The sequence below is a fragment of the Pseudoalteromonas carrageenovora IAM 12662 genome (assembly GCF_900239935.1).
Classification (GTDB): Bacteria; Pseudomonadota; Gammaproteobacteria; order Enterobacterales; family Alteromonadaceae; genus Pseudoalteromonas; species Pseudoalteromonas carrageenovora.
Genome location: NZ_LT965929.1, coordinates 173,015 through 222,500, shown reverse-complemented (window position 1 = coordinate 222,500; position 49,486 = coordinate 173,015). Strand labels below are relative to the sequence as shown.

40 protein-coding genes and 1 rRNA gene (2 of these 41 cut by a window edge) are annotated in these 49,486 nt (G+C 39.4%); 24 read left to right on the top strand and 17 right to left on the bottom strand.

Annotated features, from left to right (window positions below):
- From ALFOR1_RS17330 to ALFOR1_RS17315, 4 genes are all read right to left on the bottom strand, one after another.
- Positions 1–120, bottom strand: a 16S ribosomal RNA gene (locus ALFOR1_RS17330); it reaches 1,416 nt to the left of the window's first position.
- A gap of 639 nt (positions 121–759) precedes the next feature.
- Positions 760–3,687, bottom strand: a complete 2,928-nt coding sequence (locus tag ALFOR1_RS17325) for a TonB-dependent receptor (RefSeq protein WP_104643829.1) — start codon at positions 3,685–3,687, stop codon at positions 760–762.
- A gap of 169 nt (positions 3,688–3,856) precedes the next feature.
- Positions 3,857–4,561, bottom strand: a complete 705-nt coding sequence (locus ALFOR1_RS17320; protein ID WP_104643828.1) for a metallophosphoesterase — start codon at positions 4,559–4,561, stop codon at positions 3,857–3,859.
- Positions 4,562–4,764: 203 nt separating this feature from the next.
- Positions 4,765–5,016 (bottom strand): YfhL family 4Fe-4S dicluster ferredoxin, encoded by a 252-nt coding sequence (locus tag ALFOR1_RS17315; RefSeq protein WP_082660702.1) that lies wholly within the window; start codon positions 5,014–5,016, stop codon positions 4,765–4,767.
- Positions 5,017–5,190: 174 nt separating this feature from the next.
- Between ALFOR1_RS17315 and ALFOR1_RS17310 the strand changes: the two genes are divergently transcribed.
- The 3 genes from ALFOR1_RS17310 (at position 5,191) to ALFOR1_RS17300 (ending at position 9,639) form a co-directional block, all read left to right on the top strand.
- Entirely contained in the window at positions 5,191–5,718 is a 528-nt protein-coding gene (locus ALFOR1_RS17310) for an RNA polymerase sigma factor (RefSeq protein ID WP_193328891.1), read from the top strand.
- Positions 5,719–5,781: 63 nt separating this feature from the next.
- Complete coding sequence (locus tag ALFOR1_RS17305; protein WP_104643827.1) at positions 5,782–6,759, top strand: FecR family protein; 978 nt, start codon at positions 5,782–5,784, stop codon at positions 6,757–6,759.
- Between the two features lie 24 nt (positions 6,760–6,783).
- The gene (locus ALFOR1_RS17300; RefSeq protein WP_104643826.1) at positions 6,784–9,639 is read left to right on the top strand and encodes a TonB-dependent receptor; all 2,856 of its coding nucleotides are present in this window, start codon (positions 6,784–6,786) and stop codon (positions 9,637–9,639) included.
- Here ALFOR1_RS17300 and ALFOR1_RS17295 read toward each other — a convergent pair.
- Positions 9,636–11,423, bottom strand: a complete 1,788-nt coding sequence (locus ALFOR1_RS17295) for a metallophosphoesterase family protein (protein WP_104643825.1) — start codon at positions 11,421–11,423, stop codon at positions 9,636–9,638. The genes ALFOR1_RS17300 and ALFOR1_RS17295 overlap by 4 nt on opposite strands.
- A 180-nt stretch (positions 11,424–11,603) precedes the next feature.
- On the opposite strand from ALFOR1_RS17295, the gene ALFOR1_RS17290 reads away from it, so the two are divergent.
- The 4 genes from ALFOR1_RS17290 to ALFOR1_RS17280 all read left to right on the top strand — a co-directional run bounded on the left by ALFOR1_RS17290 (position 11,604) and on the right by ALFOR1_RS17280 (position 16,638).
- Positions 11,604–12,665 carry a Ca2+-dependent phosphoinositide-specific phospholipase C gene (locus ALFOR1_RS17290; RefSeq protein WP_104643824.1) on the top strand — a complete coding sequence of 354 codons (1,062 nt, stop codon included), beginning with the start codon at positions 11,604–11,606 and terminating at the stop codon, positions 12,663–12,665.
- A gap of 21 nt (positions 12,666–12,686) precedes the next feature.
- Positions 12,687–13,181, top strand: a complete 495-nt coding sequence (locus ALFOR1_RS20545; RefSeq protein ID WP_232007063.1) for a TonB-dependent receptor plug domain-containing protein — start codon at positions 12,687–12,689, stop codon at positions 13,179–13,181.
- Positions 13,163–15,409, top strand: a complete 2,247-nt coding sequence (locus tag ALFOR1_RS17285) for a TonB-dependent receptor (protein WP_232007062.1) — start codon at positions 13,163–13,165, stop codon at positions 15,407–15,409. The genes ALFOR1_RS20545 and ALFOR1_RS17285 overlap by 19 nt, the downstream gene beginning before the upstream one ends.
- A gap of 335 nt (positions 15,410–15,744) precedes the next feature.
- Entirely contained in the window at positions 15,745–16,638 is an 894-nt protein-coding gene (locus ALFOR1_RS17280) for a LysR family transcriptional regulator (RefSeq protein ID WP_104643823.1), read from the top strand.
- A 42-nt stretch (positions 16,639–16,680) separates the two neighbouring features.
- Here ALFOR1_RS17280 and ALFOR1_RS17275 read toward each other — a convergent pair whose 3' ends face one another.
- Positions 16,681–17,550, bottom strand: a complete 870-nt coding sequence (locus ALFOR1_RS17275) for an EamA family transporter (RefSeq protein WP_232007061.1) — start codon at positions 17,548–17,550, stop codon at positions 16,681–16,683.
- A 237-nt stretch (positions 17,551–17,787) separates the two neighbouring features.
- A complete protein-coding gene (gene trhP, locus ALFOR1_RS17270; protein ID WP_104643822.1) occupies positions 17,788–19,173 on the bottom strand; it encodes a prephenate-dependent tRNA uridine(34) hydroxylase TrhP in 1,386 nt (461 codons plus the stop codon).
- 217 nt (positions 19,174–19,390) lie between these two features.
- Between trhP and ndk the strand changes: the two genes are divergently transcribed.
- From ndk to der, 9 genes are all read left to right on the top strand, one after another.
- Positions 19,391–19,822, top strand: a complete 432-nt coding sequence (gene ndk, locus ALFOR1_RS17265) for a nucleoside-diphosphate kinase (RefSeq protein ID WP_104643821.1) — start codon at positions 19,391–19,393, stop codon at positions 19,820–19,822.
- A 169-nt stretch (positions 19,823–19,991) separates the two neighbouring features.
- Positions 19,992–21,122 carry a bifunctional tRNA (adenosine(37)-C2)-methyltransferase TrmG/ribosomal RNA large subunit methyltransferase RlmN gene (locus tag ALFOR1_RS17260; protein WP_104643820.1) on the top strand — a complete coding sequence of 377 codons (1,131 nt, stop codon included), beginning with the start codon at positions 19,992–19,994 and terminating at the stop codon, positions 21,120–21,122.
- A gap of 141 nt (positions 21,123–21,263) precedes the next feature.
- The gene (gene pilW, locus ALFOR1_RS17255) at positions 21,264–23,144 is read left to right on the top strand and encodes a type IV pilus biogenesis/stability protein PilW (RefSeq protein ID WP_104643819.1); all 1,881 of its coding nucleotides are present in this window, start codon (positions 21,264–21,266) and stop codon (positions 23,142–23,144) included.
- Complete coding sequence (locus ALFOR1_RS17250) at positions 23,141–24,010, top strand: RodZ domain-containing protein (protein WP_104643818.1); 870 nt, start codon at positions 23,141–23,143, stop codon at positions 24,008–24,010. The genes pilW and ALFOR1_RS17250 overlap by 4 nt, the downstream gene beginning before the upstream one ends.
- 5 nt (positions 24,011–24,015) lie before the next feature.
- Positions 24,016–25,134: a flavodoxin-dependent (E)-4-hydroxy-3-methylbut-2-enyl-diphosphate synthase gene (gene ispG, locus ALFOR1_RS17245; RefSeq protein ID WP_058550522.1), complete on the top strand. Its 1,119-nt coding sequence runs from the start codon at positions 24,016–24,018 to the stop codon at positions 25,132–25,134.
- 137 nt (positions 25,135–25,271) lie between these two features.
- Entirely contained in the window at positions 25,272–26,552 is a 1,281-nt protein-coding gene (gene hisS / locus ALFOR1_RS17240; protein ID WP_058550521.1) for a histidine--tRNA ligase, read from the top strand.
- 19 nt (positions 26,553–26,571) lie between these two features.
- Positions 26,572–27,192 carry a YfgM family protein gene (locus tag ALFOR1_RS17235; protein WP_058550520.1) on the top strand — a complete coding sequence of 207 codons (621 nt, stop codon included), beginning with the start codon at positions 26,572–26,574 and terminating at the stop codon, positions 27,190–27,192.
- 10 nt (positions 27,193–27,202) lie between these two features.
- Entirely contained in the window at positions 27,203–28,381 is a 1,179-nt protein-coding gene (bamB, locus tag ALFOR1_RS17230; protein ID WP_104643817.1) for an outer membrane protein assembly factor BamB, read from the top strand.
- 74 nt (positions 28,382–28,455) lie between these two features.
- Complete coding sequence (gene der / locus ALFOR1_RS17225) at positions 28,456–29,922, top strand: ribosome biogenesis GTPase Der (RefSeq protein ID WP_058550518.1); 1,467 nt, start codon at positions 28,456–28,458, stop codon at positions 29,920–29,922.
- A 60-nt stretch (positions 29,923–29,982) separates the two neighbouring features.
- Here the strand turns inward: der and ALFOR1_RS17220 are convergent, their stop codons facing one another.
- Positions 29,983–30,486, bottom strand: coding sequence for a TFIIB-type zinc ribbon-containing protein (locus tag ALFOR1_RS17220; RefSeq protein WP_104643816.1), 504 nt, complete (start codon positions 30,484–30,486; stop codon positions 29,983–29,985).
- 27 nt (positions 30,487–30,513) lie between these two features.
- A complete protein-coding gene (locus tag ALFOR1_RS17215) occupies positions 30,514–31,101 on the bottom strand; it encodes a DUF4202 domain-containing protein (RefSeq protein ID WP_104644168.1) in 588 nt (195 codons plus the stop codon).
- 217 nt (positions 31,102–31,318) lie between these two features.
- Between ALFOR1_RS17215 and ALFOR1_RS17210 the strand changes: the two genes are divergently transcribed.
- The 4 genes from ALFOR1_RS17210 (at position 31,319) to ALFOR1_RS17195 (ending at position 35,724) form a co-directional block, all read left to right on the top strand.
- A complete protein-coding gene (locus ALFOR1_RS17210; RefSeq protein WP_104643815.1) occupies positions 31,319–33,046 on the top strand; it encodes a DUF885 domain-containing protein in 1,728 nt (575 codons plus the stop codon).
- 50 nt (positions 33,047–33,096) lie between these two features.
- The gene (locus tag ALFOR1_RS17205; protein ID WP_104643814.1) at positions 33,097–33,807 is read left to right on the top strand and encodes a winged helix-turn-helix domain-containing protein; all 711 of its coding nucleotides are present in this window, start codon (positions 33,097–33,099) and stop codon (positions 33,805–33,807) included.
- A gap of 155 nt (positions 33,808–33,962) precedes the next feature.
- The gene (locus tag ALFOR1_RS17200) at positions 33,963–34,301 is read left to right on the top strand and encodes a hypothetical protein (protein ID WP_054981643.1); all 339 of its coding nucleotides are present in this window, start codon (positions 33,963–33,965) and stop codon (positions 34,299–34,301) included.
- Between the two features lie 115 nt (positions 34,302–34,416).
- Positions 34,417–35,724 (top strand): DASH family cryptochrome, encoded by a 1,308-nt coding sequence (locus ALFOR1_RS17195; protein WP_104643813.1) that lies wholly within the window; start codon positions 34,417–34,419, stop codon positions 35,722–35,724.
- A 26-nt stretch (positions 35,725–35,750) separates the two neighbouring features.
- On the opposite strand, the gene ALFOR1_RS17190 is transcribed toward ALFOR1_RS17195, so the two are convergent.
- Positions 35,751–36,827: a YeiH family protein gene (locus ALFOR1_RS17190; RefSeq protein WP_104643812.1), complete on the bottom strand. Its 1,077-nt coding sequence runs from the start codon at positions 36,825–36,827 to the stop codon at positions 35,751–35,753.
- A 137-nt stretch (positions 36,828–36,964) separates the two neighbouring features.
- Here ALFOR1_RS17190 and ALFOR1_RS17185 point away from each other — a divergent pair, with 137 nt between their 5' ends.
- Positions 36,965–37,843: a LysR family transcriptional regulator gene (locus tag ALFOR1_RS17185; RefSeq protein WP_104643811.1), complete on the top strand. Its 879-nt coding sequence runs from the start codon at positions 36,965–36,967 to the stop codon at positions 37,841–37,843.
- A gap of 64 nt (positions 37,844–37,907) precedes the next feature.
- On the opposite strand, the gene ALFOR1_RS17180 is transcribed toward ALFOR1_RS17185, so the two are convergent.
- From ALFOR1_RS17180 to ALFOR1_RS17150, 7 genes are all read right to left on the bottom strand, one after another.
- Positions 37,908–38,294, bottom strand: coding sequence for a hypothetical protein (locus ALFOR1_RS17180; RefSeq protein WP_104643810.1), 387 nt, complete (start codon positions 38,292–38,294; stop codon positions 37,908–37,910).
- A gap of 213 nt (positions 38,295–38,507) precedes the next feature.
- On the bottom strand, positions 38,508–38,966 hold the full coding sequence (locus ALFOR1_RS17175) for a TlpA family protein disulfide reductase (protein ID WP_104643809.1): 459 nt from the start codon (positions 38,964–38,966) through the stop codon (positions 38,508–38,510).
- Positions 38,967–39,060: 94 nt separating this feature from the next.
- Entirely contained in the window at positions 39,061–41,025 is a 1,965-nt protein-coding gene (locus ALFOR1_RS17170; protein ID WP_104643808.1) for a hypothetical protein, read from the bottom strand.
- A 156-nt stretch (positions 41,026–41,181) separates the two neighbouring features.
- The gene (locus ALFOR1_RS17165; protein ID WP_104643807.1) at positions 41,182–42,816 is read right to left on the bottom strand and encodes a DUF6892 domain-containing protein; all 1,635 of its coding nucleotides are present in this window, start codon (positions 42,814–42,816) and stop codon (positions 41,182–41,184) included.
- A gap of 64 nt (positions 42,817–42,880) precedes the next feature.
- On the bottom strand, positions 42,881–43,354 hold the full coding sequence (locus tag ALFOR1_RS17160) for a hypothetical protein (protein WP_104643806.1): 474 nt from the start codon (positions 43,352–43,354) through the stop codon (positions 42,881–42,883).
- A gap of 69 nt (positions 43,355–43,423) precedes the next feature.
- Complete coding sequence (locus tag ALFOR1_RS17155; protein WP_104643805.1) at positions 43,424–43,810, bottom strand: hypothetical protein; 387 nt, start codon at positions 43,808–43,810, stop codon at positions 43,424–43,426.
- Positions 43,811–43,913: 103 nt separating this feature from the next.
- Positions 43,914–44,813, bottom strand: a complete 900-nt coding sequence (locus ALFOR1_RS17150) for a LysR family transcriptional regulator (RefSeq protein WP_104643804.1) — start codon at positions 44,811–44,813, stop codon at positions 43,914–43,916.
- A 166-nt stretch (positions 44,814–44,979) separates the two neighbouring features.
- Between ALFOR1_RS17150 and ALFOR1_RS17145 the strand changes: the two genes are divergently transcribed.
- From ALFOR1_RS17145 to ALFOR1_RS17135, 3 genes are all read left to right on the top strand, one after another.
- Positions 44,980–45,657 carry a glutathione S-transferase family protein gene (locus tag ALFOR1_RS17145; RefSeq protein WP_104643803.1) on the top strand — a complete coding sequence of 226 codons (678 nt, stop codon included), beginning with the start codon at positions 44,980–44,982 and terminating at the stop codon, positions 45,655–45,657.
- A 43-nt stretch (positions 45,658–45,700) separates the two neighbouring features.
- Positions 45,701–46,828 (top strand): zinc-binding dehydrogenase, encoded by a 1,128-nt coding sequence (locus ALFOR1_RS17140; RefSeq protein WP_104643802.1) that lies wholly within the window; start codon positions 45,701–45,703, stop codon positions 46,826–46,828.
- A 222-nt stretch (positions 46,829–47,050) separates the two neighbouring features.
- Positions 47,051–49,486 carry the 5' portion of a CotH kinase family protein gene (locus tag ALFOR1_RS17135; protein ID WP_104643801.1) on the top strand. The gene runs 123 nt beyond the window's last position, so 2,436 of the gene's 2,559 nt are visible here — the first part of the coding sequence; its start codon is at positions 47,051–47,053; its stop codon lies off the right edge, out of view.

Here is a 49,486-nt window from a genome sequence, read left to right as displayed (position 1 = left end):
TTACTCACCCGTCCGCCGCTCGTCAGCAAAGTAGCAAGCTACTTTCTGTTACCGCTCGACTTGCATGTGTTAGGCCTGCCGCCAGCGTTCAATCTGAGCCATGATCAAACTCTTCAATTAAAAAGTTTTATGCCTTTCGACAGCTCAATGAATTCTGAATTTTGTTTTTGTTGCCAAAAACGAATTGACTGTGCGTTATTATTTTCACTTTTAAAAAAGTGAAATCAAAACAGCTCAAGGCTGAATCTTTTAATAACATATGGTCACTCAGTTTCAATTGAGACTCTAATTTGTTTGCCTCACTACCGAAGTAGGTTGGCTGTTAGAACTCAATCTGTACGAGTGCCCACACAGATGATTGCTTTATATTGTTAAAGAACGTTGCGATTTAAGTGTTAAACTTTACCTCGCTAGGGCTGCGCATATTACGCTTTCCTATTTTTTTGTCAACACTTAATTTTGTTAAACTTGAAAGTTTTCAACACTAAGTTTTACTCAACTCACTGATTGACTCTTGCCTCGCTAAGCGTTGCTGTCTGCCGTCTCAGTGGGGTCGCATTATAGGGAGAACAGATTTTTACGCAAGCGTTTTATTGATAAAACTTTAAATAAAACACTGTTCGTTGAGTATTTGAGCTAAACACATTAAAAAAACAACATAACTAGCACTTTATTAACATAAAGTGCCTTTTAAAAGTGTTTGTTATAGCTTGCGCTATCAAATAATAATGTCTATTGATCTGCTATTAAGCCATATATCTAAAAGCTATAGTTAAAACCAGCGTAATAACGACGACCTGAGTAGCTCGTATTGAGTAATCGTGCATCGGTGTCATTTCCTAAACGCGTTACTGATTCAGATTTAGTTAAATTAATAACCGCTGCGGTAAGGCTAAGCCCATCGTATAAATTTACGGATGCATTTACATCGAGCTGTTCGTAAGGATCTTGGTATACATTTAACCCGCTATTTAAACCGAGTACTGTTTCGCCTCGCTTATTATAAGAAGCACGTACATTAAAATAATCAGCTTCGTAATAAAAAGAAGTATTGTACTGATATTTGGCGCTGCCAATTAATGGCGATTGACCGAACGCTTCGCCATTTATAGTAACGTCTGCTTTATTAGTTTTGTTGTAAGTATAGTTTGCGTAAAACCCGAAGCCATTATCAAATGCATGCTGAATAAATACTTCCGCGCCTTTAGATACTGCATCGGTGCCATTACCTACAGTGCTATAGGGTGCAATAGTAATAGTACCACTATCTACTATGTTGGTTTTTCCTGCAAAGCTTTGCTGTGCATCTATTACAAGCGGTACGACAAAGTTATCGACCTTTTTGTAAAATAGTGCCAAACCTGCTGCTGAGCCTTCGCTGTAATAATACTCAATAGATAAATCGCTCTGTACTGACTCAAACGGTTTTAAGTTTTTATTACCACCGCTGCCACTAAAACCAGGAAGCTCGTTAAATGCAGCTCTATCATCTGCCCATTCATCCGATACAAATGTAATACGCTGCTGCGCACCTAAATCGCTGTAATCAGGACGAGACATTACTTTAGCAATTGCTCCACGAACAACCAAATCATCGGTAGCATCCCACGCAATATTAAAGCTTGGCAAAATTTGAGTGTCTTTATTTTGCTGAGTGACTAATTGATAGTCTTCTACAAAGCGAGCGTCACCTGTTACTGGCTCTCCTGTTTCGTTATTTGTATGATCTAATTGGTAAGTATATAGGTCGGTTGATGAAGTAAATGTTTTAGTTTGTACTACACGTACGCCCAAATTACCTCTTACTACGCTAAATTCAAAATCGCCTTGAATATAAAAAGCCGATATTTTTTCTTCTATATCGTAAACAAAGTTATCTTCAATTCGCGTATATGGGTTGTAGCTAGCTGTCACTAAATCACGATATTTATCCCAATCAACACTTGGCATTTGGTTTATGCTAAACCCACCTATTATATTTGTTTGATTGGTGAATACATCTTGTGCCAGCGGCATCCCACCATTCCATTGATAACTATCGAACTGCGTTATTCCTTGCTCACTCGCCTCACCTGCAGCAATATCAAAATTGGGATCTAAAAAAAACGTATTACCTGTTTCTCGATGAAGTGTCGCATGGCGATATTTAGCGCCTGTTCTAATGGTTTTTAAAAAGCCCCAGTCAACATAAAAATCGACATCTGCTTGATAGTAGTCTTCTTCAAGCTCGCTGCGTACAAAGCTTGAATTTGAAGAGCCCGCATCACGACCGCCTCCAATTCCATTTTGTAAATTAACTAATGTATTAGGGTCAATATTAAGTGATACGTTATCTTGCTCTAGTGACCAGCCTGCCGTTTGAGCCGCATTTTGAATAGTGGCTGCGTTTTCTCCCGCGTTAGAACTTTTATAGGCCGCTTCCCAGCTTTCCTCTGGGCCACCCTCTGATTGTGTATTACCAATTACAAAGCGTGCTTTGAAGTTATCACCCTCGTAAGTTAAGTTAAAATCAAACGTGTCTGAAGTTGACTCTTCTCGCACATAGCTTCCGCGCATCCACGGAAATTGCATATCATTTTCGACGCCGCTTGCCATAGCATCGTACTGCATACCTGTTGCAATAGTGCCTGTTTCGTCGAGTTTAACCGCCGTTAAAAAGTCTGGATTGAGTGACCATTCAGGTATATCAATTACAGACTCAGTTCGGTCTTGTCCAAGTGTAAAACCGAAGTAATTAAAACCAAGCTCTAAACGATTTGTTGGTCGCCATTGCGTACTAAATTGAATACCTTCGCGCTCACGTTTTTCGTTCAGTACTGAGCCACGCACTACTTGCGGAAACCACACCCCATCGTAACTATTACCGTTTGAATCATTTATCGTATCCCAGCCATTATTGTTATCAACTGAGTTGCCAGTAACATCTGTAGGCTGGCCGCCACCAGTGTAGCGCCAAACATTTGCATCGGTTCCACCTGAGATCGTTCTATTTGTTCGCTCTTGATAGGTATAACCCACTAAAATGCCAAAATTTTCATCATCGTTTTTCCACGAATACAACCCAGTAAATTGAGGTTCATACTCTTTGGTAACATCGGCGTAAGTGCTTTCTACATTAAATACACCTGAGTTCGCCTCCATACTTAATGGCTTTCGGCTATGCATTAATACAGTACCACCAACACCACCTTCATCTAAACGCGCTTCTGGCGATTTAAATACTTCTACACTTTCAATCATGGAAGAGGGTAATAATGTGTAATCAAAAGAACGTGAAGGCTCGCCCGGCGAAGACGCAATAAAATTACCATTGAGCTGAGTAAACGTAAGCTCAGACGATAAACCACGAATACTCACAGACGCACCTTCGCCACCATCGCGTTCAATAACTACACCTGGAACACGTTGCAATGAGTCAGCCACATTTTTATCAGGGAACTTACCAATATCCTCAGCAGTAATTGCGTCTACCACTGATCCCGACATACGCTTAACATCTAAATTTTCGGCCATGCTGGAACGTATTCCGCGTACTTCTATTACTTCCATGTCTTTTTTATTTATTGCATTTAAAGCTTCCTGCTCTGCATAGGCGTAACCTGAACCAAGCGCTGAAAGTACAGATAAATAAAGTGATGATTTACAAAGTTTTGAAAAAGGGAGAGAAAAATGGCGTGTTGATAACATGAGCGAGGCTGTTCCATTTAAACTTGCTTTACACAAGCTAAAGCAAATAGTTAATCCTTTTACGTAATTATGTTACGTAATGGCAAATTTGCGCTAATTTTACATAGCCAAACTTAATCGTTTGTTAACGCAAATAAAAAATAGATTATTAAACAGCCATTACTGTTAATTATTTTAAAGATATACTTTTAATAACTTCACCAAGCTCTAAAAGGGTTGGTTTCCCTCCATAATAATTTGTATCAATATGATAACTATTGCCAACCCAAAAAGGCGTCTTTGTTGAATTATGCCCATGAATAGAAAAATCAACGCCATTACTGCTTATTATTTTATCGTGCTTAACTACATCACGATCCCACAGTAACGACTCTACAACCGTTGACTTATCATTGGGGTAATTATTCCAATTCCACATTTGAGGAAATGTGTGAGATAAACCAATTTTGTAACCACGATATTCAAGTACTATAGAAAGCGGCTTACTTAAAAGCGCTTTACACATAACTTTAAGCTTTTCACTTGAAATTGACTTGTGCCAATTACCACCATTTTCTGTCCATAATTTATATGCAGCTTTGTCGTTACTCAATAATGACTCAAGCATTAAATGCTCATGATTACCTAAAACCATAAATGCATTAATGGCCTGTAGGTAAGTGAATAAATCAGGGGTTTGCTCACCTCGATCAACAAAATCGCCTAAGCAAAATAAAAAATCTTTCTGTGGGTCAAAATTTACCTTGTTAAGTTCATGCTTTAAGGCGGGTAAGTCACCATCAAGATCGCCAATAACAAATACTCGACAATCATTATCAAGCGATATTACGCATTTAGAAGGTGCACTTTGGATAGCGTTAGTACCTATTTTCAAAATAGACTCCTATAAATCTAACCCTATTTCTAGATTAAACATTGAGTTTATAAAGTACTAAAGTAACACACTATAATTAACATTTAATGAAGCCAAAGTAATATTGGCCTCTCGGGATTGAAGTATGTTCAAATTATAATCCCCCTTAAGCAACCTTAAAGGATGTGGGATTTGTACCGTATTGTGAGCACTAAAAAGGTTTATTAATGCGAACTAGTTAACCTGACATACTTTTGAGCTAATTCATCGAGGTTTTCACGATTATTAGGATCGGGTTTTATACAATTAATTGGACATACAATAACGCACGTAGGGTTATCATAATGCCCAACACATTCTGTGCATTTTGCTGGATCTATTTGATAAGTTTTTGACCCCATATAAATGGCCGTATTCGGGCACTCGGCAACACAAATATCGCAGTTAATGCACTTGTTATTTATAAGTAGAGCCACTTTTTAGTCTCGCTAGTTAATAATTTATTTTATCCCAAAATTATGCACTTTATCAATATAGAACAATTGATCTTAATCAATTACTTTCTTTAAATTTACGCACCAACTTGCTTGTAATAAGCTGGTCATATTATTCGCTTATTATTTATTTAAAATAAAATTCTAGAGCGAGTAATGAAGACTTTTAAAAGCCCCCTGCCATCGAATTTAAATGCTTCTTCTGAACAGACCGATGTAAAAAATATTATTAGCCATATTCGTAAGTTCATTAGTCGCCGAACTAGCAATGCAGATGACATAGACGACTTAGTACAAGAGGCTCTATTAAGAACATTAAATAGAAATAATACATCGGAGATAGAAAACCTTCAGGCATATATAAATCAGGTAGCAAAGTCTGTTATGTATAGCGATTGGCAAAAAAACAAAAGCCAACAAAATAATACTGACGATATTGAGCTGTTTACAGATGAGAATAGCGATCCTGAGGCGCAGTCTATTACAGAGCAAAAGCTCGATCTTGTTAAAAATGCACTTCAAGAGTTACCACCACTTAGGCGAAATGTATTTAAGCTTCGTCGTATTGATGGATTAAGTCGCGAAGAAATTGCTAAGCAGTTAAATATGAGCCAAGAATCTGTAAAAAAACATATTACGCGTGCAATGATACAAATAACGCTTCACATAGAAAAAAATCAATAACAATGTCCCCTTTTTTAAATTTTTACGCTCTTTATATTTAATCAACGCAGATTAGGTTTTTTAATGAACGAACAACGCTTAGAACAGGCAGCAGATTGGCTAGACCGGATTAATGATTTAAATGATCATGACCGTGAAGAACTATCGCTTTGGTTAAAATGCGCAGAAAATAAGAATGCATTTGAAAAAATAGCCAATGTATTTGGCGATCCTGCTGTTAAACAAGCTCTATACATTTACACTAAACAAAATAATTTAGCGACTCCAGAAATTGCGCCTAACACTAAACGCTCTAGAAATTTCCCTGTGCTCGCGTTAGCGGCAAGCTTTAGCGCTATTGCCTTTGCAGTGTACTGGCTTGCTATACCTGGACAAGCGTTTACACCAACACCTATTGCAAAAACAGCAGTTGAAACTAACCTACCTCAGCTTTTAGAAGCACGTTTAGGCAAACGTGTATCTAAGTTATTAGATGACGGTTCATATTTACACTTAAATGCAGATAGTGAGTTGACTGCACACTTACTACCACACTCTAGGCAAATCGAATTAAAAAAAGGACAGGTTTTTTTTGATGTAGCCAAAGATAAAACACGGCCATTTATAATAAATTCCGGACAAGCAAGCATTAAAGTACTAGGTACTTCTTTTGATGTAGAGCGCAATAAGGATGAAGTAGTGGTAACAGTGTACGAAGGCAGGGTAGAAGTCTCGGCCTTAGATAAAGTGATATTAACTCCCTCTCAACAAGCTGTTATAAAAAATGGACATATAGCTGTAGATTATAGCCAGCAGTTGGCACAACTCCCTGCTTGGCGAATGGGTTGGATTGATGCAAAAAAAGAACCTCTAACCACTGTTATCAAACAATTGCAGCGTTATAGCCCTATGGTAATTAAAGTAGATAACGCACTCAATAATACTTTAATTAGCGGACGATTTAATCTCGAAACGCCGCAACAAAGCCTTATGCTAATAGCATCTACTTACAACTGGAATGTAGAAAAAAAGAGCAACGAACTTCATTTAACGCGACCTTAAATGAAGTATGTTGATTAAACTCTTATGCTAAAACATGTGTGTACATTAAATAAACGTATTTTAGTGTACTTTTTTATTGCTGTTAGTTGCTTAACAGCAATGCCAAGTGCCGCAAAAAACATACATACGTTTGTTTATATACCTGCCGGTTCTCTCAGTGACAGCTTAAGAGAAGTAGCAAATGCGTATGCAGTCTCTTTTAGTAGTAACCCTTCACTTATCGACGACAAAACTACATCCACCTTAATTGGCGATCATACACTTGCTCAAGCATTGGATTATTTGTTAGAAGACAGTGAATTAACATATAAAATTCAAAACGATGGTTTTGTTATTTTTCCAAAAAAAGTAGTAAACGATAACGAAACACTTGAAGAAATAACAGTAAAGGGTATCCGCTATTCGTTGGCTCGCTCACGAAACTTAAAACACAATAATAAAACGATTAGCGAAGCAATTTCAGCACAAGATATTACCGATATACCAAATACTAACTTGGCTGAAGCCTTACAGTATATTCCGGGTGTAGCCATTACTCGCGAAGCTGGCGAAGGACGCCAAGTATCAATACGTGGCAGTTATCCTGATTTTAGTTTGGTCACACTTAACGGCATGCCTGTCTTAGCAAATAACGATTCACCGATGGATAGCCGAGTGCAAAAACAGCGCGATCGTTCTTTCGATTTTAATATATTACCTGCCGAACTATTTAAACAAATTCATGTAATTAAAGCCTATTCTGCCGACAAAATAGCAGGTGGAATATCTGGTACTATGGCACTGAAAACTATAAACCCCTTAGATAATGAGGGGTTTAAATTTGTTATTACCCCTGAGCTTGGCTACAACGACTATACAGGTACTGGCGCAACGCGTTATTCAAGCTTAATTTCTAACACCTGGAATAATTGGGGGGTACTTGCAAGCGTTGCGTACACAAACAGAGAATCGTTAGAGCAAGGCGCTAATACATTTCGCTGGCGAAATATTGCCATAGAAGGCGCTGATCTCTCGGCGTTAACTCAATCACAAGCTCAGCATTTAACTCAAGGCGATTATATAATCCCTCGCGGTAATCGCTACTCGGTATGGCAAGCAACCCAGCAGCGCTTTGGGGCAAACCTATCTGTAGAGTACAAAAATGAAACCACCCATGTTGATTTTGATATGCTCTCAGGTTTTTTAAAAGGTGATAGGCATGAATATCATTTATACCCAAGGGGGGATCAGTCAACGCCTATAATTATAGGGCTAACAACAATTAAAGACATTCAAGCTAATAAAAATAATGAGCTTGTGTATGCACGTTATGAAAATGCAAGAGTCGCTACTGAAAGTAGAGCCCAAAAAATAAAAACGGCATATCAGCAAGGCGTGCTCTCGCTTACACAACAAGTAGATCAAAATTGGAAAATAAACGCCATATTAGGAAACGAGCGCTCAAAGTATGACATTCCTTTCAGCAATAAGATTTATACCCAAGGTGTAAGTGACGTTACAATTGATTATCGTAAAACGCCATTTTATGCAGATATTAAGTACAGCGAAAACTTGAAAAATCCGACGATGTGGCAAATGCATCATGGTGATGTAGAGCAATACAATTCAAATAGTGAGTACACCTTCGCAAAATTAGATTTTCAATATGACGTTAATAGTTTAATAACTCTTCAATTTGGGGCTGACTGGACTCTGTTTGAAAATAAAATGAATAACGCACAGCAAAACGATATTTTTTTTAATGAAATACCCGATACACCACAACAATTAATTGACCTTCCTGCATCGTATGTTTCATCGCAAAATGCACATAAAAAACAGCAGTGGTTAAAAATAAACACGAATGAGGCACTCAAGCTTTATGGCATTGACCCATTTAATGTACAAGCCAATAATTTTTTAATCACGACTAAAGCTGAACATATAAAGGAATATAGCAGAGGTGCTTATACTCTATTGAGTACAGAGCAAGAAAAATGGGAGGCTCATATAGGTGTACGTTACCAATCAGAATCTATAACATCTTACACTCAAGCGCCTTACTCTCCGATTTTGTATAGTCTATGGCTTCCAACTTTTAATGGGTCATATTTTATTAACGATAATTGGCGATTTCGTGCAGGACTTTCCAAAAACTATTCAAAACCATTACTAAATTCACTCAATTTTGATGGCTCAAACGATACCCCCAGTAGTACAAAATACATATTTAACTCAAATCTAAAACCTTACTTATCTTATAATAGCGATATTTCCTTAGAGGCTGATTTTAGTAGTCACAGTTCGTTTAACATATCACTTTTTTATAAAGATTTAGAGGATTACATAGTCACAACACAAGCGCCTTTATTTGAAGGTTCGCCGCCTACAACCTCCGATAGTCAATTACTTTGGCTAAGTAATGCAGAAACGGCCTATCAGTGGGGAGCCGAGGTAAGTTTAAACTACTTAATACATAATTCTGATTGGGGCATTAATATACAAGCTGCTTATAATAAAGGTAAAGTCACCTATTACGACTCAAATAATGGCACTGCTTTATTTAAAAAAAACCTGCCTTTTTTATCTAAAATTACCGCATCAAGTATGATTTTTTACGACCACCCCAAATTCAATTTTAAACTCGGCGCTATTTTTAGAGATAAATATTTAGTGCGTGCTGGCAGCCTTTTACTCGATGAAAACGAAACCGGATTTATGCCGACCACCTATTGGGATGCAAGTGTAAATTATTATTTTTCTAATTATTGGAAACTTAAATTTAGCGCATTTAATCTCAGTAATGAACAAGAGCGACAATACAGTAATTCAACCCTCAGAGCTTACAACTCAACCACAAGTGGACGTACCTTTTACTTAGGGTTGAGTTATCAGTATTAAATGATTTTTCCTGTTTTTAAATCAACGCGGAAATTCTCCCCCTGGGTATGTTGACTAAATTTTGCCATTACTTTTATTAACAGGGCTAAGTATTGCTGTATTTGCGTATCTGTTTTACATGTCGATTGTGCTAAAAAAGTATTTAGTTGTTGATAAGTAATACGCTTTTTAGCTGTTATATCTGCTGTTACATCACCATTTCGTAATAAATAAAAATCTTGAAGCCATTCTTTTGTCGATACAGCTTCAAGCTGAGAGAGCAAATTAGGCGGTGCTTCATTTAAACATTGCATATTTAAAAACCAATCGGCTAAATGATGATTGTCATTTAACCATGCCACTAAATTTTTAGGCCAATCGCGTTTTATAAAACGCTGTTTAATCAGCCCAAATAAATGTTGCTTGGTAAAATCACCATAACTCTTTGAGTTCAAAATAGTGCGGTCAAAATTACTAAGATTATGCAAGTTACGATACTGCCATTCCTTTTCATATAAACTAAATAAGTTATTAAAACCCGGCACATCGTCTAATGTATGGGTACTAATAAGCGCGGTTTGCTTAGCTAAATTTAGCTCTACAACTTTATAGGCCGCTTTGTAAGCCGCTAAACTTGGCACTTGCACATTAACTAACTGGGAGTGCTGATTACTGGTTATCAGCGCCGTATCATTTAAATGCATATGCCCTGCAAAATGGAGCGTTAACCCTGTATCTGCCAGTATTTTTGCTGTACGTGGTGTTGGCACTCTTGGTAGAGAAAAATGACCACGGCTAAACACTTTATGTAATTCGTCATTTGCATTGTCGTAAAACTCCCCCATTGGAAAGTGACTAAATGCAACCAGTGTTTTATTTTGAGTTTTGGCTCTTTTTACAACCGTTTTTATCCACTTTAACAATAGAGGCTTTGCATCAATTAAAGCATTATAGCCGGCACCAGACGACCCTTTAAAAGTGAGCGGTGAGTTTTGCCATTGCGGTGCATACACATTGGCATCAATGGCCATTAACCAAACCCCTTTTATAGGCTCAACTAAATAGCTCGCATCGGGCATGGTGATACAGTGTTTTTTGTTATTGGGGTTACACCATATAAACTCTCGGTTTTTATAAGGCGTTTCATATAGCACATCACCTTTATGTTTACTAAACCCAAAGTCATTGAGTGTGCTTAGTATTTCAGCGTATCCCCAGTTTTTTAAACCATCATCACATACTGCCAGCTTAGCCATACATTTTTCATGTTGATAACTATAAACACCAAACTCTTTACCTTGCGCCATTAAAAAGTCCGCTTTACCTGCCGGTGTTGTATATGGTTTTACGGGATCGTGATTACCCGGTATGGCAAAAAAACGCATTCCATATTTCTTTTCATAATGACCTAAAATACGCGCCAGTGCCCGCACATTAATAGGTTGGCCATCATCAGTAAAATCGCCAGGTAAGGCGACTAGTTTTATTTTTTTTTCGGCTAGTTCATCTAATACATGTAAAAAAACAAAATAATTTTCATTAAAAAGACGTGTTGAATGGAGCTGGGCAAGCATACTACGCATTAGTAATGGTTGCTTTGAGGTAACGTCCTTTGGGAGTTCTATATTATCTACGTCATGTAAATTAGCAAAAATATCATGTAGATGAATATCGGCTAAAAAGGCCACTTTAACCGTCTCCATCTGCGGCGCACTTTTAACCTCAAAGTACTCAATAGCACTTACTTTGCATGTAATACATAACCCAATCCATAGTGCTAACCATAGTACTTTGACTCTAATCATGATGGCTTTATCCCGTTTTTATTTCACTTATTATTTAGAGCGCGGTAATGGATAAAAGGGGACATAAAATTTTATAAACATGCTTTTCTATTATGAAACTTTTATTAAATGCATATTTTTGTGTCCCCTAATTTATAAACGCTCGCTCTTAGATAGCAAACTCAACAATTGAGACGTGCTATGCCATTTTTTATTTTTATTATTTTTGCAGGTTATGTAACTAGCATTAACGCTATGCCATTAAATACCCTGCAAATGATTGGCTCACATAACAGCTATAAAAAAACATTAAACGTAGGCGTTAAACATAAATTAAATGATTTAAGCCCCAAGCTAATGGCCCGTATTGATTACGGTCATTCATCTATTATTAAACAGTTAAATAGCGGTGTTCGCCATTTAGAAATTGACGTTTTAAAAGACCCTAATGGTGATTTATACATAAAACCTTGGGCTAATACTTTTGCAACAACGCCTTTGTTTAATGAGTTAGAAAAAAAGCAATTAGCTACTCCTGGATTTAAAGTAATGCACATTCCCGATATTGATGTGCAAAGCCATTGTCTGTTGTTTAGTGGCTGTTTAAATACACTCAAAGCATGGTCTGAGGCAAATCCGCAGCACTTTCCAATTGTTGTAATGCTTAATGTAAAAGAAACACGATCTAATTTAATTTTAGGAACCCAGCCACTTAAATTTACACCGAAAGATTATTATTTACTCGATGAAGTAATTCAAAAATCGTTACCTAACTTATTATTCACGCCAGATGATTTACGCAAAACGCCATTATCTTTAAACCAAACCGTCGTTAAGTTTGGGTGGCCAAGTACATGTGCTTTAGCAGGTAAGTTCATATTCTTATTTGATGGCAATACACAACAATCCGCACTTTATAAACAAAATAGGCCTTCGTTAAAGGGGGCTAGCATGTTTGCTCATTATGATGAAAACCAGCCCGAAGCTGCTTTTATGATTGTGAACAACCCTATACGCGACTTTTATAAAATTCAGCAACTTGTATTAAAAGGCTACATGGTACGTACCCGCGCAGATGCAAATTTAAGTGCCACTAATTCACAACGAACAATGCAGTTTAATGCTGCAAAGAATAGCGGCGCACAAGTAATTTCAACCGACTTTATACCCGGCTCGCCACAGCAGGCGCGCTTTAACTATGTGGTGCAATTTGACGAAGGTCATTTAGTGCGCACAAACCCTTTTATTAATAATCAACTTTAAATTAAAAACCAAGGAAGCATTATGTTGAACAAACCATCTCGTACGCTCTTAGCAACGGCTATAATGAGCTCATTAGGCGTGTCTAATTATGTGTATGCAGAACAATCTGCGCAAACAGAAGTGGAAGAAATTGTTGTACAGGGTTATCGCAACAGTTTGTTAAAAGCAAAAGATTTAAAACGAAATGCTGTGGGCGCACAAGATTCTATTGTGGCTGAAGATATTGCAGATTTTCCCGATCTAAATCTAGCAGACTCACTACAACGTGTACCTGGCATTGCCATAACTCGAGAAGGCGGCGAAGGCCGACAAATTTCGTTACGAGGCTTGGGTCCAAACTTTACACAAGTACAACTCAACGGTATGGAAGCTTTAGGTACATCGTCTTCAGCAATGGATAGCCGAGGTTCAGTAAGTCGCTCTCGCGCTTTTGATTTTAATATATTTGCGTCTGAGTTATTTCAACGCGTTGATGTAAAAAATCATTTTCTGCCGAAATGGATGAAGGCGGCATAGGCGGCACTGTTGGGCTTCATACAGCTAAACCATTTGACTTTGATGGTTTTAATACTGCTCTATCAGGTCAACTTGGCGACAACTCACAAACCGATGATGTTAGCCCACGAGTTGCAGCGCTTATCTCAAATACATGGGATGATAAATTTGGTGCATTATTTTCAATTGCATACAGCAAACGTGATGTAAATGAGCAAGGTTACAATACTTATCGCTGGCGCAAAAAAAATGCATCAGGCTCAGATATATCTGAACTATCAGATGAATTACAAGATAAAATTAACAACGAAGAAGTGAGCTTTTCACGTGGTAGCCGCTATTCATTATTTGAAAACGAACAGGAACGTTTAGGGACGACCCTTGCTCTGCAATATCGCCCAAATAATAACCTTGAATTTAGCTTTGATGCTTTATATGGTGAACTGAATAATGATCGCAGTGAATTCCACTTACAAAACCGAGGCTCAAGCTCAACAGCTCTTGGCTGTACAGGCCCTGCTTATAACAACGAGCAGGTATGCTCAAAGCTCACCACACTTGAAATAAATGAAAATAACGACGCTATCTACTCAGTATACGAAGATGCCGCAATACACTCAGAAAGCCGCAGCCAATATGCAGACACTAAAATAAGCCAATTTGTATTAAAAAGTGACTGGCAAATTACAGAAGATTTAAATATGACCGCTCTCGTGGGGCGCTCAGAAACTAAATTTAATACCGGGAGTGTTAAAGTTTATCTAGAAACATTTGGCGATGAAACAATTGATTACCGCCAAGATGCTTATTATGGTGAAAACACATACGGGTTTGAGCCTACAGACAGTAGTTTATTTCGTTATCACGAAATTGATATATCTGAAGAAGAAATAACTAATACATTCGACTCTGTAAAATTAGATTTTAATTACACACTAAACAATGCTTCAAATATAAAGTTTGGTGTATCTAATAAAAAGTTTGAAAGTGAAAACGGTGAAAGTAAATCTAATAATATTAACCGTAGTGACTGGGAAGATGGTGTACTGGATGACACGGTAGATTCAAGCCTTACATTTACCAATACCGCACACAATAAGCAACAATGGGTAAGTGTTGATGTACTAGGCACTCTAGCGAGTATGAATATCGATCCTAATTTAGATAACCCTGATTTTACCGATAACGTACAAGAAAAAACCTTTGGCGCTTATTTGCAGTACGAAGCTGAATGGGAGCTAGGCTCAGGTTACTTAATGGGTAATGCGGGCGTACGCCATTACGATACAACTACCAATGCTATAGGGTTAATAAATGGAGAAGTAGTTGACGTTGAAAATACCTATTCAGGGTTACTACCCGCTATAAATTTAGTGTGGGATAGTAATAACAGTTTAGTGCTACGTGCAAGTTATGGCGAAAATCTCACCCGCCCTTCACTCGCTGCATTAGTGCCAACAGGTGTGGTACAAAATGATGCCACATCAACCAATGGCCTAAGTATCAGTTCAGGAAACCCAAACCTTAAACCTTATGAATCAGTTAATTTCGACTTTTCAGTTGAATATTACTTTGAAAATATAGGGTATGCAGCCGTAAGTTACTTCCATAAATCTATTGATAATTTCATTATCACCGAAACATATGACATTCCATACAGCCAGACTGGCTACCCTGTTAGTTTATTAGGCGACGTAGACGAAAACGGCAACCCGCAAACTGCAAGTACTGTTTTTACCGTTATTCAGCCACAAAACTTAGATGAAAGTGATATTAGTGGCTGGGAACTGGCTTTTCAACGAGATCTCGACTTTTTACCTGCTCCTTTTAATAACTTAGGTGTTATTGCGAATTATACATTTGCTGATGGTGAAGCGCTGTACCGTAATGTGGGTAACTCAGGTGTTGATCAATATAAATCGTTCCCAGGGCTTTCAGAACACTCTGGTAACTTTACAGTATATTACGATTCTGACTCATGGGGCGCTCGCGTTGCAGCCGCTTATAGAAGTGACTATATTGCAGCGGTACAAGCGGGTAACGGCGATGAAGACGAAAACGGTTTTCATGCCAGCACATACATAGATGCATCTGCTTTTTATCAGGTAAATGAAAAGCTAAAACTCACTATAGAAGCCAGTAACTTAACTAATGAACGAGAAGAGCAATATTCAGACTCTAATAATCGTTTATACAACACAACGGTTAATGGCCGTACTGTTTATTTAGGCGCAAGTTATCGTTTCTAAATTATAAAAATGAGGCTCTATTTTGTGTAGAGCCTCGAATTATTCTTTAGGTATTCACCTAAAAAGACGACTTATAAATTCACTTAATTAAATAAAGCACTCAATGTAAATATATTTTCAATGGCTTTAACAAATATGACTTAACACTACTTTTAATTAATTTGCTGAACAGATTAAGTTACGTTATTTACCAGTGCTTTTATTTAAAGGTTATGGAATCAAAGTTATATAAAATTTTATTGCCTAACTTCAGTTCTTTCCCCCCTTAATCTCTAATGAAATTTTAAAGTGCCGCTGTTACTATTGCCTACCTCCTAAATATTAAAGTAGTTCTGATGGCAGCTAGTTATTCTCTCGATGATTTACGTTACTTTTGCACCATAGTAAAACTGGGTAGCTTTAAAAAAGCATCAGCAAATCTTGATATGTCACTATCAACCTTAAGCCGTAGAATACGTCTATTAGAGCAAGCTCTTCAATTAACGCTACTCAATCGAGATGCTCATCGAGTAACGCTAACGCATACTGGCGAGTTATATTACGATCGCTATCGTAAGTTATTTGACGAGGTGGAGTGTATAGAGCAAGCACTTTGTGATGAGAAAGACCAACCTAAAGGGAAAATCAGGATCTCTGCCCCCATTTACATGGGTAAACACTTTTTAAGTGCCATTTTTTGTGATTTTTTACTGCAGTATCCCAATATTCAACTAGATTTACGCTTTTCAAATAACCTTATTGATATTGAAAAAGAAGGGATTGATATAGCGTTTAGAGTAAGAAACCCTGCCATTGATAATTGGGTTATTAGAGAGCTTAAACTTACTCATAATGTGCTTTGTGCTCACCCAAACCATAGTTCCCAATCTATTACCCATCCAAAACAATTAGAGCAGCACCCAAAAATTACGTGTGTTGGGCTAGTTCCGTGGCAGTTAAAAAACCAGCAAACGCGTGAAGAATACAGTTTTAATCCAAACACGCATGTCCGGTTAGAGGTTGATGAAATTCAAATGATGAAACAAGCCGTTGAGTCTGGTGCAGGCATTAGCTACATTCCTGATTATATAGCATTGCCTCTTATAGAAGCCGCAAAGCTTAAACGTATTCTTCCTGACTGGAAAAGTAACGGGCAGCCATTTTCTATACTTTATCGCGACAGAAAACAAATCCCTTATCGAGTGCGACTGTTAATAGAGCATACATTGCAACACTTTAACGAAAGTTAGCAATGTATGCTTTTAAAAAGAAAGTATTAAAGCTTTAAACGTTTAAAAACTGAGCCTAAGTACAATGACACCTAAAAATGCTGTTGCTAATCCTATCACTTCTTGGCGGGTAAACGACTCTTTTAAAACGATGCGTGAATAGAGCAAAATAATTAAAATGTTCATTCCGGAAATAGCTGAAACAAGTCCTGTATTACCAAGCGAAAACGCCGATATTATTGCCACCATACCCGCCACGTTTGTTAGCCCTATAAGTAACCCGCACGAAAATGTTTTACTCGCAGACCAATACGTATGAGATCGGTCTTGCGCTGCAAGTGCATTTTTACGTTTTACTAACCAACTGACAGCAAAAAGAAAACTCCCAAACCCAAACATAGACGTTAAAGTTGCAAACGTATCTGCCTCGAGAAGTGTTGATTGCTTACCCATTAAATCATTAAATGCGAAGGCAAGTGCAGCGAGTAATCCCCATTGCGCACCTTGTAGATTATTCAACGAAATATCGCTTGAGTAGCGAATGATATAAAGGCCACCAAAAATAATGAAAAAACCAATTAATTGAATTGTTGTTAAGGTCTCCTGCCACAATAAAAAAGCAAATAAAAGGACAAACAGAGGTGTTAATCCAGATAAAATACTAATTAAAGACGCTTTACCAACCGAAAACCCTTTATGCAACAAACCATTAGCAGCAAAAGAGCCAAACCCTAAAGCCAGCCCAACCGTAATGTCTGCCCAGCCATACCACGTGTGCTCAAACACCACAGTACCTAGCGCACTAATAATAAACCCTACAAAAAATACACCGAATAATAATAAGTTACGGTTAATCTTTTTCTGCGACGTCCATTGATACAATACTCCTCGAGCACCAAAAAAACGGTCGCGAGTAATGCAAAAATTATCCACATACAAAAATGATTCCTTTAAAAAATAATGGGGTAACAGTGAGGAGCGATTTAACAACACGTATTAAGTACGAATATCCATTATATTCGCTTTTAAAATTTTATAAATAAGCATTAATGATAAGGTAAATTCCATAAATGGTATTTAAAAATAGCAGGTGAAGATATAACTGCTCAGCGTCACTCTATGTATCATATTTAATAATAAAATAGCTTTGAGCAGTTATTAAAGTGGACTCTAACTGACCTCCTTGAATGGATTTCGGGTATCTTGGTGTGCATCTAGATTACGCATTAAAATAGCGTGATCTAAGTTAACGCTCTCATTTAGCGGAATTTTTACAATATGCCCAGAGCCTTTGGCATCGGTAATACTTTCGCCCTTTTTGTTTTGCATGTATTCAAGTTCAAAAATAATGTTCCCTTGTGGTGTCATCAGTTCAAGTGAATGGCCTGTGCAAAATTTATTTTTTACGTCTATGTTTACTAATCCATTTTCGCAGCGCCCTAGCACTTCACCTACAAATTGCTGCTTAGTAGATACCGAGTGACCGTATTCGTAGTTTTGATAATCTTGGTGGGCATGGCGCTTTAAAAAGCCTTCGGTATAACCACGATGTGCTAAGTTTTCGAGTGTTTTAAATAAGTTAGTATCAAATGGTTTACCCGAAGCCGCATCGTCTATTGCTTGTCGATACACTTGCGCGGTGCGCGCTACATAATAAAATGATTTAGTACGCCCTTCTATTTTTAAACTATGTACACCCATTTTTGTTAACTGCTCTACGTATTGTACGGCGCGTAAATCTTTGGAATTCATAATATACGTACCATGTTCATCCTCGAATGCAGGCATATACTCACCAGGGCGACCTTGTTCCTCTAACATAAATACTTCGCTACTTGGCGCACCTTCACCAAGGGTAGGAATAACCTGTTTCGGATCAATTTTATGCACCATTTCACCGGTTTCGTTTTCAACGCCTGGTTTTACATCGTAATCCCAACGACATGCATTTGTACATGTACCTTGGTTTGGGTCGCGCTTATTTATATAACCCGATAATAAACAGCGCCCCGAATACGCCATACACAGCGCGCCATGCACAAATACTTCAAGTTCGGTGTCAGGGCAGAGTGTGCGTATTTCGGTTATTTCTTCAAGTGATAGCTCCCTTGATAAAATAACACGCTCAACTCCCTGCTTTGCCCAAAATTGTACACTCGCGTAATTTACCGCATTTGCTTGTACCGATAAGTGAACCGGCATGGCAGGCCATTTTTCACGAACAAGCATAATAAGCCCAGGGTCTGACATAATTAGCGCATCAGGTCCCATTGCTATTACCGGCTCAATATCACGTAAATACGATTTAACCTTAGCGTTATGCGGGGCAATATTTGATACCACATAAAACTTTTTATTTAGTGCATGTGCTTCATTAATGCCTATTTGTAAGGTGTCTAGGTCAAACTCATTATTTCGTACACGCAAACTGTAACGGGGCTGACCTGCATACACGGCATCTGCGCCATAAGCAAACGCATAGCGCATATTTTTTAAGCTCCCTGCAGGGCATAACAGTTCAGGTACAAAAGAAGTTAAAGAAGAAACAGTTGGCATGTGCGCTCCATACATCGAACCGAGTATAAGTCGGTTGCATGATTAATTAATTTACAAGCGCGGCATTATAAATCCGACAAGCATTGTGCTTTTGATCAAGATCACAAAACTGCAATCAAACTGGTTTTTAATAAAATTAGGATTTTTCAGCTAAAGCGCGTATAATTCGCGCCCGTTAATATTCACACTTTTACTTATAAATTATTGGAGCATAAAGATGGCTTTAGAGCGTACTTTCTCAATCGTAAAACCAGACGCAGTAGCTAAAAACCACATTGGCGCTATCTACAACCGTTTCGAAACTGCTGGCCTTAAAATCGTTGCAGCTAAAATGGTTCACCTTTCACAAGAGAAAGCTGAAGGTTTCTACGCAGAGCACAGCGAGCGTCCTTTCTTTGGCGCTTTAGTATCTTTCATGACATCTGGCCCAGTAATGGTTACAGTTCTTGAAGGCGAAAACGCTGTTCTTAAAAACCGTGAAATCATGGGTGCTACTAACCCTGCTGAAGCACTAGCTGGTACTTTACGTGCAGACTACGCTGATAGCATCGACGAAAACGCTGTTCACGGTTCTGACGCTGTTGAATCTGCTGCTCGCGAAATCGCGTACTTCTTCTCTGACGAAGAGCTTTGTTCACGTACTCGTTAATTCGAACTCGTTAACAAAATGAAAAGGGCTTTCGGGCCCTTTTTTAGTCATTACGTAAAGTATTCATAAGTACATTTTTGATATTTTACTTAATGATTAAACTGAGTGAATTGTGTACAATTCGTCCTTGTAAATTTTTATCTCCACCGTCACCGATTGAGGTTGTTTCATGACCGAGCAAAAAAAGATTAACTTATTAGATTTAAACCGAGATGCAATGCGCGAGCTATTTGTATCGTTCGGTGAAAAGCCATTTCGTGGCGACCAGGTGATGAAATGGATTTATCATTTTGGCGTAGATAACTTCGACGAAATGAGCAACGTAAATAAAAAGCTTAAAGAAAAGCTTAAAAACGAATGCGAAATTGTTGCACCAGAAATATCTGTACGCCAACAAGCGAGCGACGGCACAATCAAATACGCATTAGTACTTGAAGGCGGCCAAGAAGTAGAAGCTGTGTGGATACCAGAAAAAGAACGTGCAACGTTATGTGTATCTTCACAAGTTGGCTGTGCTTTAGAGTGTACGTTTTGTTCTACCGCGCAACAAGGCTTTAACCGCAACTTAAAAGTATCAGAAATAATTGGCCAAGTATGGCGCGTAGCTAAAGATATTGGCCTTGATGGTAACAGCGAAAAACGCCCTGTTACTAACGTAGTAATGATGGGTATGGGCGAGCCATTACTTAATGTTAAAAACGTAGTACCAGCAATGGAATTAATGATGGACGATTGGGGCTTTGGCTTATCTAAGCGCCGCGTAACATTAAGTACGTCGGGTGCAGTACCTGCACTTGATTTATTAAAAGAGAAGATTGACGTAGCGCTTGCTATTTCACTTCACGCACCAGATAACGCACTGCGTGATATTTTAGTGCCTATTAATAAAAAGTACCCTATTGAAGAGTTTTTAGCAGCATGTCGTCGTTACATTGATGGCTCTAAAGCAAATAAAGACGTAACAATTGAATACGTAATGCTTAACGGCGTTAACGACAGCACTGATCAAGCTCACGAATTAGTTAAAACGTTAAAAGGTACGCCTTGTAAAGTAAACCTTATTCCATTTAACCCGTTCCCTGGTAACGAATACACGCGCTCTAGCAATAGCCGAATTGACCGTTTTTCTAAGGTTTTACAGGCTGCTGGTATTACCTGTATTGTGCGCCGTACTCGAGGCGATGATATTGACGCAGCGTGTGGGCAATTAGCAGGTGATGTAGTTGACCGTACTAAACGTATGGCGAAAAAGAAAATGCGTGATGATAACGCTATTAGCGTTAATATTCAGCAAGCATAAGCCTATAACCACCCTGCCTATAACCACCCTGCGTATATTAGCTGTGCAGGGTGGTTAAGTTGTTTATTTTTAAATAAATGATGCAACACGAAAGGTTTTAGGTAAGATAGGCGCTATGGACAAAAATAAAGAGACAAGGTAATGCGATCTATACTTGCTTTAACACTATCAGCACTTGCCCTAAGTGGCTGTGTTAGTGAAAGTAGTTATAACGGAAGTAACAAACCCGTCGTCAAAAATAAAATTAATAATGCTGGCGCAGCACGCACACGTATAGCTTTAGCCCTCCAGTACTTAAAAGCGGGTAACAACTCGCAAGCAAAATATAATTTAGAACGCGCATCTGAATTTGCCCCTAATTTACCTGAAGTTCACTACTCTCTTGCTTATTATTACCAACAAGTTGGCGAAAATGCTCGTGCAGATAAAGCCTACCAAAAAGCACTTGATATAAAACCAGACGATCCTAATACGTTAAATAACTACGGCGTATTTTTGTGTGGTATTGACGAGTACGACCGCGCAACAGACCAATTTTTAAAAGCCATTGACGTACCTAGCTATATTCGAGTTGCCGAAAGCTACGAAAACTTAGCCTTATGTGCCATTGAGTTTGACGACTTTGAAAATGCCGAAAGCTACTTTAAGCAAGCGCTCAATCATAGCTCGCAACGTACATCTACTTTAATCAGTTTAGCGGCACTGTATTACGCTAAAAGCGATTTACATAAAGCCGGCGAACTTGTAAAGCGATACGATGATACAGGACGTGTATCTTCTCGAGCCCTAATGCTTAGCTACTTAGTTAAAAATAAAATGGGCAGAATAGAAGAGTCGGAAAAAATAGCCGCCACTATTTTACAAACTTACCCAAGCAGTAACGAAGCTTACGCAATAAGAGAAAAGCGCACACACTTTAACGAGTTTGAAATGCTACGCGAAAAATACCGCAAAGCTAAATTAAATGAGTTAAAAGAAGACGACAATGGCGTTCTAGTGGGTGCTAAACCAAAAATAAAAATTGTCAGAAAAAAAAGCGCATCGCCAGATGGCTCAACCAGTTTAGTTACAAAAAACAATCAGCCAACGGCAACACTACCGATAGTAGCCCCTGCAGAAGACGCAAACCCTGTTATTGCCCGAACAGTGCAAACGCAGCCAGCTCAAGCTGCAATAACTAACCAAGCCGATAAAAGCACAAAACAACTAGCAAATGCAGCGCCTACAGTTACAAGCATGGCACCCGCTGCAAAGCCGGCAACAAGTGAAAAAGTATTAACACCAAGTGCACCAACCGATACATCAGCAGTTATGCTAGCACTTACTACTGAGCATGAATCGGCAGATAACATTGTTCCTCAGCCAGAAAGCAAACAAAAAAGCACACCTAAACCGAATGTTTCTTCGACAACGACTGCTAACCCTATGCAAGCTCCTGCGACCACAGATGATGAGGTTAAAATAATTTCATTTGGTGCGCCTAAAGCAGCCAACTTTAACTCACCGCAAACAACGAGTAACGCAACAACTGCACCTGTAAGGTCTGTAAAAGAGGAAGGCGCTGACGTGGTATTTTACGAGACCACTAAAGATGCTGGCGTATTTGATAATGGCGATTATCAAAGTAGCTCAGATATTGAGTTTAAACCGTACGATGCAGTGAAAAAAACAGAGCCGCCAATGCTCAACCCTAAAGTACCCGCTTTGCGAGTACCGTTTCATGTAATTGCTGCTGGCGAAAACCTATTTAGCATTTCGGTGCGATACAATGTTAAACTACAAAAGCTCCTGCAATGGAATGGTTTAAAAGAGTCGGATCGGGTGATGAACGGAAGTAAAATTTACCTAAACGATCCTAATATTTATTACGAAATTAAAGCTGGCGATTCCCTTTACGATATTGCTACCCAGCGGCATGTATTAATTGATGAATTAATGCGATGGAATAAATTAAGTCCTGACATAGCATTAACACCAGGGCATAGACTTTTACTAGTGGATCCAGACTCATACAAATTATGAATGAAGAAAATACGCAAACTCAAAGCGAACAGCCTACGGTAGGCCAAATACTAAAAAAACACCGTGAGCAAGCAAACGTTAGCATAGAAACTATCGCGGCCCCTTTAAAGCTGTCTGAATTACAAGTACAGCGCCTTGAAAACGACGAATTTGCATTACTAGGCCCTATTACGTTTGTAAAAGGGTATATAAAAAACTATTGCCGCGAATTAAAAGTTGATAGCACACCAATAATAGCGATGATGCCTGCGCCGCCTGAGCCTACAAAGCCAGCTAACATGCAAAGTTTTTCGCGTCGCACAGAAAAAGAAGCAAACGATAGCCGCTTAATGTTATTTAGTTACTTAATTTTGGCGATTGTTATTGGCTCATCTGCTTTATGGTTTTGGCAAAACGCGACCCCAATAGAAGAGCAAACCAGCAATATAAATGTCGAGAACTCAAAAATGAGTGAACGCCAAGCTGCGCAGCCCACAGTTTTACAACAAGAGCAGCAAGCCCAAATAGATGACGAATCGTTATTAACGCCGCAAAGCACACTTGCAACTAGCGAAACACTCACGCCACAAACGCCTGTTGAAGCAGCACCAGCTGCACAGCAAGAACAAAGTACAGGTAACCTAAGTACAATTGTAATGAACTTTAACGATGAAAGTTGGGTTGAAATTTACGATGGCGAAGGTGAAAAAGTAGCATTTGGTGTTAAAAAAGCAGGCTACAAAATGACTGTAAGCGGCACCCCTCCTTTTTCTGTTGTGCTTGGTAAGCATGACGTTGTAAGCATTACCCTAAACGGCGAACCTATTGATATTTCAGCGTTCCCTAAAAATCGTTTAGCTAAATTTAAATTACCATTAGCAGAGTAGTCGCTATGTTTTCAGAATCTCCAATTAAACGCAGAAAATCAACCCGCATTAATGTAGGCAACGTACCTATTGGTGATGGTGCCCCTATTGCAGTGCAATCGATGACCAACACCGACACCATGGACGTTGATGCAACCGTTGCACAAATTCAAGCTATACAAGATGCCGGTGCCGACATAGTTCGAGTATCAGTGCCAACTATGGATGCAGCTGAAGCGTTCAAAAGTATAAAAGAGCAAGTAAGTATTCCGCTTGTTGCCGATATTCACTTTGATTATCGCATAGCCTTAAAAGTGGCAAAATATGGCGTAGATTGCTTGCGTATAAACCCAGGTAATATAGGTAGCGAAGAGCGTATTAGAGCCGTAGTTGACTCAGCACGCGAACATAACATTCCTATTCGTATTGGCGTAAACGGTGGCTCACTTGAGCGCGACTTACAAGAAAAATACGGCGAGCCAACACCCGAGGCATTACTCGAATCAGCAATGCGCCATGTAGATATATTACGCCGCCTTGATTTTGATCAGTTTAAAATATCGGTAAAAGCGTCAGACGTATTTTTAGCGGTAGGCGCGTATCGTTTACTGGCTAAAGAAATAGATCAGCCACTGCACTTAGGGATCACTGAAGCTGGCGGCATGCGCTCAGGTTCGGTTAAATCAGCTGTTGGCTTGGGTATGCTACTTGCTGAAGGCATTGGCGATACGCTACGTGTATCTCTTGCTGCCGACCCAGTGCAAGAAATAAAAGTAGGTTTTGATATTTTAAAATCGCTGCGTATACGCTCACGCGGTATTAACTTTATTGCTTGCCCTAGCTGCTCACGCCAAGAATTTGATGTAGTAAGCACCATGAACCAACTTGAAGAACGCCTAGAGGATATTATTGAACCGGTATCGGTTTCGGTAATTGGCTGTGTTGTAAACGGCCCAGGCGAAGCCCTTGTTAGTGATATTGGCCTTGCAGGTGCAAACCGTCGCTCAGGTTTATACATTAATGGCGAACGCCAAAAAGCACGTATAGATAACAATAACATTGTTGACCAACTTGAAGGCTACGTGCGCGACTTTATTGCTCAAAAAGAGCAGCAAACACCTATCGACGTTAAAATCGTCGAATAAATACCGCATAAAGCGCCAAACAGCGGTGTTTGGCGTTTACCTTTATAGCCAGAACGCTATAATAGCGGGTCAATTTTTAGCATTCTTGTTGTGTAAGCATTTTTTTATTACACATAAACAGTAATTAGGATTTATCAGTGGCAAAACAAATTCAGGCAGTTCGCGGTATGAACGATTGTCTGCCGGGCGACACGCAAGTTTGGCAGAAAGTAGAAAACATTTTACGCGAGACAGTAGCTTCGTTCGGTTATCAAGAAATTCGTTTTCCTATTGTAGAATCAACCGATCTATTTAAACGCTCTATTGGTGAAGTTACCGATATAGTAGAAAAAGAAATGTACACCTTTGCCGATCGCAATGGCGATTTGCTAACACTTCGCCCAGAAGGCACTGCAGTGTGTGTACGTGCAGGTAACCAAAATGGCTTACTGTACAACCAAGAGCAGCGCCTATGGTACATGGGTCCAATGTTTCGTCATGAACGCCCGCAAAAAGGTCGTTACCGCCAGTTTCACCAATTTGGTTTAGAAACATTTGGTATTTCCACAGCCGACATAGATGCAGAAGTTATTTTATTAACGGCGCAATTATGGAAAGCGTTTGGTATTAGTGAACACGTTCGTTTAGAACTTAACTCTTTAGGTTCTAACGAAGCGCGCGCCGATTACCGCGATGCATTAGTGGCCTACCTTGAACAACATACTGACGTGCTTGATGAAGATTCAAAACGCCGTATGTATTCAAACCCGTTACGTGTACTTGATAGCAAAAACCCAGACGTTCAAGCAATCTTAGTTGATGCGCCTAAATTGTCTGAGCATTTAGATGCTGAATCAAAAGAACATTTTGAAAATTTATGTGAACGTTTAGACGCAGCTGGCGTCATATACACGGTTAATGAAAAGTTAGTACGTGGTTTAGACTACTACAACCGTACAGTTTTTGAATGGGTGACAGATAGCCTAGGTGCACAAGGTACAGTGTGTGCTGGCGGACGCTACGATGGCTTAGTTGAGCAACTTGGCGGTAAAGCAACGCCCGCAGTTGGTTTTGCTATGGGTCTAGAGCGCTTAGTATTGTTACTACAAGCACTTGAGTGCGTAGGTGACATTCGTCGTAATGCTGATGTATATTTAGCTGCAATGGGCGACAAAGCCAGCATTCAAGCACCTGCTATAGCAGCGCAACTGCGTAGCGACGTACCAGGTTTACGCGTTATGGTTCATGCTGGCGGCGGCAACTTTAAAAAACAATTAAAACGTGCTGATAAAAGCGATGCACTTGTTGCAGTGATTATTGGTGAAGATGAATTAGAAAAAGGCGTTGTGACCATAAAATATTTACGCGAGCGTAAAGAACAAGTCACATTAGAATTAGAACAAGCTAAAGCGCTACTAGCTGAGCTTATAAACGGCTAAGCGAACATTAGAGGTAAGAATGGATATTTATTCAACAGAAGAACAACAAGCAGAAGCCATTAAGCGCTTTTTCCGTGAAAACGGCCTTTCACTTGCGCTAGGTGTAATTGTTGGTTTAGGCGGTTTATATGGCTGGAAAGCATATAACCAAAACCAAATTACTACCGCTGAGCAAGCGTCTGATTCATACACTAAGCTTGTTGAAAGTGATGATGTTTTATCATCTGCAGATACATTTATTAGCGAAAACAAAGATACAAACTACGCAACTTTAGCTGCATTTGTAGCAGCTAAAGATGCTGTAGAAGCGCAAAAGTTAGATGTTGCTAGCGAAAAATTAAGCTGGATAGTATCAAACGTTGAAAACACAGAGTTAAAAGCAATTGCTATTACTCGTTTAGCGCGTATTCAAATTGCTCAAACTAAATATGACGATGCATTATCTACACTAAATGCACCATTACCCGAAGCATTTGATGCAAACGTTGCCGAGCTTAAAGGCGATATTTACACAGAGCAAGGTAATGAAGAACAAGCTCGTACTGCGTATCAAGCTGCAGTAGATGCAGGTGGATTAACAGGTAACCCACTTTTACAAATTAAGTTAGATGACCTAGCAGTAACTAGCCCAGCGGCATAAGGTTTTAGGTATGAGAAAAATAACTACAGCAACGCTTGCCTTATGTATGGCAACATTAATGGGTTGCTCATCAAGCGATGATGAAGACGAACTAGTACTACCTGAAATTGTAAATCAATTTGAAACAGACGTAGTTTGGCAAGAATCAGTGGGTGATGGCGTTGAGCATTATTTCTCTCGTTTATCGCCAGCGGTATATAAAGATACTATTTTTGTTGCCAGCCGCGAAGGCCAAGTAGAAGCGTTATCACTAGCTAATGGCGATGTTAAATGGGAAACCGATGTACGCCAAGATTTATCTATCTGGCCTTGGAGCGACAACGGAACTGCAAAATTATCAGGTGGTATTTTGCAAGCCTATGGTAAAATATACATAGGTTCTGAACATGGCTTTATTATTGCCCTTGACCGCGAAACCGGTAAAGAAGTTTGGCGTAAACAAGTACCAGGCGAATCCCTGTCTAAACCAACAGCAGGTGATGGCCTAATTTTTGTAAATTTAGGCTCTGGTAAATTGTTAGCCCTTCACCCAGATACTGGCGAAGAGCGTTGGAGCTTTGAACAAGAAGTTCCACCACTTACTTTACGCGGCCAAAGCTCACCAACTGTTGCAAACGGTGGTGTATTAGTAGGCCTTGAAACAGGCAAGCTAAGCGTATTAATTTCAGACAGTGGTTACTCAGCATGGAGCGCAGAAATTGCGGTTGCTAAAGGTGCATCAGAATTTGAACGCCTTGTTGACGTAGATACTCAGCCACTTATTAGCGGCCCATACGCCTACGCAATTGCCTACAACGGTAACCTAGCTGCAGTTGATATTCGCTCTGGTAATGTTGTATGGAAACGTGAATACAGCAGCTACCGCGAAATTGCGATGGATTCACAAACTATCTATTTAGTCGATAGCGATGGTGTAATTTACGCATTAGATAAAAATTCAGGTATTGAACGTTGGAGCCAACCCGCTCTACGTGGTTGGTACCTAACAGGTCCTGCAGTTGCAGGTAACCACTTAGCTTTAGGTGACCAAGAAGGTAACCTACATTGGCTTAACAAAGAAACTGGCGAGTTAGTATCTCGCGAAGACTTTGACAGCTCAGGCTTTTTTGTTGAGCCAGTTGTTGCCGACGACAAGCTAATTTTATACACCCGTGATGGTGAAGTTAGTGTGGTAAACATACCTAACTAACTAGCTAACACTTAAAGGTTTTTTGTAAGGCTTCGCACTGCGAAGCCTTTTGTTGTTTTTTAAAGAGGTAGTTTATGCTTCCCGTGATCGCTCTAGTTGGGCGACCCAATGTGGGCAAATCCACATTATTTAACCGTTTAACACGTACTCGTGATGCGCTCGTAGCCGATTTTCCAGGTTTAACACGAGATAGAAAATATGGCCAAGCTAATTACGATGGCTTTGAATTTATCGTGGTAGACACGGGTGGTATTGATGGCTCTGAGGAAGGCATTGAAACAGAAATGGCTGATCAGTCATTACTCGCCATTGAAGAAGCCGATATAGTGTTGTTTTTGGTTGATGCCCGCGTGGGCATGACCGTAGCTGACCAAGCCATTGCTAATCACTTGCGCAAGCAAGAGAAAAAGAGCTTTGTTGTTGCTAACAAAACCGATGGTATTGATGCAGACTCAAACTGTGCTGAGTTTTACCAGTTATCATTAGGTGAAATACACCATATTGCTGCTGCACATGGCCGTGGTATTACATTACTACTTGAGCAAACTCTTCAGCCAGTAATTGCTGAACTAGCTGCACAAGACGAAGATGTAACAGACGATGACGAAAGCCTAATTGACCTTTATCAAGAAGGTGAAGGCGACGATACAGACCATCAAGCATTTGCAGATAAACCTGTAAAACTGGCTATTATCGGCCGCCCTAACGTAGGTAAGTCAACACTTACAAACCGTATACTCGGTGAAGAACGTGTAATTGTATACGATATGCCAGGCACAACCCGCGACTCTATTTATATTCCGATGACTCGTAACGACAAAGAATATATTTTAATAGATACCGCAGGTGTTCGTAAGCGTAAAAAAGTAAGCGACGTAGTTGAAAAGTTTTCAGTAATTAAAACACTTCAAGCGATTGAAGACGCAAACGTTGTACTACTTGTTGTTGATGCTCGCGATGGTATTTCTGATCAAGATTTAAGTTTATTAGGTTTTGCGCTTAACTCAGGTCGTTCATTGGTTATTGCCGTGAACAAATGGGATGGGCTTGATGATTACGTTAAAGACCGTATTAAAACAGAACTCGATCGCCGTTTAGGTTTTATAGACTTTGCACGCTTGCACTTTATATCTGCACTTCATGGTACAGGTGTTGGCCACTTATTTGAGTCGGTTGATGAAGCGTACGAGTCAGCAACTAAGCGTATTAGCACCGCAATGCTTCGCCGTATTATGGACATGGCACAGGCCGATCACCAGCCGCCACTTGTTCGTGGTCGTCGTGTTAAGCTTAAATACGCGCATGCCGGTGGTTATAACCCGCCACGTATTGTAATTCATGGTAACCAAGTTCACGATTTACCAGATAGCTACAAACGCTACCTTATGAACTACTACCGTAAAGCACTTAAAATTATGGGCACCCCAATCAAAATTGAATTTAGAGAAGGTGATAACCCATTTGCAGGGCGTACTAATAAAGTAACGCTTTCGCAAAAACGTAAAATACGTGCCTTTGCAAAAGAAAATCGTAATAAATAAACCGCATAAGCGTTAATTTATTACAAAAAAACGGCGTACTTATTAGTACGCCGTTTTTTATTACTCAAAATTAAGTAATGCCAATTGCACCAGCCGTTCAACTGTGGTGCCTTGAACATTTGTAGGCGCTTTAGAATAATACTTTGATTTTGGTGGCTTAATAGATACAAACCAATGGTTGGTGGCCATTTCATGGGCTAACAACTTTCTCTCTTTGGGTGTTAAATGGTTTTCGTGTATTTTTGCCAGCTCACCACTATCAAGCCATATTCCTGCACAACCCGGGCACTCGTCTATCTCAACTACTTTGAGCGGTGAAAAATACCGGCGCATCATCACTATGCTTGCGCACTTTGGGCAATTTACTCGCGATGATACATCGCCCTCACCTTCAATGTAATTACTCAAATACTTAAGTAATACCTGACCATGCTTTAACTCTGGCGAGCTAAACTTAAAAATTTGGCTGTTATCAAAAAATACGCCGCCTTGCGCTGACGTAAAAACAGTAATGCCGCCAACAAGTAAAGGTTCAAGTGGCGTATTACTACGAGGACAATACATTTAAAATTCCTTTTTATTTATGTTCTTTTACTCAAGCGCTTTATGAATAAGCCCAACAAGCGGCGCTGGCAATGTAATATTACCTGCAAGTACAAACTCATGCGCGTCATCTGACATTTTTTGCCATGTACGGCGAATAATCCCTATCCATTTCTCTTCATTATAATCTGGTTTTGCATTAGCAAACCCAAGCATGTAATGCTCAATAAATACTAGGCTTGCTACATCTTCTACTAATTGGCTATCTGGGTTACGTTTAATATTTTTTTTAGCGACTGCATCGTACACTCTGTTTTGCTCAGCCTCGCTGTACCCTGCTTGCTGCATAAGCGCTACAACACTACTTGCATGAAATATATAAAGAGCACTGCGCCACTGATGATAGCCCTGTTTGTTCATTTCAAAGTCGCTACGTGGCGACTTCCAACGCTGAATATGTTGCGCACGCACTGCAATTTGCATGAGTTCATCGGCATCAGGCTTAAAGCGAGTTAGCATTTCGCTCATACGCTGTGAGTATAAATACTCTTTTGGAAAACTTTCTCCATTGTGCTGCTCAGTATTCGGGTCTTGGTTATTAGCTTCATCAATCAGCGTTATTACTTTATTAAACATGACGGTCATTTATTGTAATTAGTTTTAATCATTCTAAACGCTGGTAAAACAATAAACTAGTGCCCCACTCACTTCAGCGGTGAAATTTGTTCAATCAAAAAGTAAAGCCAATTAATACAGGTTATAAAATTAAGCGCATTAATAAAGTTAACTTGGTACTATATTGAGCACAAATTAAAATAAAAAAGCGCGACTAACTCGCCAATAATGGATGACTATGTTTAAAAAACGTATTTTAGCTATTTGCTTAGCAGCCACCTCGCTATCATGCCTTGCCGACAGCAACAGCGATTTAAAAACAATTATTGATAACCACTGGCAAAACGCCAAAGCTGAAAAAATATTTTTTCGTACCGATCCAGACGGTTGGAAACCAAACGGCACATTACCAAATTGGAGCGAGCAAGCCATTGCTAAGCGCCAAGCTTATAACAACAGCGTACTAAAAAGCTTAGCCAATATTGACCCAAAAACGCTCAACAACGAGCAGCTAATGAACTACCGCTTATTTAAATATGAGCGAGAAACCGAGCAGCAAAGCTATCTTTATCAAGATAAGTATTTTCCGGTAAATTTTTTAAGTGGCTGGCATACTTACTTTGCCGAAGCGCCGGCTAACATGGCTTTTTTAACAGTTGATGATTACAACGCATTTTTAATCAGCCTTGCCGACTACCCGCACTTTAATCAGCAAAATATTGATTTAATGAAAGAAGGTATAAAAACAGGCTTTACTCATTATTGTAAAACCTTTGAAAATTACAGCCAAAGCATTAGCGCGCACATAGTTAACAACCCCGAAAATAGCGCCCTTTACGAACCCTTTACACGTATACCTAATACCTTTAGTGCATCGCAAAAAGCAAACTTAAAACAAAAAGCAAAAGCCGTAATTGAAAAAAAAGTAATTCCTGCCTATCAGCATTTTTACGACTTTTTTAAAAATGACTATATGCCACACTGTAGAGCGCAGCCGGGTATTGCAAGCGTTAAAGGCGGGCTTGATTACTACAAGTATACGGTTAATTACTACACCACAACAAACGCCACACCTAAAAAAATTCACGAACTAGGCCTTAAAGAAGTCGCGCGTATTAAAGCGCAAATGCAAAGCATTATTGATGAAGTAGAATTTGATGGCACCTATAGTGAGTTTCTAGAATTTTTAGCAACCGATGAGCAATTTTACGCAAAAGACGCGCAAGACCTGCTTGAAAAAACAGCCTTTATTACGCAAAAAATGTATGGCAAGTTACCAACCTACTTTGGCCATTTACCGCGTAATACCTTTACTATAAAAGGCTCAGCGAGTCGCGGCGCATTTTATATGCCACCGGCCGATAACCGTTCCCCTGGTACTTACTTTTTAGCCTCAACACCTAAACTGCAGCCTTTATATAATTTAGAAGCACTTAGCTTGCATGAAGCAATCCCTGGGCATCACTTACAAAACGCCATTGCTATGGAGTTAGATGTACCCGAATTTAGACGCACACTTAGCCACTCTGTATTTGGCGAAGGTTGGGCACTATACACAGAACGCTTAGGCAAAGAAGCTGGTTTTTATCAAAGCCCGTACAGTGATTTTGGCCGTTTAGGTTACGAAATGTGGCGTGCAGTACGCTTAGTGGTTGATACCGGTATTCATGCATTTGGCTGGAGCCGCCAAAAAGCAATTGATTACCTAGCCAGTCACACTGCCTTACCACAAAGCGCAGTGGAAGATCAGATAGATCGTTATATTTCATGGCCAGGCCAAGCGCTTTCGTACAAAATGGGCGAGCTAAAAATACGCGAACTGCGTGCAAAAGCCGAAAAAGAACTCGGCCCACAATTTGACATACGCAGCTTTCACGACACCGTTATTGGCCAAGGCTCATTGCCTATGGCAGTGCTTGAAGACGTTATAAACGATTGGATAGAAAAACAAAAATCGGCTATTTAACATTAATGAAGGCGGTATTATTTTCCGCCTCTTTCTAAACGGACTTTTTAATGAAACACCTACTTATTTTTATATCACTCATTTTATTTAGCAGCCAAGCTACTGCGTTTTGTTTAGACGCATCAAACTACATAGAGGGAGTAAAATATGGCGTTTGTGGGGAGCAAACTGATTCAATTTCCCTTACGCCTTATTTTATTATATGGATGCTTTTAAATGTGTTATTTGGGCAAATGCTTAATAAGCCAAATATACACGTGGGGTTTAAATATTTACTTTTCCTATGTGCGTTCCCACTGAGCCCGTTAGTACTATTAATGAATTTAACTGGGATGGTGGTATTTCGGGTTTATCAAAAATCTGCAACTACTTCTTCAGCCAAAACAGCTCAGCCTAACCCTGATGACTCAAAAGCTGTTATTGAAAAACCGAGTATTAATCAGCTAATAATTGGTGAGTACACTTTTGACAGCATGCAGCAGTCTTTAATTAAAGAAGATAACCTCTACACATTAGAGCCCAAATGCATGCAGGTACTTAGCTATTTAATAGAACAACAACCAAGAATAGTTAGCCTTGAAGAGTTACATAATAATGTATGGGAGAATCAAATTGTAACCGACACCGCAGTTAGGCGAGTTATTAGCAAACTACGTGTGACCCTTAACGATAACGACACAAAAAACCCCACATATATAAAATCTGTAATGAAACGAGGTTATCAGCTTATAGCTGAAGTAAAAACACAACCTATTGTATAGTAATGACTTATAAAAGTTATAACCAAGGTAATACCATGGTTATAACTTTATAATAACTAGTTAATGGCTTTGTTATCGTTATTTTTTGCCAATCGTTTTAATTTGTTTAGGCGCTATAGAGCGACCCATAAAATTAAATAATTAAGGAAAAAAATATGAAACACTTATTACCTCTATTACTAGTATTAATCATAACAGTAATTACATTAAGCCTTATTAACAGCAACGAGTGTATAGAAATAGGTAACGCATCTATTGCCAGTATTTCATTTGGCACTTGTGATTTATCTAACCCTCAATCAAACATATCACCACTTTTAGCTTTATTTTGGTTAGCCATGAGCGTTTGCTTTGCAATTACATTACCTAAATCAACTGTTGCTAATAAGTACAAAATTGCCTTATTTATATTTGGTTTACCACTCACTGTTTTTGTTTATTTAATTGCCTATATATCTGAAAATATACGCCAAGCCACTCAATCTCTTAAGTAAACCTAGATGAGCAAGTCACACTTGCTCATCCTTTCTTAATTAAATACAAGTGAAAATCAATCCCTACCCGCTTTTGCTTCGTAAACTTAATGATTACAAAGACCAGAGCATAAGTATGAGCAAACGCATTTTATATTGGCTACAAAACGATTTACGCCTATCCGACAACCCAATTTTTAGTGACCTTGCGTTGCAGCAATGTGCGCTTGATATTGTATTTGTTATTAATCCGCACTGGTTTAAAAATAGTAACTACCAACAAAAACCCTACGGTAAACATAAGCAGCAGTTTTTAATGCAAAGCTTGTACGAGCTACAACAAGCACTTATTGAGCGTGGGCAAACCCTACATGTGCTTGAAGGCGAACCCGTATCGCTTTTAAAAGCGCGTATAAATGAGCAAAATATTGATGAAGTGGTATACAGTGAGCAATTTGGCCTGTACGAACAACGCCAAATAAACTTACTCAAAGCACATTGCCCCAATACACAATTTACAGGGTCGCAGCAAGACACGCTCTTTAAGCAAAGTGACCTCCCCTTTGATTTAAGCGAATTACCCAAACACTTTACCCCTTTTCGTAAAAAGGTAGAGGCCGCTAATAGCCCTATTACACCAACAACTTTGCCAAACGGCTTGCTGCCTAAGCCAATAACTTTATGCGCAAAAAAACCTATAGAACGTATAACAAATAAAGGCGTAATGCATGGCGGGCTTAACAACGCGCAAGCTCATTTAAAACAGTATTTTGCAGGCGCTATGCCAAGTACTTATAAAACGACTCGCAACGAACTTGATGGCTTTAACAACACCACCAAATTTAGTACTTGGCTTGCCTTTGGTTGTTTAAGTGCAAAACAAGTATATAAAGCCGTAGAAGATTACGAACAAAGCAACACGGCAAACGAGTCTACTTACTGGATTAAATTTGAATTGCTATGGCGAGAGTATTTTAAATGGCACGCACTTAAAGCGGGCAACAGCCTGTTTAGCTTTAAAGGGCAAAAACAAACTAAACCGCTCACTACTTTTTCACCTACACGTTTTGCAGCATGGTGTAATGGCACAACCCCTTACCCGCTTGTAAATGCCATTATGGAAGAACTAAACACTACGGGTTACATTTCAAACCGTGCAAGGCAAATTGCAGCAAGCTGTTTAGTAAACGAGTTAGGCCTTGATTGGCGGTACGGCGCAGCCTATTTTGAGCAACAACTAATTGATTACGATGTAGCAGCAAACTGGGGCAACTGGCAATACATAGCTGGTGTGGGCGTTGACCCTCGTGGCGGGCGGCACTTCAATATTGAAAAGCAAACACAGCAGTTTGACCCAAATGGTATTTATACCAATAAATGGCACGGGCACAGTAATAAAACACAGCAGCTCGATCACTTAAACGAAGTAGACTGGCCTATTTAAGCCAATCTACCTCGTTTAGGTTATATTTAAAACAGCTGAGCAATGCCTATATTAATGGCAAAGCCACCTAAGGTTAAAAACAAAAATAAACAACCTGCTAATAACAGTGGCTTTATACCCGCTTGGCGAATAGCGCCAACATGTGTACGCAGCCCAAGTGCGACCATGGCAATGGTGAGCAATATATTATCAAACCATACAATGGCGTTTGTAGCACCTTGCGGAATAACCGATAACGAATGCACGCCACTTGCCACTATAAATAACACCGCAAACCAAGGGATTGTAATACCCGCTTTTTGCTCGCCGCCATGTGCGTTTATGTTTGCATGCTTTTTACTTTGCCAAAACGACAAGCCCACTAAAAATGGCGCAAGCATCATCACGCGTAACATTTTTTCAATCACGGCGGTGTCGGCTGCATTGGTACTTACCGCAGTACCTGCTGCGACCACTTGCGCAACTTCATGAATGGTTGAACCAACAAAAATACCGTACGCATGCTCACTCACACCCATATATTCAAACATAATTGGGTATGCAAACATACTGAACGTGCCAAACACCACAACCGTTGCCACCGCTACCGATACTTTATGTGCCTGAGCTTTTATAACTGGCTCGGTTGCCATTACCGCTGCAGCGCCACAAATAGAGCTACCCGCACCTATTAGTATGGTTGTTTGTTCATCAAGCTTAAAAACGCGCTTACCTAGCTGTACTGCTAATATAAACGTACCAAGCAGCATTACCACATCGGTTAATAGGCCATGCCAGCCTACACCCGCTACTTGCGCAAAAGTAATTCTAAACCCAAATAAAATAACGCCCGCTTTGAGTAATATACTTTTAGCGTAATCAACGCCTACATCTGTACGCGTAGCAATGTGCGCAAACACGCTGTTACCCACAATAATGCCAAGCACAATACCAATTGTTAAGGAGCTAAATTGCGCACTTTGCATTATAGGTAATTTACTTAATCCAACAGATGCCCCCGCTAAAATAACCACCAGCAGCATACCTAACCACCAGCGCGTATCGCCGTATTGCTTAGTATTAATAGCCAAAGGCTGAAAACTATTTTTAATAGCGCTAAGCATAATATTCCCTCACTTAAACCATATTGATGTGTTGACTTAATTGTAAGAAAGTTCAAAATATAACTCCAATATATTAAAATCATGATTTGATAACTTAAAGTTATGCAGTATAGAGTTATGCAATTTAAGGTTATACAATGAACTTACATGCACTTAGGGTGTTTTATACGGTGGCTAAGCTCGGTAGCTTTTCAGGCGCAGCCGAAGCGCTTTTTATAAGCCAGCCTGCGGTATCAAAGGCTTTAAAAGAGCTTGAGTATCAACTAAACATACAACTTATTGAACGTGCATCTAAAGGTAAAAAGCTCACCTTAAGCGAAGGCGGCCAAGCCCTATATGATCACGCACGTAGTATTTTTGCCATTGAAAAAGCCGCCATTGACGATATAAAATCGCGCACAGGGCTTAAGCGCGGTACATTAGTTATAGGCACCAGCACCACCATTGCCAGTTATTGGCTACCGCCTTATTTAGCCAAATTTTGCGCCCAATACCCACATATAAAAGTAGAAGTACAAGTGGCTAATACCGCGCAAATTGAGCACGCATTGCTAGAGTGCACTATCGATTTAGCACTGGTTGAAGGCACACCCACCGAGCCGCACATTATTAGTAAGCACTGGCAAAACGATTTAATGAGTGTCGTTATACCCAGCAACAGTGAGCCCACTAAAGACTTAAAAGCATGGTTAAACAAGCAGTTTTGGCTACTGCGCGAGCCAGGCTCTGGCACTTTAGAAATGTCGGTTAAGTTATTAGCACAACATGGCGTACAAGCTGAGCAAAGTATGCAATTAGGCAGCAACGAAGCCATAGCTAGGGCCGTTGCTCAAGGTATGGGGGTCGCTTTATTGCCAAATGTAGTTACTGAGGATTTAGTGCAGCTAGGCAAATTAACACGCCTGAGCCAAAAAAATAACGAGCAACTCTCTAGGCCACTGTATCAACTACATTATAAAGACAGACCGTCTTCGCATGCTGCGCAAGCATTCGAAAAAAGCCTGTTTAGTATATAGTGATTATGTGAGCTGTAAGTCACGTAAGGGAAAGGTTGTGTGACATGAATGGCTTGTTGCGGTGTTACCTTAATTTATTATATATAAGCCAACTAGTTAAACCCATTGAAAGTACCAATAAATGAAGAACCAATGTTTCACGATTAAATTCACTAAAAAGACTAAGTAAAAAAACAGGAAGTATGCTTAAGATTAAAACTACCGGTAATTTAAATAAATTTAACTTTTGGAGTAATAAGCTAATAGGTAATCCGTAAATGAGCATCAAAGGATAAAAATAAAATAAACTTCCCACCCCTATTGATACACCAAAACCAACACCTGAAATTAATGAACTAACAGAAGTATAGTTTTCGATACCCGCATAAAAATAACAAAAACCAAGGACTGGTAATGCAATTAATGGACTAAGAATCGCAGCAATCAAATTTTTACGTAGATCTTTAGACATATTAAGAAATACCACAACGAGCTTGTAGATTAATTAGTTTTTTATTTGTTTTAATTGATATGCAAACCATAGCTGAATTCCTATTTCTGCTCAGCCAAATGGATCAAACCCGTCTTCACGCACTGTAATTTTAAGAGAACACTCATAGCAGTTCACCAGCTACCCATAAATCTATTAGCTAAATCAGTAAGCCCAAATATGATCAAGCTAAACTCATAAGCCCTTAGTTAAATCTTGTGCCAATGACCCCGTTGGCTTTTCAATTACGCGTACTAACTCTTTACCATTTTGCTTAACAATAAACGTTGGGGTGTATTGCAAGTCGTGAGCCTTTGCAATGCCTGCATCGTCTTGCTTGTTGTAACCCACGGCCACATATTCAATGCTTGCAAGTTGTACTTTTGATTCATCTAGTAACTTAATTAAACGCGGCACTTCGCGCTCACTGTCGTGGCACCATGTGCCAAATAATACAATTAGCTCTTTACCTTCTAGCTTTTGCATTAACGCAATGTCTTGTGCTGTTGGCGTGAATGCTTTGTATTGCTCGTTAAACTTGTCGTAGTCGCTTAGCAGTACATCAGTTGTAATACCCCCCGAAAATGGTGCGTCAGCAGCACAGCTTAATAACGGCATGCTTAAAGCACACAATAAAATTAATTGTTTAAACATAAGGTTGCTCTTAATTAGATATTAAATTAGGTATTAAATAAAGCATTTAACGACTATACCCAATATTGAGTGAGGAGTGAACAGCTCTAAAGCGTTACTTTTTATCCATAAAAAAATTAACTTGCGATAAGTTAGTTAAATATTCTCGCCTTACTGCTTTATTCTCGGCTAACTTATCTAAGTCACCAATTAAGGTAACAAGCTTGGTGTGTGAGTGACGGTTTGTTTCTATAAAATCATCTTGCTTGTCATCACTCTCATCGCGCTCTTTTTTATGCATTGAGTAGCTGTTTTCGTTTTCTTCGAGCCAAATATCGTCAATTAAGCGAATGTCGCTTTTACTAACTGTTTGCTCTTGCATCGCCATTTGCAGTTCATATTGGTTAGTTTGCGGGTTAAACGCATACATTTTTGTATCAACATCCACTTCGTGAGACTGATCAAGCCCCACTAGCTCTTTATTTTTAACCGCAGTCCCTACGTTATAACTCTCTTCTTTGTTGTAGTAATCAGGGCGACTGTATTGATAATCAAAATGGCTACTTACATTTTTACTCTGCGTTACACCGCTAAGATCCCCTAACTGGCTTTGCTCAGTTGCTTGGCTTAATTCAATGCTGCTTTTTGGTTGATAGTCGCCGTTATCCAGCGCATATGAAAAAGTGGCATCAAAATCAGCGAGCTTAGAAATCCCCGATCCTAATGTATTCGGCGCTTTATTACCTAGCCTTTGGTAACGGCTATCGTTTGCGACCATGTTATCAACTAAATCGGCTACCATAGCGCGCCCGTCATTAAAGTGCAGATCTGCAAGCGACTCCAAATTGCTATAACGCTCAGCCGCCGACGACATACTTGCAAAAGCGCCTTTAAATAATGCAAAGCCCTGCAGCATTGCTTCGTCACCTTTTCGCCCAAATGCCGACTCTTTATTGTCTTTGGTACTGTTTACTCGGCTATCTTCTAAGCTTTGATCGAGCGACGCTAAATACTGCTGCATTTGCTGCGTGTCTTTAGCGCCAATGGTTGACATATCGAGTGTAAAATCAATGTCGTTTTGCCCACCTGCGGCTTTAAACACAAGTGCTTGCTGGTTTGATGCTTCATCAATGGAGTAACTTAAATCAAGCGTGTTCTCTTTCGAATCAGGATCTTTATTTTGCGTTGTTGAAAACGACACATCAAAGCCTGTTAGCTGCTCACTATTAAACCCAGCTAAAAAATCTAAACTCATGTCTGTTTGGTTTGGCACTATAAGAGAATTAAATGAGTTTTCACTCACTTTAAAAAATTCATCGGCCATTTCGCCAACACCACTGAGCACCTGCGTAAGTGCTTTATGCTCAGCCTCAGATAAATCGCCATTTACTTCGTAACTTAAGCTAAAGCCATCAACGGCTTCGCCTGTTTCTTCGTCATAACCTTGCGATGAGTTAAAGGTAATGTTTATAACATCACCTTCTTTAGTTTTTACCGAGAGCTCAAACAGGTTGTGATCGCCATCCTCGTATTTTGCGCGATTAAGGCTTTCCATGTACGGATTAAGCGTGCGCTCAACACGTTGCTGACTTGAGGCTAAAAAGGTTTTTTGCTCATGCCCAAGTTGCCCTAAACTCGATAAAATATCGCTGGTATTAGCATAAGCACCCTGAATATTCTTAACCGACGTATTTAATCGCTCAATTAATTGGGTACTGTTTTCGTTTTTTAATAACCCCTCATGCTGAGAGCTTATTACGGTGCGCAGGGCGAGTTCTTCATTGGAGGGTTTATAGTTATTAAGGCTTGGTGTACTCGATATTGTAAATAGTGAGGTTAATTGCTGCTGTAAAACATCCTCAACTTTTTGATTACTGGCTAGGGCTTCGTCAGTAGTTTCGTTATTTAACTGGCTAAGCAGCTCGTCGGTTATTTTAGGCACGTTAGTGTGTAAAGCATTAATAGCTTGAAGGTCACCGTTACTTTTTGGCGCCGCCAAAGAGGTTTGACTCGTATTATTAACTGATTGACCAAGTAAAGCGCTTAAATTGGCGTGGTTGCCAAGAGTGCTGTTGACCATGATTATCCTTAATCGCTAAACTCTATTAAGTATTTTATCGGTCATTTAGCTAAAAGCTTTAGCTACAGTAATAAAATTAAAAGCAGAAAAAATTAATACTTGAATTTAGATATAATCATCTGCTTTTAATCTAAAATTTTGAAGGCGTAATCTAAATTACTCCTCCTCTTCCAACTCAATATTTCGCTCAGCTAAGGCATTTAATAATTTTTTACTCGGCTCGCTATTTTCTAAACCAATTATTTCAGTAAGATTAGGTAATAGAGCTAAATCATCAATTGCCTTATTTGTTACTTTGGGTACTTCATCTCCCATACCGGGATCCCAAAATGGATGCATGTGCTCTAAAAATACAGCTCCACCATTTAAACCACTGTCTTGATAAAGCTGCGTTACTTTTTCGAGTAAAGTCATCGGTATTTCTACGTTTTTAAAGTACTTTTTAACTTCAGCAATGCACTCATATCCATCTTCTTCTCGATCAATTTCGCGTTTTATATACTCTTTGGCAAATAAATCTAAATCAAACTTTGGTAAGAGGATCTCTTGTCGATACATCAGCTCTTCAATAACGAGTAACTTAAAATTAAAATCACGAAATAAAACGGTGGGTTTATTATTAATATTAAACAATTTAGGTGTGTTTTTTAAAGCATCAGCTTCTAAAAGTAACGATTTTAAGTGTGTCACTTTAGCTTTATCGGTAGTGGCTTTAAGTAATATGTCTAAGCTTTTTCGAGTAGGGGCTGAAACGGTAATTCTACGCAGAGCCGTTTTAATATTTTTGTTGTATTTTTCTTGGCTAACTGAATCTATATTATCTAATTTTTGTTGATAATCGTTAATTATACTTTGTTTTGCGCCCTTTGCTTTAATGTGATTTAGGTGTTCATGAATATGTGCTTGTTGTGTTTTTTTACCTTCAATCCCAAGCGGGCATAGTATTAAATTTTCAATTAAATAATCCATCTCAATATCAGAAAAATCAAAGTCATTAATCAGGCTTTTAAAAATCAGAGGTGCGTTTTTATAAAACACATCTGCAGGCTTTGCAAGCATACTTAGTAGTTCTGAATGCATCCAGCCGTAACTGCTATTTCTAGCATGCCTAACAATGCTCGAATGTAATAGCTGAGTAAACTCGTTTATAACATCTGGGTGAAACTCTTCAAAAATACCCATTATCAAATTACTATCTTCATCTGAAAATGCTCGATAAAAAGAAGGAAGCAATAGCGCTATATCAACTTTATTGAGTTCATACCGCTTGATAAAATCTGGAGTGTAACTGCCTACTGAAAGATAAAAATATAGCTCTATTAAACCTGAAACAACTAAGTTAATTTTTGTATTTTGCTGATGTACCCGTTGGTGTTCAATAAGTTCTTTTATTTTAGTTAGTATAGTTTGGTGATATTTTAATAACACCAAAGCATTTGGCGAATAATCTGAGCTACTTACAGTCTCAATAAACGTAGCAAGGTACTCAACCTCAAGTGTGTCAGATAAATCTATGGTTGAAAGCCAATTCATCATTGCGCTGTATATTTCATCTTCAATGCTAAAATCAGCCCTCATTAAACTACGACATTCTGGCCAATCAATGAGCCCTCGATCATATTGCCTTTTAATGGTTGCTTGCTGTTCTTCTATTAATTTTTTCCATTGCGCATGAATGTTTCTTACTGTTGCTTTATTTTTTTTATTAGGTACACCTTTTTGAACAACACCAAAATTAGGGTCACGAATTAAATCTATATTTTTTTGTATCTGAGAATGTATAGTCAACATATTTACTCGGTAGTCCTTACTCGAAAGATATTTTTGTGGGGTTATAAGGTATTCTTTTTATTTATTAGCAAACTGCAGACAACTTAATCGACGAACCATCACCATAATCATCATGAACCATAACTAATACTGGAATAGGATAATCCCAGCCTCCAGCCTTCCACCAGCTCTCAGCCAGCCATTGTTTTGTTAGATTAGCAATTAAGTAACCCGCGTTGAACTCTTCATTGATATAATATTTCTCATCAAAATGAGGTATAGCATAATCACCCGAAAGTAACTCCACTGATTTACCAGAAAATATTGAAGCATCAGTGCTATTTATCTTTTTTTGTTTTCCTTCGTAATATATCCAAGCTGAAGGAGTCTCCATACAATCATCACCTAGAAATATTTGAATCTCAGCACCTAAAACAGATTCGGGAATTGAAACTGTAAACAAATTCTTGAGCTCGCGAATAAAACAAGGTGATATTTTTTCTAATGAAACTAAAAATTTAGCTTTAAACTGCTCTGAACTTAAACCAAATGGCACCATACGTACTTCTCCCAATAACTAAACATTAAGCCAGCTGATACCGCTTAACATACTGATTAAACTTGTCTTTTATAATTTTATTTCAATGTTTTTTTGTAGATCAGGGGTTGACTCTAAGAATAACTTCCACGCGCCAAGAGCTTCTTTAAGCTGCTGCGTAGGTATATTTTGAAAATAGCTATCGTCTAGTAAAGAATATACTCGTGCATTGTGTAGCGTGAATTCAGTTCCCCATCTTTCGCGGTTCCAGTCAAGAAAGCTACATTCACTTGCTAAAACAGAGTTTATTCTCTTTATTCCTTCATCAATCCAAAAAATAGTTTCACTGTAACGTAACCCACCATCATCTAATAAAAGACTTAACAATACACTCTTACCATTACTGTTTACATTTTCACAAGAGCATATTGGTACAATGCGACCAAACTGAATTCGCCAAGAAAAATTTATTTTCATAGCCCACCCTAAATACATTTGAAATTAAACTATTTAGGAATTTTTAACTCCACTTCTATGATATTAAAAGCAATTACTGGAGAACAAAAAATACAAAATTTATCTAGCTTTTTATTCTTTGTACTAAAAAGTCGACCGCCGCTTTCACCTTTGGTACTAAATAGCGCTGTTTTTGATATAACAAATAAACCGCCATAGTCGCATTTTGGCTTATCGCTAATTCATGCTCAAACTTAAGCTCTTGCAACTGGCCAGACTCAAGGTATGAGTCGAGCGCCCACCGAGTAGACATTAAAATACCCTCACCATTACATGCTTTTTTAGCCAGCCACGATCCGTTATTTGAAATAGCGACCGCAGGCCCAGAAACGTCGTGCCATTGATCATCCACTTTACATAACCAAGGCGTTGGCCCCGCTGGCGTTTTAAAATAAAGGCCACTGTGATCCTTTAATTCCATAACATTATTAGGCACGCCGTATTTTTGTAAATAGCAGGGTGACGCGACAGGAATAAAGCCATTATCCATTAGTTTTATTGCTAGCACGCGTTCATTTGGCGCATAACCACCACGAATGGCTATATCAACGTCGTCACGCCCAAGTGTAGACAGCTCATCACTTAAGCTAACATCTAATATAATTTCGGGGTATAGCGCGCTAAATTCATCAAGCAGAGGCAGTAATATTTTATCACCAAAACTCACCATTGAGCTTATACATAATCGCCCCATTGGTGTTGTTTGATAACTGCGCACTGTTTCGTGGCTTTGCTCTAGCTGATTTATTATTTGCTGAACATCGTTATAGTAAATTTGCCCAACTTCGGTCAATTTAACTATACGGGTCGAACGCTTTAAAAGCGTCGCCCCTAGGCTTTTTTCTAAATCAGCAACCCGCCGTGACAACGACGAGGGCGGCACATCAAATGCTTTTGCGGCTTTGGTAAAACTGCCTGTTTCAACCACCTTAATAAAATACCGTATTGCTTTTAGTTGATCCAAGTTGCCTCTCCATTAAATAAAATGCTTTATTGTCTTAAAGACAAAAGTGATTCGCATTTTCCCTTATATATAAGCAAATTAAAACAAGTAATAATAACCTTAACTTATCTACACGCTTTAATTTATTTAACGCCAATAGTTAAAGCTTAAAACCAAAGGCTACATTATGATTACTTTGCACGGCTTCGCAGCTAGTAACTATTACAACTTGGTTAAGCATGTACTTTTACACAAAGAGCTGCCATTTAATGAGCACCTTATATACAACAACGACGAGCAGTTTTTAGCTATAAACCCTATGGGAAAAGTACCGGCTATAACCACCGCTGATAGGCTAAATATTGCAGAGTCGAGCGTTATTTGCGACTACCTTGAAGAAACCTACCCAAGCAACACGCTATACCCTGAAGATTCAGCCGAGCGTGCTTTTGTTCGCCAAATTATGAAAATAAGTGAGCTTTACTTTGAATTGCCAAGCAGACGCTTAATCCCGTATGTATTTACAGGCTCCCCTGCACCTGAACACGTAAAAGACGACATTCGCAAGCTATTAACGCGCGGTGTAAACGCTCTTTGTGAATTAACGCATTTTTCGCCGTGGATAGCTGGCGAACAATTTAGCATGGCAGATATTTACGTTTACTACGTAAATACAGTGGTTAACGCATTCACGCCAAAAGAGCTTAATTGGGATGTACTGGCCGAAATCCCAGGTTTGAAAGAGTGGCAAGCAAAGATGAGTCAATCGACTATTGCTCAGCAAATAGAGGCAGATCGCCAAGCAAATATGCCTGAGTTTATGCAAAAGGTAACAGCACAAATACTGGCAGCTCAAAGCAAGTAATTAAGCTATACGCTACCCATTCTCAATTTATAGGAACACTCTTATGACAGATAAAAATATCCAACTAACTTCAACTATCAGCGAAGACAATAAACTTACACTTGCCTTAAAAAACATCGAGATGCCAAAGCCAAATGCCGATGAAGTAGTTATTCGTATTGAAGCTGCACCATTAAATCCATCAGACTTAGGCGTTTTATTCAGCGCAGCTGATTTGTCTACTGCAAAACAATCGGGTACTGATGAAAACCCCGTAATTACTGCTGATGTTCCAGCTCAATTTATGCCATCACTTAAAACACGTGTTGGTAAAGCAACACAAGTAGGTAATGAAGGTGCAGGCACCGTAGTGGCTGCAGGCTCATCGCCAGCCGCACAAGCATTAATGGGCAAAACAGTGGCTGTTATTGGTGGCGGTACGTACCGTCAATTTATATGTGCCAATGTACAAAGTTGCCTAGAGTTAAAAGAAGGGACTACCGCTAAAGAAGGTGCATCATCTTTTGTTAACCCACTTACCGCACTCGCCATGGTAGAAACCATGCGCGCTGAAGGCCATAAAGCCATTATTCACGCCGCAGCGGCTTCTAACCTTGGCCAAATGCTAAACCGTATTTGTATTGCCGATGGCGTTGATTTAATTAACATTGTACGCAAACCACAACAAGAAAAGTTACTGCGCGATATGGGTGCTAAATACGTTGTAAACTCAAGCAGCGACACTTTTCTTGCTGACCTAACAGCTGCAATAATTGAAACCGGTGCAACTATCGCATTTGACCCTATTGGTGGCGGCCAACTAACAAGTGACATACTGAACTGTATGGAAGCGGCAGCTGCGCGCGATATGAAAGAGCACAGCCTATATGGCTCAGACACGTTTAAACAAGCATATATTTATGGTGCGTTAGATCGCGGGCCTATTACACTTAATCGTAACTTTGGCTTTGCTTGGGCTGTAAACGGGTTCTTGTTATTTAATGCTTTAGGTAAATTAGGCACAGATACAGTAATGAAAATGCGCAAACGCGTTGCTAATGAAATCACCACTACATTTGCGAGCAACTACACGCACGAAGTGTCATTAGCTGAGGTATTACATTTACAATCAATCGCGGCTTACTCTAAACAAGCTACCGGCGAGAAGTACTTAATTAAACCTCAAGCTTAATTAAATATTCTTCGTTAAAATTAAAAAGCAGATGCTAATTAAGTATCTGCTTTTTTTACGTTTAAATACACGCCCCCTATTATTGTGAGCCTTGCAGTTAACGCGTCCTTAAAGCTCGTCACAAAACCATCATAAAAATGTAATTTACTGAATTTTTACACATTGTTTGCACCTTTTATTCTTATAGTTTATCCACTTTAATAAAATAATAAGCGTGCATACATGAATATAAAACCTTTTATATTTTATTCAGTTATTGCCTCTACTACATTATTGTATGGCTGTGGCGGTACTGAGCAAACAACCGATAGCAGCACAGAGCAAAGTACTGACTCATCATCAACAATCACGTCAACTGGTTTAGTTATTAACGAAATTGTCGCAAGCCCAAGCGATACCACCTACGATTGGATTGAGCTATACGCCACTGAAGATATAGCCGACTTATCGGTATTTTCACTTGTTGATGATAACGCCGACAGAGAGCCTCAAGCTCTGCCCGCAGTATCGCTTTCCCAAGGTGAGTTTATTGTTATTCAAGCCATTGATGAAACCGATACACCGCCCGATAACGGTTATTACGTCACCTTTAAACTAGGTAGCGACGATGCGGTTACGTTATACGAGGACGGCACTGCTATCTCTGTACTTGATTGGGAAGAAGGCGAAGCCGCTGAAGGCTTTAGTTACGGCTTATACACCGATGGCACCGGCACCGCGCAAACACTAACGCCCACAGAGGGCGCAGCTAACCAAACAGCAGATACCTCAACACTTGTTACAACGCTAATTGCTGAAGATGCCCCACTGCGTATAAACGAAGTATTAGCAAAAGATAGTAGTGGCGGCGAGGACTGGATAGAGCTTTATGTAACAAGCAGTAGCGATGTTTATTTAGCAGACTACACCCTAAGTGATGACAATAACGAACAGTTTGCTCTACCCGATATTACGTTATCGCCGGGTGAGTTTTACCGTATTTACGCAAGCACCGATGATTTAGGCGATCTGCCAAGCGTTGCGTTTAAATTAGGCTCAAGCGATACCGTAAGCCTTTACAGTAACAATGTAATTATAGAGCAGTTATCGTGGAATAAAGGCCAAGCGCTGAGTGGTTACAGCTATGGTCGCTACCCTGATGGCAGCGATGCAACTGCGGTACTCACTCCAACAGAGCTTAGCTCAAACAGCCAAGCAACCCACGGGCCACTCGTTATTAACGAAATAGTGGCAAGCGCCGCAGACGATGGCAACGACTGGTTTGAGCTATACAACAACAGCGCAAATACAATTAACTTAGCCAACTACCAAGTTATTGATGAAAGCGACGACATAGACCCCGTTACCCTGCCCGACATAGATTTATACGCGGGTGAATACATAACTATTTATGCCACCGACGAAGACCCAGGCACTTACTACGTCCCGTTTAAACTAGGCAAAGAAGACGAGCTAAGCTTAATACTCAACGATGAAGTAATTGACTACATTGACTGGGATGAAAGTGATGTAGCCACAGGCTTTAGTTACGGCCTAAGTAGCAATACAGGCTTTACTCATGCGTTTTTAACACCTACCCCAAGTAGTGAAAATACAGTTGCAACCGCCTTTACACCCACAGCGGTTAATACGCTTTCTATTACAATTACTGACGAAAACTGGCAAGACATTCTAGATAACCCACTTGATGAGGAATATCACGAAACCGCTATTACCTTTAATGGTGTAACACTTGATAGCGTTGCTATTCGCACTAAAGGCGGCTCAAGCTTAAGCAGTGTTGCCAACTCTAGCAGCGACCGTTACAGCTTTAAGGTTGATATTAACGAATATGTGTCGGGGCAAAAGTTTTTTGGACTAAAAAAATTCACACTACAAAACTCGTTTAACGACCCGTCGTACATGCGTGAAGTAATCGCCTACGAGCTAATGGATGAAATGGGCGTACCAACGCCTGAGCATGCTTACGTTAACTTTTATGTAAACGGCGAACTATTTGGTTTGTATTTAATGGTAGAAGCCGTAGATGGCGAATTTGTTGAAAAACACTTTACCAACAGTAATGGCGATTTATACAAGCCAGATGGCACAGGCAGCGATTTATTATGGCTAGGTGACGACATACAAAGCTACACCGATATAAACCTGCAAACCAACGAAGACACCACAGATAACGGCGCCTTTATTAACTTTGTAGAATCGCTCGATAAAGGCGAAACCAGCGCCATAGAAGTAGACACACTTTTACGTTATATGTCGGTTAGTACTTCACTGTCCAATTTAGATAGCTACCACGGCCCGCTTGCACATAACTATTATATTTACGATGACGATGGCGTATTTAGCATTTTGCCGTGGGATTTTAACGAGTCATTCGGCACATTTAACATGGATTGTAATAACGTAGATGTAAGAGAGCTCTACATTGATGAGCCAGTAAGCGGCGCATTAAGCGAGCGCCCGTTAATTGCTAATGTCTTTGCCGAGCAAAGCAACCTAGACACGTACCACAGTTACTTAACACAGCTTATTAATGGCTCACTTTCAAGTGACACATTTAACGCACGCGTAAATGAAATAGCCGATTTAATTCGTGAGCACGTACAAAACGACCCAACTAGCTTTTATGGCTCAACCTACTTTGAGCAAAACCTTACC

Bases quoted from the DNA above. Each gene is read 5' to 3' on its own strand.
- der (WP_058550518.1), top strand. From the start codon at position 28,456: ATGCTTCCCGTGATCGCTCTAGTTGGGCGACCCAATGTGGGCAAATCC.
- ALFOR1_RS17170 (WP_104643808.1), bottom strand. From the start codon at position 41,025: ATGGTCAACAGCACTCTTGGCAACCACGCCAATTTAAGCGCTTTACTT.
- ALFOR1_RS17180 (WP_104643810.1), bottom strand. From the start codon at position 38,294: ATGTCTAAAGATCTACGTAAAAATTTGATTGCTGCGATTCTTAGTCCA.
- ALFOR1_RS17285 (WP_232007062.1), top strand. From the start codon at position 13,163: ATGGATGAAGGCGGCATAGGCGGCACTGTTGGGCTTCATACAGCTAAA.
- ALFOR1_RS17145 (WP_104643803.1), top strand. From the start codon at position 44,980: ATGATTACTTTGCACGGCTTCGCAGCTAGTAACTATTACAACTTGGTT.
- ALFOR1_RS17190 (WP_104643812.1), bottom strand. From the start codon at position 36,827: ATGCTTAGCGCTATTAAAAATAGTTTTCAGCCTTTGGCTATTAATACT.
- ndk (WP_104643821.1), top strand. From the start codon at position 19,391: ATGGCTTTAGAGCGTACTTTCTCAATCGTAAAACCAGACGCAGTAGCT.
- ALFOR1_RS17215 (WP_104644168.1), bottom strand. From the start codon at position 31,101: ATGTTTAATAAAGTAATAACGCTGATTGATGAAGCTAATAACCAAGAC.
- ALFOR1_RS17325 (WP_104643829.1), bottom strand. From the start codon at position 3,687: ATGTTATCAACACGCCATTTTTCTCTCCCTTTTTCAAAACTTTGTAAA.
- ALFOR1_RS17300 (WP_104643826.1), top strand. From the start codon at position 6,784: ATGCTAAAACATGTGTGTACATTAAATAAACGTATTTTAGTGTACTTT.
- ALFOR1_RS17160 (WP_104643806.1), bottom strand. From the start codon at position 43,354: ATGGTGCCATTTGGTTTAAGTTCAGAGCAGTTTAAAGCTAAATTTTTA.
- ALFOR1_RS17185 (WP_104643811.1), top strand. From the start codon at position 36,965: ATGAACTTACATGCACTTAGGGTGTTTTATACGGTGGCTAAGCTCGGT.
- ALFOR1_RS17165 (WP_104643807.1), bottom strand. From the start codon at position 42,816: ATGTTGACTATACATTCTCAGATACAAAAAAATATAGATTTAATTCGT.
- ALFOR1_RS17305 (WP_104643827.1), top strand. From the start codon at position 5,782: ATGAACGAACAACGCTTAGAACAGGCAGCAGATTGGCTAGACCGGATT.
- ALFOR1_RS17260 (WP_104643820.1), top strand. From the start codon at position 19,992: ATGACCGAGCAAAAAAAGATTAACTTATTAGATTTAAACCGAGATGCA.
- ALFOR1_RS17280 (WP_104643823.1), top strand. From the start codon at position 15,745: ATGGCAGCTAGTTATTCTCTCGATGATTTACGTTACTTTTGCACCATA.
- ALFOR1_RS17310 (WP_193328891.1), top strand. From the start codon at position 5,191: ATGAAGACTTTTAAAAGCCCCCTGCCATCGAATTTAAATGCTTCTTCT.
- bamB (WP_104643817.1), top strand. From the start codon at position 27,203: ATGAGAAAAATAACTACAGCAACGCTTGCCTTATGTATGGCAACATTA.
- ALFOR1_RS17155 (WP_104643805.1), bottom strand. From the start codon at position 43,810: ATGAAAATAAATTTTTCTTGGCGAATTCAGTTTGGTCGCATTGTACCA.
- ALFOR1_RS17210 (WP_104643815.1), top strand. From the start codon at position 31,319: ATGTTTAAAAAACGTATTTTAGCTATTTGCTTAGCAGCCACCTCGCTA.
- ispG (WP_058550522.1), top strand. From the start codon at position 24,016: ATGTTTTCAGAATCTCCAATTAAACGCAGAAAATCAACCCGCATTAAT.
- ALFOR1_RS17205 (WP_104643814.1), top strand. From the start codon at position 33,097: ATGAAACACCTACTTATTTTTATATCACTCATTTTATTTAGCAGCCAA.
- ALFOR1_RS17220 (WP_104643816.1), bottom strand. From the start codon at position 30,486: ATGTATTGTCCTCGTAGTAATACGCCACTTGAACCTTTACTTGTTGGC.
- ALFOR1_RS17140 (WP_104643802.1), top strand. From the start codon at position 45,701: ATGACAGATAAAAATATCCAACTAACTTCAACTATCAGCGAAGACAAT.
- ALFOR1_RS17195 (WP_104643813.1), top strand. From the start codon at position 34,417: ATGAGCAAACGCATTTTATATTGGCTACAAAACGATTTACGCCTATCC.
- ALFOR1_RS20545 (WP_232007063.1), top strand. From the start codon at position 12,687: ATGTTGAACAAACCATCTCGTACGCTCTTAGCAACGGCTATAATGAGC.
- ALFOR1_RS17250 (WP_104643818.1), top strand. From the start codon at position 23,141: ATGAATGAAGAAAATACGCAAACTCAAAGCGAACAGCCTACGGTAGGC.
- ALFOR1_RS17235 (WP_058550520.1), top strand. From the start codon at position 26,572: ATGGATATTTATTCAACAGAAGAACAACAAGCAGAAGCCATTAAGCGC.
- ALFOR1_RS17200 (WP_054981643.1), top strand. From the start codon at position 33,963: ATGAAACACTTATTACCTCTATTACTAGTATTAATCATAACAGTAATT.
- trhP (WP_104643822.1), bottom strand. From the start codon at position 19,173: ATGCCAACTGTTTCTTCTTTAACTTCTTTTGTACCTGAACTGTTATGC.
- ALFOR1_RS17295 (WP_104643825.1), bottom strand. From the start codon at position 11,423: ATGATTAGAGTCAAAGTACTATGGTTAGCACTATGGATTGGGTTATGT.
- pilW (WP_104643819.1), top strand. From the start codon at position 21,264: ATGCGATCTATACTTGCTTTAACACTATCAGCACTTGCCCTAAGTGGC.
- ALFOR1_RS17290 (WP_104643824.1), top strand. From the start codon at position 11,604: ATGCCATTTTTTATTTTTATTATTTTTGCAGGTTATGTAACTAGCATT.
- ALFOR1_RS17175 (WP_104643809.1), bottom strand. From the start codon at position 38,966: ATGTTTAAACAATTAATTTTATTGTGTGCTTTAAGCATGCCGTTATTA.